Source organism: Brucella sp. TWI559 (genome assembly GCF_039674265.1).
Lineage (GTDB): Bacteria > Pseudomonadota > Alphaproteobacteria > Rhizobiales > Rhizobiaceae > Brucella > Brucella chromiisoli.
The window spans coordinates 57672-105416 of the sequence record NZ_JBDJNE010000012.1; the positions used below are offsets into that span (position 1 = coordinate 57672).

Sequence of the window (47745 nt, forward strand, 5' to 3'; positions counted from 1 at the left end):
GTGTTGTTGGCCTCGGCAGCATGGGGCTGGGTATGGCGCAAACACTGGCGGCAAAAGGCTTTCCTACCCTCGGCTTCGATTTGTCAAATGAGCGCAAAGCATTGGCGCAAAAGGCAGATGTAACGCCCGCAGACACACTCGATATTTTGTTTGAAAAAGCAGATTTTCTGGTTTTCTCTCTGCCAACTGCCCGTGATGTTGAAGCGGTTGTTAATGCACAACTCCATCAATTGTCTCAAGATCGCAAACGGGTCGTTATTATCGACACATCGACGTCTGAGCCGGATGTCAGCCGCGCTTTAGCGCAAAAACTTGATGCCCTCGGCCATGGCTTCCTTGATGCGCCTGTCAGTGGCGGACCGGCTGGTGCGGCTTCCGGAAAACTGACGATGATGATCGGTGGCAGTGATGCCGATCTGGCGCTTGCGCAGCCGGTTATTGAATCGATGGCGGCCAAAGCGCTGCATGTTGGACCAAGTGGTGCTGGCAATGTTGCGAAACTTGTCAATAATCTGCTTGCTGCCGCTCACATGGTCACGACCAGCGAAGGCCTGAAACTGGCTCTTGCTGCCGGAATTAGCCCAGAGGCTGCATTGCGCGTTTTGAACGCGGCGTCCGGTAAGTCCATGATCAGCGAAGTCCATTTTCCGACATGGGTTATGAATGATCGTTTCGACAGCGGCTTTTCGATGGGGTTGATGCGCAAAGACGTTCGCCTCGCTCAGGAAATGGCCGAGCGCACCGGCGCGGATACGCCTCTCACGTCAGTGGTCGCAAAACTCTGGGCCAATGCAGAACATCTCCAAGACAGCGATGATTTCACCCGCATGGGTGCTTTTCAACCCGATTCATCCAAAGAGTGAGCGAAACAATGACGCAAAGTGTAGATAAAAACGCACAGTCCGAACGCATAGCGGAACTTTTTAAAAGCTTCTTTCCCGCAGGCGAGATCGGTAGCTTTGTGAATGGTGAGATTATCACTGGAAATGGCGCTGAGCAGAACCTGACTGATCCGGCGACGGGCAAAGTCTTTGCATCTTACAAAGATGCAGATCAATCGGTTATTGATGCCGCAATGGAGAGTGCTGCGCGCGCGCAAAAGGAATGGATGGCTCTGACGGCTTCCGGTCGCGGTCGCGTGATGAACGAGATTGCCCGGCATATCCGCGAGCATGCGCAGCGCATTGCGGAAATCGAAAGCCGCTCTGCCGGACGCCCCATTCGCGATATTCGCGGTGAGGCTGTTCGCGTTGCCGAAATGTTCGAATATTATGCAGGCTGGTGCGATAAGCTTTACGGCGATGTTATTCCTGTGCCGAGCAGCCACCTTAACTATACACGACACGAACCAATCGGCGTTGTGACGCAAATCACCCCATGGAATGCGCCATTGTTTACCGGTGGCTGGCAGATCGCGCCTGCTATCTGCGCAGGAAATGCCGTCGTCATTAAACCATCAGAACTCACACCGCTGTCCACGCTTATCCTTGGCCTGATGTGTGAACAGGGCGGTGCACCGCGCGGTTTGGTCAATGTAATCGCGGGCAATGGGCCAACAGCGGGGCAAGCTGCGATTTCGCATCCGCGAACCGGACTTGTGGTCTTTGTCGGTTCGGCTCAGGCCGGTTCGGCCATTGCTGCTTCTGCTGCAAAGAACGTGGTTCCCTGTATTCTTGAGCTTGGCGGCAAATCCGGGAACATCGTGTTTCCAGATGCAAATATCGAGCGTGCGATTATCGGTGCACAATCGGCTATCTTCAGTGGTGCAGGACAAAGCTGCGTCTCTGGTTCGCGCTTGCTCGTGCATCGTTCGATCCATCAGGAATTTGTTGAGCGCTATGCCAAGGCAGCAAACCGCATCGTTGTCGGCGATCCTTATGATGATAATTCACATATCGGTCCGATCAACAATGCAAAGCAATGGTCAAAGATCGACCAGATGGTTCGCGACGGTGTTGCAGATGGGGCCGTATTGGCAGCGGGCGGCAAGAAGCCGGAAGCACTTGAAGAAACCGGCGGATATTATTATGCGCCGACAATTCTCGATCAGGTTGATCCTGCAATGAATATCGCAAAGGAAGAAGTCTTCGGCCCTGTCGTGGCTGTTATGCCATTTGATGACGAAGCCGAAGCCGTCGCGCTTGCCAATGATAATCCGTATGGTCTTGCGGGCGCGGTATGGACCGAAAATGTTGCACGCGCGCATCGCGTTGCTGCAAATGTGCGTGCCGGTACGTTCTGGATCAACGGCTATAAGACCATTTCTGTTATGTCCCCGTTCGGCGGCTTTGGGCGCAGCGGTTATGGCCGCTCCAGTGGCAAGGATGCGTTGATGGCTTACACGCAAGCAAAGAGCATCTGGGTTGAAACGGCGGAAAACCCTGCCGTGACATTCGGATACTCTCCAGAAGCCTGACCGGCGAAAGCAGGGAAGAAAAACTCTGTGTTTAACGCTGAGAGCGCCGATCCGATCAGATCGGCGCTCTCAGGTCTTTGATTGGAAGCAGAACTTATCAATTCCAGCTTCCATGCGCCGCTTACCCCCGCTCCGTCAGGCGCGACGCGTGCCTGACGATACAATGTCAAGATAGACGGCCAGCACCAGAATGCTGCCTTTGATGATCTGCTGCCAGAATGTATCAACGCCGAGCATCGACATGCCATTGTCGAGGCTCGACATGATGAGCGCACCGACCAGCGCACCAATGACTGATCCCACGCCACCACGCATGGATGTACCGCCGATAAAGCACGATGCAATCGCATCAAGTTCGCCACCGAAACCCGCCGATGGCGTACCGGCTGCAAGACGCGCTGTTGTGGTCAGCCCTGCGACAGCCGCCATCAGCCCCATCAGCGCAAACACAGCCATTTTGACAAAATTCACATTAACGCCGGAGAAGCGCGTTGCTTCGAGATTTGAGCCAACCGCATAAATATGCCGGCCAAAAACCGTCTGTCGCGAAATGATTGTGAAAACACCCAGAATGACCAGCAACACCAGAACCGGAAATGGAACGCCCTGATAGCTGTTGAGCACCAGAATGAAACCAAGGATCAGGATACCTGTACCGATCAGACGTGCAATCTCCATTGCCGGTGACAGCGTTTGCAGATTGTGCTTTCGTTTGCTGGCGCGCGTCCGCAGCGTGATCAATATAAGCACGGCGAACAAAGCCATCGCGCAGACATTCCCAAACCATTCCGGCAGATAACCCTGCCCCAGATATTTGAAGTCTGATGAGATCGGCGCAATCGTTACACCGCCCATAATGCCGAGCACGATGCCGCGGAAAACCAATTGTCCGCCGAGCGTAACAATAAAGGACGGAATGCCGAGATAAGCCGTCAGCCATCCATTAAAGCCGCCCAAAATCACGCCCAGAACCAGCACGGTGCTGATTGTTGCCCATAATGGCCAGCCATAAACCACATCGAGCACGGCTGCGATACCGCCCAGCAAGCCTAGCATAGCCCCGACAGAGAGGTCGATTTCACCCGCTACAATGACAAACACCATGGCGGAGGCCAGCATCCCGGTAATCGCCATCTGCCGTAGAAGATTGGAGAAATTACGCGCCGTCAGAAACTGCGACCGCCCCATTTCCGGGTCGTAAGTCATGATAGCAAAGAATGCCCAAATCAGCGCAACAACGATAAGAAGCGCCACGATCTTGTATTCTGCGAGAAATTTTCTGAGGCTTTTGCCTGTCAACGTCATGTCATGCACCGGTTAGATTGACTGCGGAATTAGACTTATAAAAACTAGGCCGCATTGGTTGCAGGCTTGCCAATTGCAGCGGCAAGAACCTTCTCCTGGGTGAGATTTTCATTCGGGAAATCGCCGCGCAACTTGCCCTCGCCAATCACGAGAACACGATCACTGATGCCAAGCACCTCCGGCATTTCGGATGAAACCATCAAAATGGATACGCCCTGTTTGGCGAGCTCGAATATAAGTTTATAAATTTCGTATTTTGCACCAACATCAACGCCGCGCGTTGGCTCATCAAGAATGAGAACCTTAGGATCAGGCAACATCATTTTTGAAAGCACTGCTTTCTGCTGATTGCCACCCGACAGCGAAGCAATTTCCAGCATCGGATCAGCCGTCTTCACTTTAAGGCGCAGAATTTCGTGCTGAATTGTTGCAAGCTCCGCCTCCTTGTCTATCAAAGCGCGCAGCGAAAACCGCTCGAGCACGGAAATCGTCATATTATGACCGACAGGCATGATCGGAAGAATTCCGTCGCGTTTGCGGTCTTCCGGCACCATGCAAATGCCCTGGCGCACCGCATCCCGCGGAGTTTTGATTTTGATTTCCCGCCCTTCGAGGAAAACCTTTCCTTCATGTGCACCCGGCCAGACGCCAAACAGGCTTGAGACCAGCTCGGTGCGCCCTGCCCCAACGAGGCCCGCAATACCCAAAATCTCGCCACGTCTCAGAGCGAAGGAAACATTATCAACCACCTTGCGCTCGGGATTGGTCACGTCCCAGCAACTGATATTCTGTGCTTCAAACACCACCTCACCAATGTCATGGGGCTCACGCGGAAAGAGGTTTTTCATCTCGCGTCCCACCATCATGGTGATAATGTCTGGCGTTGTAAGCTCGGCCATGGGGCGTGTCGCAATATGTGCGCCATCGCGAATAACTGTAACGGTGTCCGAAATTTCCGCCACTTCATCAAGCTTGTGAGAAATGTAAACACAAGCCATGCCCTGTTGTTTGAAGTCTTTGATCAGATCAAGCAGCACGCGCGTTTCAGAAGCAGTCAGCGCCGATGTCGGTTCGTCCAGGATCAGAAGTTTTGCGTTTTTGTTGATCGCTTTCGCAATCTCAATCAATTGCTGTTTGCCACCGGAATAATGATAAACGGGCAAAGCAACATTGATGTCGTTAATCTTGAGCCGTGCAAGCAGCTCTGCCGCACGCGCATTCATCTGGTCATAATCAATGAAGCCGCCAGTGGTGGGCTCAGACCCCAGAAAAATGTTTTCAGCCACCGAAAGATGGGGAACCATCATCAGTTCCTGATGGATAATGACGATGCCAGCAGCTTCCGTATCACGAATGCCAGTGGCTTTGAGTTCCTTGCCTTCCCAGAAAATCTGGCCGGTCCACGTGCCATAGGGATAGACCCCTGAAAGCACTTTCATCAGTGTGGACTTGCCTGCACCGTTCTCGCCGCACAGCCCGACACATTCTCCCGCGCGCACTTTCAGGTAAATGCCATCGAGCGCCTTCACGCCGTTGAACTCTTTACCGATATTTCGCATTTCCAGAAGGTATTCGGACATCAACAATGACCTTGCAGTAAATTTCAAAAACCTTGCTTTGCGCAAGCCAGTACCGACAACGCTGTCAAAGACAGGAGACCAGGAATGATCTTAAACTGGGTGCCGCATATCTTTAATGCCGCACCCAGTCCGATAGTCTGCAATCAAACAGGCAGAAGAAAAGGCTTACTTTCCTTCGATCTGTTCCTTCGTGTAAAAGCCATCGGTTACATAAATATCGACATTATCTTTAGTGACAGCCGTTGGCGTCAGCAGAAGTGTGTCGACTTCCTTGGAACCATTATCGATTTTGCCATTGAATTCAGGCTTTTCATCGCGAACGAGCTGAACCGTGAGCTTTGCTGCTTCTTCAGCAATCAGCTTGAGCGGCTTATAAACAGTCACGGTCTGTGTACCGTCAACCAGACGCTTTACAGCGGCCAGATCGCTGTCCTGACCCGACACAGCTGTCTTGCCTGCAAGGCCCTGTGCTGCGAGTGCCTGAATTGCACCGCCAGCAGTACCGTCATTGGAAGCAACAACAGCGTCGATCTTGTTCTGGTTCGCAGTCAGCGCATTTTCCATGATGGAGAGCGCTTCTGTCGGGCTCCATTCTTTAACCCACTGCGAGCCGACAATCTTGACTTTGCCGGAATCGACTGCTTCCTTCAGCGCCTTTTCCTGGCCTGCACGCAGCAGCTTCGCATTGTTATCCGTTGGAGAACCGCCGAGCAGATAATAATTGCCTTCCGGCTTTTCCTTCAGCACAGATTCCGCCTGCATGTAACCAACGCGTTCATTGTCGAAGGAAATATAAGCGTCGATATCGGCGTTGAGGATCAGGCGATCATAAGAAAGAACCTTGATGCCCGAAGCCTTTGCATCCGCCACGACCGCATCGAAAACCTTTGAGTTCATTGGTACGATCACGATGGCATCAACGCCCTGCGAAATCAGGTTTTCAACCTGCTTAACCTGCTTTTCTTCATTGCCATCAGCCGACTGAACATTGACCTTGGCACCCAGCTTTTCCGCTGCCGCGATGAAATAATCACGGTCACGCGCCCAGCGCTCTACGCGCAGATCGTCAATAGAAAAACCGATAACCGGATTTTCAGGCGATGCAAAGGCGCTCGTGGTACCCATGGCACCGATACCGAGCGCTGCTGCGACAAGCGCGCCTGTCAAAAAATTACGACGTTTCATGCACGTTTCCTCCAATCACCGCCGGCTTGATGCCGGTTGATAAAAGACCTCGCCCCGAACGAACCTGCCCCCGGAGTCTGGCACGACAAGCGACCTCCGAAGAGGCCCTTCATTCTTTATCTGGCTGATCCTCCCACGGTGCAATGCACCAAGATCACCAAAGCAGGACCGCGCGCAAGCGCACGACCCCATCCTCAGGTGCAATTGATACGGAAACAAAAATGAATAGCAAGCATTTTTTGATTTACGTACCTCATTTTTGCTCATATGTTGCGCTCCGAGGAGTGAAAATGAAACCTACCGTGCATGATATAGCCAGAACTGCGGGCGTCAGTCTCGCCACGGTTGACCGTGTGCTGAACGACCGCCCCGGCGTAAGAGCGAAAACCCGCGAGCGTGTAACGGACGCGATGAACACGCTTGGCTATGTGCGTGATGTCAGCGCTGCCAATCTCGCACGCGGCAGGCTTTATCAGTTCGATTTCATTTTACCGGATAACGAAAACACCTTCATGCAAAGCCTGCGCAGCGAGCTTGAAGCGGCCACCGAGCGTGGATATTCCGAGCGGGTTCTGATCAATCTGGTGCTTATTCCGGCATTTGATGAAGTAGCTCTTGTGAAAGCGCTGGATGAAAGTGCTGAACGCAAACCCGATGGGGTGGCTTTTGTAGCCGTCGATACTGATCCGGTGCGTAACGCGTGTAAGAGACTGGCCGAATCAGGCATCCATGCCGTCACGTTGGTGTCTGATCTTGGCGGTTCTTCGCGCGCGCATTATGTCGGCATCGATAATGTTGCAGCCGGACGCACGGCGGCGCGTTTGCTGGGTCTCTTTGCGAGCGGCACCGATGGTGCCATTGCGGTTATCGCTGGCTCGCTGAAAGTGCACGATCATCTGGCGCGTTTTGAGGGATTCAAAAGCGCGATGGCGACCGATTTTTCCGGGCGCGCGATCCTGCCGGTTCTCGAAGGTTTTGACGAAAGCGCGCGCGTTGAAAAACTTGCGCTTGATCTTCTCGCAAAACGCAAAGATCTGGCCGGAATTTACAGTTTGGGAGCCGGGAACAGCGGACTTGTCCGTGCGCTTGCAGCGTCACGCAATGACAATCGGCCTCTGGTCATCGCCCACGAGCGCGACAGCGTTACATCGCAGGCACTCAAAGACGGCCTCGTTCATGCCGTACTTGCGCAGGACGCCGGTCATGAAATTCGCAGCGCCATTCGCATTCTTAAAGCCACTGCGGACCGCCTCGCCATTGTGCAGGGGCAGGAACATATCCGCATCGAAATTTTTCTCAAAGACAACCTGCCGCAGCTCGACTGAGGCGCAGACCAAACGGCAATTCAACTGGAGCAAATATGTATCTCGGGCTTGATCTTGGAACATCCGGCGTAAAGGCGCTTCTGATCGATGGCGAGCAGAAGCTTATCGGCTCCGCGCATGGTGAACTTGATGTTTCGCGTCCGCATCCGGGCTGGAGCGAGCAGGATCCAGCCCAATGGATCAAGGCTTGCGAAACGGCAATTGATGGCCTGCGCACAGCCCATCCAAAGGAATTTGCAGCCATTGCAGGCATTGGCCTTTCCGGTCAGATGCATGGCGCAACGCTGCTTGATGAAAACGATCAGGTTCTTCGCCCCTGCATTCTTTGGAATGACACCCGAAGCTATAAGGAAGCGGCAGAATTAGATGCTGATCCAGCCTTCCGTGCGATCACCGGCAACATCGTTTTTCCGGGTTTTACAGCGCCGAAACTCGTCTGGGTTGCGCGCAATGAGCCGGATATTTTTGCCCGTACCCGCATGGTTCTTTTGCCAAAAGATTATCTGCGCCTCTGGCTGACCGGCGAATATGTGTCCGACATGTCCGATTCCGCAGGCACAAGCTGGCTGGATACCGGCGCGCGAAAATGGTCGGCTGAACTTCTCTCGAAGACGGGACTGACTGAAAGCCAGATGCCCAAGCTTGCCGAAGGCAGCGACGCGACTGGCATTTTGCGCGCGGAGCTGACTGCGCGCTGGGGAATTTCAAAGGCGCCTGTCGTTGCAGGCGGCGCAGGTGACAACGCGGCATCCGCATGTGGCATGGGGACTGTTCAACCCGGCAATGCTTTTGTTTCGCTCGGCACATCAGGCGTGTTGTTTGCAGCCAATGGCGCTTATCAGCCCAAGCCTGAAAGTGCCGTCCACGCCTTCTGTCATGCGCTTCCCCACACTTGGCACCAGATGGGCGTTATCCTGTCAGCAGCCAGCGCGCTTGAGTGGTTTTCCCGCATAGCAGGCGCAACACCGCATGCGCTCGACACTGAGCTTGGCGACGCACTCAAAGCTCCTGGCAGCGTGACATTCCTGCCTTATCTTTCCGGCGAGCGCACGCCTTATAATGATGCAAAAATCCGTGGCGTTTTCAGCGGCCTTGAGCATGAGACTGATCGCAAGGCTATGACGCAGGCAGTTCTTGAAGGCGTGGCCTTTGCCATCCGTGACAATCTTGTCGCCTTGCAATCGGCGGGCACGCAGATCAAATCACTCATCGCCGTGGGCGGCGGTTCACGGTCCACCTATTGGCTTAAATCAATCGCAACAGCCTTGAATGTCCCCATTTCGCTGCCGGAAGAAGGCGACTTTGGCGCGGCATTTGGTGCGGCGCGCCTCGGGCTGATCGCTGCCAGTGGTGCTGATCCTTTCGCGATCTGCACGCCACCGCGCACAGCCCGCACCATCGAGCCCGAACAGGCGCTGCTTTCGTCCTATGACGAAGCCTATCAGCGCTATCACGCACTTTACCCCGCATTGCGTCCACTCGCTTAACAAGCAAGAGCACAGCACACTCACATCAACATTGGAGGAGCATGATGAGCACCGGATTTTTCGGCGACATCCAGAAAATACGTTACGAAGGACCAGACAGCGATAATCCGCTGGCGTTCCGCCACTACAACCCGGACGAAATCGTCCTTGGCAAGCGCCTTGAAGATCACCTGCGTTTTGCGGTCGCCTATTGGCACACATTCGCATGGGAAGGCGGCGATCCGTTCGGTGGGCGTACATTCGATCGCCCGTGGTATAAGGATGGTCTTGAAGCTGCAAAGCTAAAAGCGGATGTGGCATTCGAATTCTTTTCGCTTCTCGGCGCGCCTTTCTATTGCTTCCACGATGCCGATGTGCGCCCGGAAGGCAATAACTTTGCCGAAAATACCCGCAACCTCGAAGCAATCGTCGATATCTTTGAAAAGAAGCAGGCTGAAACCGGCATCAAGCTTCTGTGGGGCACCGCCAATCTCTTCTCGCACCGCCGCTATATGTCAGGTGCGGCAACAAATCCCGACCCTGAAGTGTTCGCCTTCGCCGCTGCTACCGTCAAAACGTGTATGGATGCAACCAAGCGCCTTGGCGGTGATAATTATGTGCTTTGGGGCGGTCGCGAGGGTTATGAAACCCTGCTCAATACAGATCTCGGTCGCGAGCTCGACAATATGGGCCGTTTCCTCAATCTGGTGGTTGAGTACAAGCACAAGATCGGCTTCAAGGGCACGATCCTGATTGAGCCAAAGCCGCAGGAGCCAACCAAGCATCAATATGATTATGATGTGGCAACGGTTTACGGCTTCCTCAAGCGCTATGGCCTTGAAAATGAAGTGAAGGTCAATATCGAACAGGGCCATGCCATCCTTGCAGGCCATTCGTTCGAGCATGAACTGGCACTGGCCCGCAGCCTCGGTATTCTCGGGTCTATCGATATGAACCGCAACGACTATCAGTCGGGCTGGGATACGGATCAGTTCCCGAACAATGTGCCGGAAATGGCGCTGGCCTATTATCAGGTTCTGCTCGACGGCGGCTTCAAGAATGGTGGCACCAATTTCGACGCCAAACTGCGCCGTCAGTCGCTTGATCCACAGGATCTTCTGATCGGCCACATCGGCGGCATGGATTGCTGCGCACGCGGCCTCAAGGCTGCCGCTCGTATGCTGGAAGACGGCGCGCTGTCCAAGCCTCTCGATGAGCGTTATGCAGGATGGTCGAGCGATTTTGGCAAAAAGCTTGCAACGGGCCTATCGCTGGAGCAAATCACGTCAGAAGTCGAAGCAAAGGATATCAATCCGCAGCCAAAATCTGGCCGTCAGGAATATCTGGAAAACGTGGTCAACCGCTACGTTTAATCATACGCAAAACAGAAAACCCCACTCAATGAGCGGGGTTTTCTTTTAAACTTCAAAAGACTTTCAGACACGCAAAGCCCTCTTTAGCTCTTTGATCCCTGCGGCTCTTGCAACACGACATTATGCGGTGTCCGGCAGGCCGCAAATCGATCAAGCTTCTGATCATAAGCCAACGTCTTTACCGCCATCATGCCAAGCACAGTATGAAACAGATTATCATGCGATGATGGCTCGCCCGCTGTCTTGCGCAGACAATCAAGATTGAGTCCCATATCCGCGACATAATCAGGCGCAAACCATGTAATGAAGGGAACATGCGTCTGCTGCGATGGCGCGATGAAATAGGGCGCGGCGTGAAGGTAAAGACCGTCTTCGCCAAGCGACTCGCCATGATCAGACATATAAATCATCGCGGGTGCAAGCTTGTCCTCATGCGCTTTGAGAAGATCGATGACCTCCGAGAGAATATGATCCGTATAGAGGATCGAATTGTCATAGGCGTTGACAATTTCTTCCCGCGAGCATTTTGCGAAATCATTCGAGCGGCAATCCGGCGTAAAACCTGCATATTCCGCCGGATAGCGGCGATAATAAGCCGGACCGTGACTGCCCGTCATATGCAGAACGATCGTCGTGTTTTGCGATATGTCATCCAGTGCCTTTGACAAATTATCGACCAGAATCTGATCAATGCATTCGCCGCCGTCGCAGTAACGCTTGTCTTGTGCACCCTGCAAATCAATGAGTTTGATCCGCTCGGCAACGCCCTTGCTGCCGGTATTATTCTCATACCAGCTCACGTCGACACCTGCATGTTTAAGCACATCCATCAGGTTTTCCGAACCGCGAAATTTCGTATTGGAATAATCCTTGCGGGTGAAAGGCGAAAACATGCAAGGCACAGACACAGAGGTTTCCGTGCCACAACTCGTCGTATCGGTGAAGGCAATAACGTCGCGCTGCTTCAATTCAGGATTGGTTTCCCGCGCATAGCCATTGAGGCTGAAATTCTGCGCACGTGCTGTTTCGCCCACGACGACAACGGTGACAAGCTTTTTGCCTCCCGGCAATTGCGTCAGCGCCTGCCGCGCATCCAACCCAAGCGGCTCCATCACAATAGAGCGGTTTTTATAAACATGCGATACATATTGGATCGTGCTGGCAATCGGTGTGCTTGGCATAAGCTTTTGCATGATATCAGCACCATGCTCACGAAACATCGATGAATAAGCCGCGTAATTCGTACCAATGATGACAAGCGATGCTATGACGCAACTTAGGATAACGCCTGTATTGACCAGCAATTTACCCAGAATGGGCCGATGTTTGACGCGAACCCATACGATGAATAAGGAAGGCACAACACCGTAAAGAAACATGTGCCACATAAAGCTTGGCGTAAGCAGTGCGCCGGATTCAGCCTGCGTTGTCGTCAGCGCCGCTTCAATGACATATTTATCGATAATTGTGCCAAAGGTATCTGTGAAGTAAGAACCGCCAGCCGCGACCAATATGAAAAATATCAGCATTGGCTTGATGACATATTTCGCGGAAAACAAAACAAAAAGTGCCACATAAAGCAGCAAAACAACGACGACTATGCCTGCAAGCCTGAGCGGTGAATCGGCATAAAAATTTCCGGCCGCGTGCCAGAACGATGTGTTTGTAAAAATGAGCACATAAAGTGCCGTTAAAAGGCACAGCGGTCCGCTGGCAATCACAGGACGGAATTTCTGCATGGTACACGCTTTCGAACGGTATTGAATTCGCGCACCCTACAGCGACGACCGAAAACTGGTTGGCTTTATCAGGCACATTTCGGACAAACATGAAATCAAGATGGCTTTTCTACGGCAGATGAGCTGTGTCATCCAACAAGCTTTGACGACATAGCAAAAACGCCGCCCAAAAGGACGGCGTTTTTTCGGTTTTATTTCATGTCAAAGACTGACCCATCCGCCATTTTTATTAGACGATCGCACGCAAGCGTCAATGAAGGCAACGCCCTTCACGCCATCATCGACAGTCGGATAGATCACCGCACTCTCAGGTTTTGTATTGTCGCGTCGCGCCTGAATAGCATTGGCAGCTTCACTGTAGATCGTCGCAAAAGCTTCAAGATAGCCTTCCGGATGACCGCTCGGAATACGCGTGACACGTGTTGCGGCATCCCCGACACCCGCACCACCACGGGTGATTAGGCGCTTCTGTTCACCAAACGGTGTAAACCACAGCCGGTTTGGATCTTCCTGCGCCCATTCAATGCCGCCTTTGGTGCCATAAACACGCAGCCGCAGCGCATTTTCATTGCCCGGTGCCACCTGACTGCACCAGAGCATACCCTTAGCACCACCTGCAAAACGCAGCATCACATGGGCATTATCGTCAAGACGACGCCCCGCAACAAAGCTATCGAGATCAGCCGCCAGGCTGTCCAGCGTCAGGCCGGTGACAAAGGATGCAAGGTTGAACGCATGGGTACCGATATCACCCGTTGCGCCACCAAGACCGGATTGCGCCGGATCGGTGCGCCAGACAGCCCCCTTGGCACCTGTTTCCTCAACCGCTTCGGTGAGCCAGTCCTGCGCATATTCCACCTGCACAACGCGCAGATCGCCAAGCTCACCATTAGCGATCATCTCACGCGCCTGACGAACCATCGGATAGCCGGTGTAATTATGCGTAAGCACAAACAATGCGCCGCTCTCATCGGCCACTTTCTTGAGCTTCTTTGCATCAGCCAAAGTCGAGGTCAGCGGCTTGTCGCAAATCACATGAATGCCGCGGCGCAGAAACTCCTTTGCCGCATCGTAATGCACGTGGTTTGGCGTCACGATCGCCACCGCTTCAATGCCATTCTTAAGGCGTGCTTCGCGGATCGCCATTTCCTTATAGCTTGAGTAAATACGATCTTCCGCAAGCCCAAGTTCGCGTCCCGAAACTTGTGCCTTTTCAGGCGAGGAGGACAATGCGCCGGCCACCAGTTCAAAGCGGTTATCGAGACGGGATGCCATACGATGCACACCGCCGATAAACGCACCGGCACCACCGCCAACCATACCCAAACGAATGCGTGGATTGGCGGTTTCTTTGGTTTTTGCTTCAATGGTCATCGTGTTTCCTCAAAGTCCGAGCATACGCCGGTTGGCTGCATCATCGGTTCCGCCAGCGGCAAAATCATCAAAGGCTTTTTCCGTCACGCGAATGATATGGTGTTTCACAAACTCCGCACCTTCACGCGCACCATCTTCAGGATGCTTGAGCGCACATTCCCACTCAACAACCGCCCAGCCATCGAAATCATTGGCAGCCATTTTCGAGAACACTGCGCCAAAATCAACCTGTCCGTCACCCAGCGAACGGAAACGGCCAGCGCGATTAACCCAGCCCTGATAACCGCCATAGACACCCTGCCGACCTGTCGGATTAAACTCGGCATCCTTGACGTGGAACATCTTGATACGGTCTTTGTAAATGTCGATATTGTCGAGATAATCCAGACATTGCAGCACATAATGCGACGGATCATAAAGCATGTTCGCACGCGGGTGGTTCTTCACCCGCTCAAGAAACATCTCAAACGTCACACCGTCATGCAGGTCTTCGCCCGGATGGATTTCGTAGCAGATGTCTACCCCATGCTCATCTGCATGATCAAGGATCGGCAACCAGCGGCGTGCCAATTCGTCAAAAGCAGTCTCAACCAGACCAGCGGGACGCTGCGGCCATGGGTAGATAAACGGCCACGCCAAAGCACCTGAGAATGTTGCATGAGCGCCAATGCCCAAATTGCGCGAGGCGCGGATGGCCATCTTCACCTGTTCAACCGCCCATGCCTGACGGGCTTTGGGATTACCGCGCACTTCCGGCACAGCAAAACCATCAAATGCTTCATCATAAGCCGGATGAACAGCAACAAGCTGACCTTGCAGATGGGTGGAAAGCTCTGTCACTTCCACGCCGTTTTCACGCGCGACACCGGCAAACTCGTCACAGTAATCTTTGGATTCAGCGGCCTTTTTCAGATCGATCAACTGGCTTGCCCAGGTCGGCACCTGCACACCGGCATAGCCCTTTTCCGCAGCCCATTTGGTAATGCCATCCCATGTATTAAATGGCGCTTCATCGCCAGCAAACTGCCCGAGAAAAATCCCCGGCCCCTTGATCGTTTTCATCAAAAGTTCTCCAAATCGAACGCAACTTTATTGAATTTGTGCAACCGCGCGCCCGTGAACCGGGCGCGCATTTGAATATTAGAAGGGTGAATCCGGGAAGTAGAACTGCTCGGCATTGTCCTTGGTGATCAGTGTTGCATCGAGAATATACTCGCCGCTGACAGGAATCTGGTCGTAGAAGTGACCGGCTGCCAGCTGCATGGCTGTTGAAACCATCGCAGGCGGATAAAGCACATCAACCGGCATGAGCTTGTCGCCGTCCATGACTTTCTTGATCATGTCCTTGGAACCCGCGCCACCGATAACATACTGAATATCATCACGATTGGCCTGTTTGATGGCCTCAAGCACACCAACTGCCATGTCGTCATCCTGACACCAGACGACATCGATCTTCGGATATTTGGTCAGGAAGTCCTGCATCACGCGGAAAGCATCATCGCGATTCCAGTTGCCATACTGGCGATCAAGGACCTTGACGTTGGAGCCTTCAATACCCTTGTCAAAGCCGTCCTGACGCTGCTGATCGATCGGGATCGGCATACCGCGAATGACCACAACCTGAGCATCGGGCATATTTTTAGCGATATATTCGCCTGCAACCTGTCCGAGCGCCGGATTGTTGCCCGCGACGTAAAGATCGCGGATCGAATTGTCGTTATTGCTTGGCGCACGGTCAACAAGCGCAACAAAAGTACCCTTGTCCTTGATTTCCTTGATTGCATTGACCAGTGGATCAGGATCCGTCGGCAAGACGACAAGCCCATCAAGCCCCTGAACGGCAAGATCCTGCAACGCATTTGCCTGACTGGCAGCATCGGGCGATGTCTTGACGATCACGTTAAGCCCCGGATGCTCTTGCATCAAAAGCTTGGCCACACGATCCGCATGATAGACGACACCAGCGGTCCAGCCATGATCCGCGGCAGGAATCGAGACGCCGATCGTTACCTTCTTGTCCTGAGCGCTTGCCATGCCGGTGAAGGCCACAGCTCCGGCTGTCAAAGCAGCAAAAGCCAGACTTAAAAACTTTCCTCGCATTTTTTCCTCCCATGTGGTCGGGGGCTTTACCCTTTGTGACCGGACCGCCCCTTCAATCCTGTCAAACTTGTCATTCGGGGTGTGACATACCTGACATCGCACCCCGGCATTTCATCGTCGCGAGAGCGAGCGTTGCACCAACATAGCGATAATGATGATCGCACCTTGAATGGCGCCGATCAGATATTCGCTTATGAAGTTGGAAAGCAGCATGATATTACCGACGATTTCGAGAATGAAGGCGCCGCAGATCGTGCCCCAGACGCGCCCCACGCCACCGCGCAAAGCCGTACCGCCAACCACAACGGCTGTAATTGCCTGAAGCTCCCACAACATGCCGGTCGTGGCGGAAGTCGAACCCAGTCGTGGAACATAAAGCAAGACGGCGACAGCCACGCAAAGGCCCTGCACAACATAAGCAATGGTGCGAACGCGCCTGACAGAAATACCCGAATAGCGCGCGACATCTTCGCTGGAGCCGACCGCAATGACATGCCGTCCATAGCGCGTGCGATAGAGCACGAAAGCCGCAATTGCTGCCGTTACGAAAATCGCAATGACCGGAATTGGCACACCAAACACATCACCGAAATAAACAGGACGGTAAAGCGACTGGATCTCTGGATTGCGCAGCGTAATAGCCCCGCCCTGCGACAGCCATGTCGTCAGACCGCGATAGATGCCCATCGTGCCAAGTGTTGCGATAAAGGGCTCAATTCCGCCTAGAGTGGTGATCAATCCGTTGGTCAGCCCGCACAGCGCACCCACAACCACGGCCAAAAGCACGGCCGCGATCAACATCATCACCGGATCGGCAATAACGCCGCTATTCATGAACAAAATCATGATGCTGCCGACAAAGGCAGCCATGGCACCAACCGAGAGGTCAAGCCCTCCCGATGAGATGACATAAGTCGCGCCCAGCGCAATGATTGCGATGAAAGCACTGCGCGTTGCAACATTCAGCAAATTGTCGATGCTGATGAAATTCGGATTGGCAAGCGTTCCGAGAACAAGCAGCAAAAGCAGCGCAATAAAAGGCGCGATCGCCCTTAAATCCCAGTCTTTTGACGTCTTCGGCGCTTTGCTCTTGTCATTCACTACGTCAGTCATTCACTCCCCTTTTTATCTATGCTGCTTGCGTGCTGACGCCTGTTGCAAGGACAACAATATCATGCTCGTTCATGCGCTCACCGGTCACCTCACCGGCAATACGGCCCTCACGCATGACGACGATACGATCACATATACCGATCAATTCTGGCATTTCAGACGAAACAACGATGATCGATTTTCCTTCATCGGTAAGGTTCGCAATGAACTGATAAATCTGCTCTTTCGTGCCCACGTCGATGCCACGTGTTGGTTCATCAATGATGACAATAGAGGGATTGAGCATCATCATCTTGGCCAGCAGCAACTTTTGCTGATTTCCGCCGGAAAGTTGACCGGCCAGAATATCCTTGCGGCCTGTGCGAATATCAAATTCCTTGATCGCATCATCGAGCGCCACACGCTCCTTTTGCCGGTCGATCTGCAAACCGCGGACAAACTTGCGGATCGATGCCAATGTCAGATTGATGCCAAGGTCTTTGCCAAGCAACAAGCCTTTGCCTTTTCGGTCCTCACTCAGATAAGCGATCCCCGCAGACAGACTTTCATGCGCATTATGGAAATTGACTGCCCTGCCATTGTGGCGAACCTGCCCCTTACCGGGCCGAAGGCCGACAACCGCCTCCATAAGCTCGGTACGCCCCGCACCAACGAGACCTGCAAAGCCCAGAATTTCGCCGCGGCTCAGGGTGAAACTTGCTGTTTTGACATAACCCGGAACGCTGAAATCTTCGACCTCAAGCACCTTTTCCTGCCCATGCTGGGCGGATCGGTCCGGATAAAGCTTGGCAACGTCACGGCCAACCATCAGGCGCGCCATATCATTTGGCTGAAGCTCGGACGTCATGTGAGCAGCAACGAGCGTTCCATCGCGCAGAACCGTGACCCGATCAGAAATTTCTTTCACTTCCGGCAGGCGGTGGGAGATGTAAAGAACGGCAACGCCCTTGGCGCGAATATCGCAAATAACCTTCAGCAGTGCTTCGGTTTCAACCGGCGTCAGCGATGCTGTTGGCTCGTCGAAAATCACAACGCGATGGGGGACAAGCAGCACGCGGGCGATCTGCACCAGTTGACGTTGCGCTATCGACAAACGTCCCACGATGATATCAGGATCAATGTCAGCACCAAGATCACGAATGGCTTTGCGCGCGCCCTCGCGCATCGATTTATCATCGACAACAAGCCCGTTAGAAAGCTCACGACCTAAATAGATGTTTTGCGCTACGGTGAGATCAGGCGCCAGCAGAATTTCCTGATGCACGAGCACGATACCCTGCGCCTCGGCCTCCACCGGGTTCGAAAAAGCTATCGGCTTGCCATCAATGCGAATTTCGCCACTGGTCGGACGCTCATTACCGGCAAGAAGCTTCATCAATGTCGATTTGCCAGCGCCGTTTTCGCCGATAATCGCGTGAACTTCGCCGCCGTAAATTTTCAGGTTGATATTCTTGAGAACCTGAACCGGCCCGAAAGACTTCGACAGCGATACCGCTTCGAGAAGCGGAACAGCGTTCTCTTTCTCAGTCGCACTCATGCGCGCACGCCAAAGACAGCGTTGTCTGAACAAGGCGCATTACGGCTTATCAGTGATCCCATATTTGATCGCATGTGAACTCCTCCCAAAGCGTCACGTGAACGATCTTAGCGTCGAGTTTGAGGTACGTAAAGCAAATTGTTCTGATCTTATGGCAGAGGAAATCGGCATTCTGTTTAAGCCATCACGAATTTGAGCTGTTTAGCTTTCGCATTCATTCGACGATGGGAATAAAATATAAGTATTTCAATTTTATAAGACAGATACGCCGACTCAGGCGCAAGCAAAAAACAGGCGACGTTCATTCCAAAACAACCCTCGCGTGCCCGAAAAAAGGATACTTGTCGGCCTGGTATCTGCGACCTACAAGTATCCGCTGTTGTCGGACGAAAATCGCGCGGATGTCCAACCTCATTGAGGTATCATCGGCTCAACAAGTCGGTGATGGCACGTTCAATGACCGCAGTATCATCATCGTTCATTCCTTCGCCAGCCACATGCCCCCAGACAGATTCCAGGACCCGCAGCTCCGCCTTCGAAATTTGCGACGCTTCCCGGACAGCATCGTCAACTGGAAAATACAGATCACTGGATGCAGGCATAATGATCGTGTCGGCTCGGATTGCGGCCAGCGCCTTGCTGAGATCGCCGAGGTATTTTTCGTTTGCGCTGATGTCGGCATGCTGCCCGGTCCACAGATGGGACAGGATGTCGTTTGCATCCCGTTTTAAAAACCACCCCTCCCAGAAGTCGATGAGGAAGTCATCAAGCGATGCATAGCCCAACGCCTTTTCGTCCAACCGCTGCCGGAAGAATGCCTGCGAAAAGCCCCATGCCGCATAGATACGGGCGGCGACACGCAGCCCACGGTGGGGTGGTTTTGTATAAAAGCCTTTCTTAAAACTGGCATCCAACTCGATTGCAGCGCGCACACTCTCAAAGAACAGATAAAAATGTCGCGATGTGCGGGCAGCACTTTGAAAAGCAAAGAGGCGTTTTACCATATCGGGGAAAGCCGCCGCCCATTCGAACGCCTGCGCACCGCCCAAAGACCAGCCTATGGCGAGATGTATCGTCTCAATGCCAAACCTTTCGGTCAAAAGGCGGTGTTGTTGTTTGACATTGTCGTGGATCGTCACCGTTGGAAAGCGGCTTGCGCCCGCTGGCGCTGGCGTATTGCTGGGAGAACTGGATAGGCTGTTCCCAAACATATCGGGCACAATGATAAAATATTTATCACAATCAAGCGCCCGTCCCGGACCGATTAGCCATGCTGCATCATCATGTGTGGCGGCAAAGGACGTCGGATAAAGGATAACGTTGTCCTTGGCAGGAGCCAGAATGCCATAGGTTTTATAAGCCAGCTTCGCATCGCGGATGCAGCGTTTTGATTGTAACTGGATGTCGCCAAGTTCAAAAATATCATAGGTCAATTCAGTCTCTCCGTTGAAGAACGAACATGAGAAGCAGCGCAAAAGCGGGTAAAATGGCAGCAAAAAGAAGGTTTGCATGCAGATCGAAGTGGTCGACAGTTAGCCCACCAAGAAACGATCCGGCTGCAATGCCGATGTTGAAGATAGAGACGAAAAGCGCGGTCACGATCTCAATGGCAGATGGTGCGGCTTTCATCATCCATATCTGTAAAGTGACGGAAACACCGCCATAGGCCAGCCCCCATAAAACGAGGAGTCCGAGAGTTGTAGCGGGTGTCTCGCCCAGAACGGCAAACCCCAGGATTGCCGCTGAAAGACCAATAATAATTGACCCGAGAGTTAATCCGAGCCTCTTTGCGGCCATCGTGCCTGCCAGAAAATTTCCCACAATTCCCGCCGCCCCATAAATGAATAACAGCGCAGCGATCCATTCGGGCGCAACCCCGGAGACTGTTCGTAAAAGCGGCCCTATGAACGTGTAGGCCATAAAATGTCCTGCGACGAGCAGCAGCGTGAGGATCAACCCAAGCTGAACCAGCCTGTGCTTTAACACAGCTGTAAATTTGCTGAACCCGATAGACTGATTAACCGGCAAAGCAGGTAAAGCCAACAGACTAAGACCGAGCACGGTCGCACTGAACCCTGCCATTGTGCCAAATGCCCATCGCCACCCGGCGGCATCCCCAATCATGGCGCCAAGCGGCACACCCATCACCGACGCGCCAGCGACGCCACCAAAAATGATTGCCGTCGCCACTCCAACGGATTGGGCTGGCGCCAGTCGCGGTGCAAGTCCTCCGGCAACAGCCCATATACCGCCCATACAAAACCCAACGGCGACCCGCGCGACAAGGAGCCATTGGAAGGATGGGGCAATGGCTGAGGCAATATTGGCGACAGTCAACACAGTGAGAAGACCAGCAAGAATTTTCCGTCTGTCAATGTCGCACGCTATGGCAACGACAACAGGGGCAAAAAATGCTGCAAGGATTGCGGGGGCCGAGATTATAAATCCGGCGGTTCCGACTGAAACATCCATTGCCCTTGCAATTGCGGTCATGAGGCCGACAGGCAGCATTTCTGTTGTTACGACCGCGAAAGTCGTGAGGCCCACCACATAGACCGATGCCCATCCTCCATATTTCGTCGTCTGTTCTGATTCAGTCATCATTTCCATATCGGCTACCTCTTATCGAAGGCGAAAGAACTGCGCCCCAGCGTGAGTGCAGTCTTTACTGGGTCTGATAAATTGATAAAGTGATTGAAATCGGCAACAGATGGGACAATTTGGATACAATGCTTGATCATTTTGGTGATGTGCTGGCCTTTGTTCGTGTTGCAGACACAGCAAGCTTTACCCAGGCTGCCGAGAAGCTAGGCGTCACGCGATCAGCCGTCGGAAAGAGCATTGCCCGGCTTGAAGAAAACCTCGCCACCCGTTTGGTCCACCGTACAACGCGCAGTGTCAGCCTGACCGAGGAAGGCCGACTGTTTTATGACCACGCGCTGCGCATCCTGTGCGAGGTCGATGATGCGGAGGCGATACTGGCTGAGCGCAATCAAGTCCCCAAGGGCCGACTTCGCCTTGATGTGCCAACGGCTTTTGGTCGATTGCACGTGCTGCCCGTGCTTCACCGATTTTTGGCTGACTGGCCAGAGTTGGAAGCTGACATCACATTCTCAGACGATTATTGCGATCTCGTCAGCGATGGAATTGATGTCGCCGTTCGCATTGGTGGACCGACTGACAGTGGATTGATCCGACAGGTTCTTGCCCCCCACCATCTTATCACCTGCGCCTCACCGGCCTATCTGCAACAGCACGGAACCCCGCAAGGCCTAGAAGATCTCCAGCATCACAAGAAGATTGTATTCACCTATGCAAACGCGCCAGTGCCATGGCGTTACCAGATCGGTGACGAGCTGCGTGACGTTGCCGTTCAGGGGAACTTAAGGCTCAATAACACCGAAGCCATTCGCGATGCAGCGCTCAACAGTCTTGGCATTGCCCAGCTTGGGGCTTTCCTCGTCGGCGAAGATATAAAGCGGGGTCACCTTGTGCCTGTCCTGCAGGCGCAACACCGCCAAGAACTGCCAATCACCGCAGTTTACCCCACCCGCCGTCACGTCTCGCCCAAGGTGCGCCGTTTTATAGAAGCACTGCGCCGAGAATGGGCGGCAGGTCCGCCATGGGCATAAGTTGACCGCAAGCGCGTCTGTCAGCACACGTTTGACCAGACACGCTTTGATAAGGCGCATAAATCAGGGTCGATGGCACGTCCTCAATCGCGTTTGAGGTCTCCAATGCCCTGATTTTGAAGCATGTGAGCCGTGTTAAATCAACCAAGAGGCTTTCATGCTGAAGTTTTCCTTTTTGACTGCCGCAATGTGGCTGTCCATCGCAACGCTCGCTCATTCTGCCGAAACTGTCGGTTTTCGGCAGATTGAACTTGATAAAGGCGCTGCGCGATCCCTGCCTATTGCAATCTGGTATCCAACGGATGATCCGTCCAAAACCTCAACTGTAGGCGAGAATAGCGCATTTTATGGCACGCCCGCAGTGAAAGAAGCAGCCCCCACGCCCGGTTCGCATCCGCTGGTGGTTCTTTCGCATGGGTATGGCGGTAACTGGCGCAATTTAAACTGGCTTGCGAGCGATCTTGCTCAGCAAGGCTATATTGTCGCTGCACCGGATCACCCTGGGACAACGACCTTCAATAAAAATGCGGATCAGGCTGGCAAATTATGGGAACGGCCACATGATCTGAGCCGTGTTATCGATGCCCTGATGGCCGATCCTCAACTTGGCGGACAAATTGATGCACAGCGGATTGCCGCTATCGGCCATTCGTTAGGCGGATGGACCGTAACCGCGCTTGCAGGTGCGCGCTTTGATACTGCCCGCTTCGAACAGGATTGCAAGATCCATACAAGCCCCCGTGCGTGCAGCCTTTCGGCAGAACTCGGGCTTGGAAACCGCGAACTTGAGAAGGAAATGGGTGATCCGCGTCTTGGAGCTTTCATTTCCCTTGATTTGGGGCTGGCGCGCGGGTTTTCGCCGGAAAGTCTGGCAAGCATCGACATCCCGTCACTTGTTATCAGTGCTGGCACTGATATTGGCGATATGCCTGCCATGCTTGAAAGCGGCTATCTTGCGCAGCATTTGCGCAAAGCCTCTTCGACCTATGTCGACATTCCCGATGCACTTCATTTCAGTTTCATGCAGCTTTGCAAACCCGGCGCTGCCGCACTGATTGAAGAAGAAACGCCAGGTGACGGGATTGTTTGCAAGGAGGCGGGAACACGCGAGCGCGAAGAAATCCACCGGGAGATTTCCTTTCTGGTAATCGGGTTTCTAGCCACGGCACTCCCGATCAAACCATAGGACCACGCTCGGTATTCGTGCGCTGTGCGCCCAGGCGACGATAGTCGCTTGGGGTCGCGCCGGTCACTCTGGTAAATTCCCGGTTGAAGTTTGACTTCGTTTGAAAGCCGCATTCGAACATTACGGCTGTGATCGGCAGATCCGTCTCTTCCAGCAGGCGCCGGGCGTCCCGGATCCGGTATTCGTTGACGACTTGAGACACATTGCGCCCAAGCGCACGGTTGATTGCCATTGATATTTGCCGGGAAGGAATACCAAGTCGGCGTGATAGCCGGCTCAGTGTCAGATCAGGATCGCGATAAAGCTTCTTCGAAAGCATCATCACATCGACCATATCAACGATCTGCCGATCTTGCTCTGTGATAAACGGAACCTCCGGCTCAGCCTCGCGGTTCTCATCATCAGGTATGCTTCGACCGATAACAGCAATTGCATAAGCAATGATCGGAAGCATGATCATATTGGCGATCCCAACGATCAAAGCCGCGTGGTGTCCACGATAGAAACCGAAATCTCCGGCAATTATGAGATCAATAATCCCCGAAAAAAGCAAAAGACCACCAACCGTGGAAACGGCCTTGCGCGCGCCGTCCGTATCGCTCAGTCGGACGCGTTCAAAACAATCAGCACCCGCAGACCCACTGCGAAGAAGAGCAGCCCCATACCCGAAGTAAACAACGGCGAGAATAAGATCAATCGGCGGATGCCATTGAACCCAAAAGGCCGAAAGGAACACCACCGCTGCGGGAAGAAGAAAATGCGGCCATGCCCGCATTGCAGATGACTGCCGCAGTCTTGAAAAGCAAAGCCAGGCGACCGGTGGCAAGAGCGAAGCAATGGCCGGCTGGATGAAACGAATCCATGGAAGATCGATACTCCAGCGCAATCCAACCGTGATCATCAAAAGAATACAAGCGCTGATGAAGACGGGGGCCGGTCTGAAAAATGCCCTCTTCTCAACAAACACGCGAATAAGCAGAATGCTCAAGAGCAGGGCGACAACAAAGGGCAATGGTATCGCCGGCATAAAAATGTTCTCTGCTTTCGTTACATTCGCGTGCCCAGACGGGCTAGAGCATTTCCTATTTTGATTGAATCATCGGAAATGCCCTATCTATTTATTTTCAAGCGTTATCCCACGCAAACCGCTGCGCAGTTTTGCTGAAAAGACCCTAACCAACTATCATTCCGAAGCCAATGGCCATAAGAAAAGGTCAGCTTACGCGCGTCTGCTCCAAAATGCGTCATGAAAAGCCATGCCGACCAGCATCGCAACAACGAACAGAATGCTCTGCGGCAACCCGAGCGACAATGATGCGATGGCAGGACCGGGACAGAAGCCACCGATCCCCCAGCCCAGACCAAACAGCGCAGAGCCTAGGATCAGTGGCGTATCAATTCGCCGGTTGGTGGGCATATGAAACGTCTCGGCAAAAACAGGATGCTGCATCCGCTTCGCTATCTGTACGCCAATAAAGGCCACCATCACGGCGCCGCCCAGAACAAAGGCAAGACGTGGATCCCATGCGCCAAAAATATCGAGAAAGCCTTGCACATTGACCGGGTTCAGCATTCCAGACAAAGACAGGCCGAAGCCAAAAATGCCCCCAGCGGCAAGAGCAACGCAGAACTCATAGATCTTCCGGTTCATAGGCCCAGCCCCCTCAGCACAGTCACGGCAATCACTCCAGTTGTCAGGAAAGTGGCAACTGCGGCTATAGATCGTGGTGACAGACGCGCGAGTCCCAGCACGCCATGGCCGCTGGTGCAACCCGATCCCATGCGCGATCCAAAGCCAACCAGCAAACCGGCGACGATGATCAGTGGCCAGCCAACCGTGATCTGAACAGCTGGCCAATTGCCAAAAATGATCAGATAGGCAACCGGGCCAAGTATGAGCCCCAGAACGAAGGCAAAGTTGAGCAGCACACCGTTCCCCTGTATCAGGCGTCCGACAATGCCACTGATCCCTGCAATCCTGCCGTTAAGGACCAGCAGCATCGCGGCGGAAGTGCCGATCAGCATCCCACCAACCAGCGATGAGAGGTAAATGTTCATTTTTGTGTCTCCACGCAGAAAATGGCATAAAGGGCATTGACCAATTGTGCCGCCTTGTCTTCCGTCAGGCTGTAAAAGATTTGTTTCCCCTCGCGCCTGGTTTCGACAATCCCCGAACCGCGCAAAACGGTCAGGTGCTGCGACAGATGCGGTTGGTGAACATCAACTTTTTCTTCGAGTTCGCCGACGGAATATTCGCCTTCCACCAAACTGCAGACAAGCATCAACCGCGCCGGATGCGACAGCGTTTTGAGCAGGTTTGCAACCTCACCTGCTCGCGAAGAAAGCTCTGTTGGGGACAAACCGCCCTTCATCATCACATTCATGTCATTGGTCATTCCCATGCGGCTCCCTCCAATGCGTCCAGTGGAAACTTAAGGTAGCGCTTTCCGTTGGCTTCCGGCTCAGGAAGACGCCCGCCGCGTATGTTCACCTGCAAGGCATGCAGGATCAGTTTAGGCATCGGCAATGTCTTGTCCCGTTTGTTGCGCAGCGCAACAAACGCATCTTCCGTCATGCTGGCAATATGGGCATTAAGCTTCTTCTGATCCCCAACCGTGCTTTCCCAGCGTGGTGCCCGACCGCCCGGCTGATAGTCGTGGCCGGTGAATATTCTGGTTTCATCCGGAAGCCTCAGGATCGCCTGGATCGAATGCCACAAGACATCTGCATCTCCGCCGGGAAAATCGGCGCGCGCCGTGCCGCTGTCGGGCATAAAGAGCGTGTCATGAACGAAGGCAGCGTCACCGATCACGTAAGTGATCGAAGCAAGCGTGTGTCCGGGAGAAAACATCACCGTGGCATTGATCGAACCAATACTGAATGTATCGCCATCAACAAACAGCCGATCCCATTGCGAGCCATCAGCAGCCAGCTCAGGCCAGTTGTAGATTTGCTTCCAAAGCGCCTGAACATCGACAACATGCTCGCCTATCGCAGTTTTTGCGCCGGTTTTCTCTTTCAGGTACTGCGCTGCGGAAAAGTGGTCGGCATGCGGATGCGTGTCGAGTATCCATTCGACCGTCAAATCATTCTCGCGAACGTAATCAAGGATCGCGTCTGCATTGGCCGTCGCGGTTGAGCCTGACTTTTCATCAAAGTCGAGAACCGGATCAATTATGGCGCACATACGGGTTTCTGGATCTGACACCACATACTGCACGCTCCAGGTCCTTTTGTCGAAGAAGCCCTTTACCTGCGGTCGACGTTGCTTAAACTGCTTGAACCAAGCAATGGCAGCACTCATATCAAAACCATGAAGACGCCCCAATGCTGTGACCTCATCGGCAGACATTCGCCCATCAAGCATCTCGCCAATCAGATGAAGGCTAAGCGCGCGAGTCCCTGTCCTGCAGTGAGCGAGCACCGGCCCTTCAGACTCTCTGACCACCTTTTGAAAAGCCCGCACATCGGCCTCAGTGATCGAATTCATTGTAACCGGAATGAAACTATAGGAGAGACCGCTTTGACGGGCCAGATCGTATTCAGTTTGGTTTCCGGGCTGATCAGCATCTTCGCCATCGGGTCGGTTATTGATAAGCGCCCCAAAGCCACGGCCACGCAGTGAATGCAACTCATCCAAGCTTGGCTGAGACGATACCGACAGCTTTTCTGATATCCTGGTGATAGGCATTTTTGCCTCCTATTGGTTCAATATAGAAAATAATATAATATATATTGAATTGCTGTGCAATCCCTCATCTTAATAGTTTTATCAACCACTCTGCCTGCACAACTCCCTTTAGGCTCAAGTTTGTGCAGGCCATTAATGACAAAAAAGTAGCCCACTGGTAAAAGGTCCCATTAAAGCTAAGATAGCAGCGGACATTGATTGGCGGGAGACGAATATATGACCCGATCACATACAGAGAAACATCTCGTATCCCGGATCGGCTGGCTGCGCGCTGCAGTCCTTGGGGCAAATGATGGTATTGTCTCAACGGCCAGTCTGATTATGGGTGTCGCATCCGCCTCACCTGGCACAACACAGATCATGGTTGCTGGCGTTGCAGGCCTTGTCGCCGGCGCAATGTCCATGGCAGCAGGTGAATATGTTTCGGTCAGCTCTCAGTCTGACACGGAAACAGCCGACCTCGCCCGTGAGCGAAAAGAACTGGAAACGCAGCCCGAAGCCGAGCTTGACGAGTTAACGCAAACCTATATTGAACGGGGCCTGACCCATGATCTGGCGCGGCAGGTGGCAGTTCAACTAACGGCACACAACGCTCTCGAAACGCACGCCCGCGAAGAACTCGGCATCGTCGAGCACATGGAAGCGCGCCCTGTGCAGGCAACACTGACGTCCGCCGCCACTTTCTCAGTTGGTGCAGCTCTACCGCTCTTCATGGTCATCATCGCGCCGCCTTCGATCCTGCTGTACGCAGTCGCCATCGCTTCCTTGCTGTTTCTGGCTTTACTTGGCGCAATCGGGGCCAAAACAGGAGGGGCAGATGTGATGAAAGCCACCGCGCGGGTTACTTTCTGGGGCGCATTGGCAATGGCACTGACCGCAGGCATAGGCGCCCTGGTCGGCACGGCCGTCTGATCATCTCCATGCTGTTTTGGCTGCGCACCTTAAGACAAATTGGCAGGCGCCAGCACCCTTCGAAAAAGCACGCAATAACCCATGGCTTGTATGACGGCAGAAGCATCGAAGATGTCTTTATTCTCACCTCTCTCGTTGCCATAAGCGCGCGTTTCGAACGCCGGTTCCCTCTTCCAAAACGCTTATGCGGAGACGTGAAAAATGCAACGCTCGGCTAAAGACACGTTTAAAGCCAGTCTTCTGATATTTGCCCTTTGCGGGCTAATTATCGGGCTCGCCCTGCATTTTTTCAATTATACGCAAAGCGCACGGCTCACTTGGACCATTGCCACTTTGCCGGTACTTGCTTCGTTATTCGTCGATATCATCCGCAGCCTATGGCGACGAGAATTTGGGCTGGATATCGTTGCTGCGATGTCAATGTCGGCGGCTCTTGCATTTGGGGAAACACTGGCGGCCACAATTGTGGCGCTCATGTACACAGGCGGAGCGTTCCTTGAAAGTTTTGCCGAAGGGCAAGCACGGCGCGAGATGCATGATCTGCTGTCTCGTGTTCCACGAACGGCAATGCGGTATGAGAATGACCACCTGCAGGAAGTTGCCGTTGATATCGTTCGGCAGGATGATCGGCTGCTGATCCGGCAGGGCGAAATCATCCCCGTCGATGGAAGCATCGCGTCCGAAAATGCCTTCATAAACATGTCGGCACTGACGGGAGAGTCACTTCCCGTTTCACTTTCTCGCGGCGCGGATGTGCTCAGTGGCTCGATGAATGCTGGTGATGCTTTTGATATCGTTACCAAGCACGAAGCCAAGGACAGCACCTACGCTGGCATTGTTCGCCTTGTCGAAAAGGCTCAGCACTCAAAGGCTCCAATGTCGAGGCTGGCAGATCGCTGGTCTGTCGGCTTTCTGATTGTGACCATCGTGATCGCGTTTTGCGCATGGTGGCTCACGGGAGACCCGATCAGGGCGGTGGCGGTTCTTGTTGTGGCAACACCCTGCCCTCTCATTCTTGCAGTCCCCGTCGCTCTTGTTGCGGGTGTCTCACGCTGCGCTCACTTCGGCGTTTTGGTCAAAGGTGCGCGTCCATTGGAGAATATGGCCCGCATCAATACGCTGGTGCTGGACAAGACAGGAACTCTGACCGATGGCCGCCCGCAGATTGTTTCTATCCATGTTGAGCAGGGATTCACCGAAAATGAGGTGCTGCGGTTCGCTGCCTCTCTTGATCAAATGTCCAAACATCCAATGGCGCAGGCACTGGTATTGGCAGCGCAAAGACGTGGCATCAATCTTGCGCTACCATCAGAGGTTTCGGAAATTGCCGGAGATGGCGTGGCAGGGCGTGTCGATAGCAGAAACATTGCTGTCGGCGGCAATAGCTTCGTTGGAAAACAGACACAGTCAGAGCAGATTGAAGTCCCTGAAACAGAAGCCGGGTCTGCCGTGGTTGCAGTGGCAATAGACGGCAAGATGGCGGGCTTCATCATTATGGCCGACCGCGTGCGCAGCGATGTCATGCAGACGCTCAACGGGCTACGCAAGGATGGCATCAAGCGCATCATTCTGGCAACCGGCGATCGCGATGCAGTTGCCCAACGCATTGCAAGCGGACTGGGGATGGATGCAATCCGCTCCGAACTGACACCCGATCAAAAGGTGCACACAGTCATCAGCGAGCGAAAATACGGCCCGGTGATGATGGTCGGCGACGGGGTGAACGACGCGCCGGCGCTTGCCGTTGCAGACGTCGGGGTTGCGATGGGAGCCAGAGGTGCCGCAGCGTCTGCAGAAGCAGCTGACGTCGTGCTTCTCGTCGACAGGATAGATCGGCTCCGCACGGGTATAGAGATCGCTCAACGGTCGCGCGGTATCGCTTTAGAGAGTGTTGTCTTAGGCATAGGCCTATCCATTATAGCAATGATCGTGGCAGCGCTTGGTTATCTGCCTCCAGTTCAAGGCGCGATCCTTCAGGAAGCCATTGATGTCGCAGTGATCCTGAATGCGCTGCGGGTGCTGAGGACCTCTCCTGCATCAGGCTGATCCGCCAGAAAATTCCCAAGATTATTGCGTTTTCCTGTTTCATGAAAACATTTCCAATGTTCCAATCAAAACAGGAAATGCTCTAAGCGGTGCTTCCTTCAAAGCCCCGACTGCCCCTTGCTTTAAGCCCTCAATCGCGGAAACTGAAAGACCATCGGACAGGTCATTGTCTTTGACGAAGCAACCTTGGACTGACCACCGTTTACAAAACCCACCTAAGGACCAGCGCAGATTTCTGCCCGGCTTGTGGGAACCTGTCCAACCTCAAAATTATAGGCGCGCACCCCATGCGCATCAAGTTTGATCACGCGGTAGCATGGCAGCCCGCCCGTCCACCAGGGGGTTGGAATATCCAGTTCCGTAATGAAGCGATGAGAGCACGCCTGCCCCGAACTATAAGCAATACCTTGCGCACTCGTGCCTGCCAGTGGCACATGAATATGACCAAAGACAATGTGACGGACACCGGCAGGGTGCGCATGAAGACGATGCATAAGCGCGCCATTGTCATGCATGCCGATCGCATCAAAATGAGCGATGCCAGCATCAAATGGTGGATGATGGATGAAAACCGTGACAGGCAGATCGCCTGCGCCTGAAAGCGCTGCGTCCAACCACGCAAGCCGGTCTTCCTTAAAGATACCGCCAATCAAGCCGGCTTCATGGCTGTCAAGAAACAGCAAGCGACCAAAATCGGTATCCATATAAGACTGGATATAGCCATTTTCATCGCGCGGATGATCGGGAAAGGCAGCAATGAATTCCGGTCTGCGATCGTGATTGCCTAACAACAGACGCGTTTGAAATGGCACAGGAGCGAGAATTTCACGCAGCAATTCATAGGCTTCCGGATCGCCATAATTGCAAAGATCACCAGTGATCACCAAAAGATCGGCGTTGCTGTGTTTTTCGATAATGTCTGTGACCGCGATCCGCAGTTGCTTTTCAGGGTCCACACCATTGACCACAATGCCCGATGGCATCAGATGGGTATCGGTGATCTGGATGATTTTCATAATCTGTCTTTCGGGGAATGAATAAGGCTGCGAAGACCGACTATCGCTGGTTTCGCAGCCCCAATGATCGGATGCCGCTCTTATTTCATCAGTGCGTTTGTTTGTTCAACGAGCTGCTTAAGGCCGTCTTCAGGCGAAATTTCGCCACGCATGACCGTGCCGATAATGTCACGCTGCGTGCGCCAGATACGAACGGAATCGCCACCCGGATAACCGGCCCAAGGCAACGAGCGGTCAGCCTGTCGCGATGCGGTTTCGACATTGGGATGCTCGGCATAATATGGAGCCAGATATTCCGGTCCGGTCGCAAGCTTGTTTGTCGGCAAATAACCGGTAATGCGCACAATCACGTTCTGTGCTTGAGGGCCGGTTATCCACTTCAGATATTTCCAGGCCGCATCCTGCTTTTCTTTTTCCTGTGTCAGGATAACAGCCGAGTTGCCACCTGTTGGAACGCCGCCATTTTCAGCATTATCAAGCGGGAAAGTCGCAGTCACAAGCTTGAAGCGATCACCCACAAGGCCTTCAATGGTCTGGACATGGGCTGGGGTCGAGAAAATAAACCCTGTGAGGCCCGCACCAAACTGCTGGCGCGACTGATCCCAATCGAGCAGATTCTGGCCACCTTCCGTCACAAACTGGCGTGTAAGCTTAAGTGCATTCAGGCCAATTTCATTATCAAAAGCAACTTTTTTGGTCTTTTCATCGACCAACTTGCCACCCTGCTGAAAGACCAGCGACTGCCATAACCAGTCATCCGGCCAACCATTGATGTCATAGCCCATCCCCGCAATCTTTGGATCAAGGGCGTGAATCTTCTTTGCCAGTTCAATAAGACCGGCAAAGGTCTTCGGCATGTTTTCAGGATCGCCGCCAGCCTTCTTCACCAGATCAGAATTGATATAGATGATGGGCGATGATGCATTGACCGGCAAACCATATTGCTTGCCGTCAACCTGACCAAGTGCAGCCATCTTGGGACTATAATTCTTATCGAGGAACGCCTGACCGCCTTCAGCCTCGATGAAGGGTCCCAGATCGGTAATCTGATTGCGTGGCGCAAGCGTATGCACCAACTCACCCGTCAGATTATAACCAGAGAAATAAACATCCGGGAGATTGCCCGTGACCGCTGCACGCAACACCTGCTGCTGGCCTTCATTGTAACCGACTGCCGGCGCAAGGAAGTTAATCTTGATATCAGGATTGTTCTTCATGAATTCATCGGCCAGCGGCTGATGGAATTTCGTGAAACCTGGCAGATTGTAAAGCACGTTGAGCGTGACATCGCCCGCGGCAGCAATGCCGGGCTTGGCAAGGCCCGTAACGGCAAGGCCCAGAAGCATGCCGTTAATGACACGGCGTCGATTGATGGTCATAAAAGTCTCCAGTGGACAGTGGGAGGAAAGTAAGTGGTGAACGGGATTATTTGACGCCGGTCATCGTGATGCCCGCAATGAAATGCCTGCGTGCAAGCAGGAAACAGACGACCATGGGCGCGGTAATGATCGTGGCCCCTGCCATGAGAGCGCCGTAATTCGCACCAGACTCGATATCGGCGAAAAACAGCATGCCGAGTGGTGGTGGCGCGAGATTGGTGTCGGAGACTACGACCATCGGCCAATACAGATCGTTCCAATGTGCGACGAGTGAAAAGACAGCGAAGGCTGCAAGCGAAGGCAGAGAACCACGCAGGACGATACCCCAGCAGATTTCCATCTCAGAAAAGCCGTCCATACGGGCCGCTTCGATGATTTCATCGGGATAGCTGCGAAACGACTGATGAAACAGAAAGATCGCAAAAACCGACAGAAAGAACGGAGCCATCATCGCGAAATAGGTGTTGAGCAATTGCATCTTTGCCAAACCGACAAACAGCGGCAGAGCGAGTGCCTGAATAGGCACGCATAGAGCTGCAATCACCAAGGCAAGCATGAGTTTGCGGCCCGGAAAACGCAATTTCGCCAGTGCGTAGGCAGCGGGAACGGCAGTTAGAACCTGCACGATCAGAATACCGAAACAGACAATGACACCATTGAGCATGAAGCGCGCCATGGGCACTTGAGCAGCCGCCCGTGTATAATTCTCGACAGCATCAAATTTTTCCGGGATTGGCCAAAGCGATACGTTGAAGACTTCTGCCGGAGAGCGAATTGAGGTCAGTACCATCCAGTAGAATGGCAGCAGCATGACGAACGCACCCAGCGCCAAAACGAGATGCGGCATATATTTTCGAAGTGCGGCCATCAGTAGTGCACTTTCTTGTCGAGATGGAGGGTTTGTCCAATGGAAAGCACCAGCACAATCGCCAGAAAAATCAGCGTAAGGGCTGCTGCGTAACCGGTGTTCGAATATTCGAAACCTTCAAGGTAAAGATTGAAAAGCAGTGTTTCTGAACCGAAGCGCCCTTTGGTCAACACCGCAACCGTCTCAAACACTTTGAATGCGGAAATGGAGGTCGTAACGACAACGAACATGGTTGTGGGTCCAAGCATAGGCCACGTCACCGTCAAAAAACGATCAATCGGGTTTTTCGCCCCATCAAGACGCGCCGCTTCATGCAGATCTTTGGAGATTGCCGTCAGTCCCGCCAGAAACAGCACCATGTTGAAGCCGAGCACCTGCCAGATTCCAATCAGAGCCATGGTCGGAATAAGCAATGCGGGATTGGATAAAAATGATACCGGCTCAAACCCAAACCATTTGATGACGGCATTCACCGGGCCGATGGAAGGATGCAGCAGGAACTGCCAGACGGTTGCCATAGCAACCAAAGTTGCAGTCACCGGCAGAAAATAAGCAACTTCCCAGAACCCACGGCTCCGCTTGCGATTGTAAACAAGCAGTGCAATGCCAAGCGCGAGAAACACGCCGAACGGTATGACAATCAGCGCATAGAGAACCGTGTTTCTCAGCGACCGTATGAAAACGGGATCGCTAAAAGCTTTGATAAAATTCCCCAGCCCCACAAAACGGGACGAGAGGGCTCCAAGCTGATAATCAGTCACCGAAAATCCCGCCAGAACGATCATCGGGATGATGTAGGTTGCAAGCAAAAGCAGACCTGCCGGTGCTGCAAACATCAATCCACGCATGACAAGATGTCTTGCTGTGCGTGACTGACGTGCCCGATAGCCGAGAGCGCGAACGTCTTTAAAATCGGTGCTCGTCATGCCAGCACCCGCTCGCGCATGGCTTCAATTCGCAAACCATTATTGCCAAACAAATGAATGCGATCCGGGGAAAAGCCAATATGAAGCACGCCATCGGAGGCTTCATTGAAGCTATCGCCCGCACGCTGGCGCAATGTGATTTCGATGTTGTTATCATCGAGAAGACGACAGGTAACAAAGCGATCAGCACCATGGGTTTCGCTGCGCTCAACACGTGCAGCCAATCCTTTTTCCACCACACGCAAATCTTCAGCACGCAGACCCAGCATCGCCGGTCCGCTTTGTCCCGTTGCCACCGCTATTCCGAGTGCTTTCCCGATGAAGGTTACATGCCCCTGATCGTCTATTTCAACGGGAAGCAGATTGATCGACGGTGTGCCGATAAAGCGCGCAACCGTCAGCGTTGCCGGGCGGCTGTAAAGTTCATCCGGCGTTCCCAATTGTTCGATACGACCTTCTGACATGAGCGCAATGCGGTCTGACATGGTCATCGCTTCGATCTGATCGTGTGTCACATAGACAAAGGTCGCACCAAGGCGGCGATGAAGCTGCGCAAGCTCGTTGCGCATATGGGCGCGCAGTTTGGCATCAAGATTGGAAAGCGGCTCATCCATGAGAAAGGCTGACGGAGAGCGCACCAGGGCGCGTGCAAGGGCAACGCGCTGTCTTTGTCCACCTGAAAGCTGCGCAGGCTTACGATCAAGCAGATGCTCGATATGCAAAGTCTCGGCAGCCTGTAAAACGGCATCGTCGATTTCTGCCATCACCTTAGCGGATGAAAACAGACGCCCTATCAGCGGCAGTCGTGCCGATAGCTTCAGCTTGCGCATTTTAAGCGGTGTCGCAATGTTCTGGCGAACATTCATATGCGGATAAAGCGCATAGGATTGAAAAACCATCGCGAGATTGCGATCGCTGGGGTCGATGTCGGTTACGTCCTGATTGCCAATGGCGACAGAGCCGCTATCGGGCGCTTCAAGCCCTGCGATAATCCGCAACAGGGTTGATTTACCACATCCGGACATACCGACGAGTGAAATGAACTCGCCCGGACGAATGGAAAGATCAATGCCTTTGAGGACGTCATTTCCGCCAAAGGTTTTTCCGATGTTCGTGAGTTCAATTGATTGAGGCATTGCTACGCGCTCCTTTACTGAGGCGCGAATGCCTATGCTGCTTCAACTTGACAGCCGGAAGACGGATTTACGAAACTTCAATGACAACAGGTGTGGAAAAGCGATCACGTGGTCCGTTCGCGATCATCCTGTCGCATAAATTTTCGTGGTTCAAAGCGATTTTATATCTGGACACAATAAAGCACGTTTCATCTGATTTGCGCTTTAACGTGGACCTTGCAGCAAAGCACTGGCCACGCCTTCATTCGTAACGAGACGATTGACATAGCCTCCGCGCAGAATAGCCCGAATGATGGGTATTTTGTTCAGTCCGCCAGAGACGAGAATGGATGCCGGCTTGAGCTTGAGCTTATCAGGCGGCAGGGCGATAATTGAATCGTTGAGAAAATGGTCGATCGGCTTGCCCTGTGCATCCAGAAAATATCCAAGAAACTCGCCGACTGCGCCAAGTTTCAGCACAGCATCGAGATTATCTTTAACGACCCTTATGTGTGTGAGTGATGTCTCGGACGTAAGTGACCCACAGGATACAAGACCAATATCGGCAATTTCCGTTCGTGCCAGGACGTCAGTCAATTCATCGCTCAGCAGAATTGCATCGCGGCTTTCTCTGTTCGCACAATAGATGGGGGCGGTGAGATAGTGGCATTCAACACCCAGCGCGCGTGCGAAGGCTGTTGCGACTTCAAATGTGTTGGTGGAGGAGCCGCTGGTTACACCGCCGGTCAAACCAACCACCCAGCTTTCAGGTTTTGGGCGCGCACGCAGACTGCGCACTGCAAAGCTGAGTGTGCGGCCGGATGCTATCCCTACACCCATATCGCGGTTTGCAATCAACTCGCTGGCCATTGCGCCGGCGGCTTCGCCGATCACACGCTTCTGCTCCAGATAATCATCAAGATCAGGAACAACGACAGCCTCCGCAAGGCCATAGCGGACCGCAACTTTCTCTGCGAGCTCAATACAATCCACAAGCGGCAGACTGACCCTGATTTGTATCTGGCCGGACTCGCGCACCTGCCCGATAATCTTATTGACCTTGAGACGCGTTATATTCAGGCGCTGCGCGATTTCCTGTTGGGTCTGACCACCGACGAAATAGAGCCAGGCCACGCGTGCGCGCTCCTGATCCTCATCTACAGACACCAAATTCTCGTTCATTCACTGGTCCTTAGAGCATTTCCTTTTTTGATTTAATCATCGGAAATGCCCTATCTATTTATTTTCACGCATTATCCAACGCAAAACCGCTTCGCACTTTTGCTGGAAATGCTCTGGCAGGTCACATAGGCGTCTGCGAATTGTTGCAGGAAGCATATCATGTCTCAACTCTTTCCATGAATTGGGGCCATGCTGCAATGACTTTTGATCGTGCGGAACACTTAATTTTCGAAGTTTAGCAGCAACATCACACCTGTTGCATGCTGCTCGCATTTTAGAGAACTCAAAAGACAATCCCAATATTCAGTCAAATAAACTTGACTATTAATATCATATTAAATAATGGATGCGCGGCAGGAAAATTTCCCGTATGGCGGGTATAGCGATGTTCATTAAAAATTGTCAGAAAATGCCTTTCAGTCGCTTCGTAGAAAGTGACATGTTCTGGGTTGCATATGGCGGGGCGTTTGCTTTGATCATCCTGATTGGCAATCTTTGGATGACTTAAGACTGGCTCAAATTACTCGCTGATCGGGTGTTCGGCAGATACGAGCAGTTTGTCGATGCGTCGTCCGTCAAGGTCAACCACTTCGAAAATCCAGCCATTTTTAACGAAAGTTTCGCCCACTTCCGGCAGATGCTTGAACTCTTCAAGAGCAAGTCCGGCAACCGTGCTGTATTCTGTGCCTTCATCGATTTCAAAGTGCAAAAACGCTGAAAATTCGTCAATCGGCATCCATCCAGATACCAGATAGGAGCCGTCATTCCGGCGTACGATGGCCAGTTCCTCGACATGGTCTTCCTGCATGGCGCCGATGATGGCTTCCATCACATCGCCAGCGGTTATAAGCCCTTCGAAATGGCCATATTCATCATAGACAAGAACCATATGCGTTGGCGTGCCGCGTATCGCTTCCACAACGTCCAGTGCATCCGAAAAATCAGATACGACCGGAACATCCTTCACGATGTCGCGGATATTGACGCTGCCCTTTAAGGAAAGCTGGTTGAAGAAATCCCGCACCTGTAAAACACCGATGATTTCATCGGAATTGTCACCACGCACCGGCAGGCGCGAGCGGCTGCTATGCTGCAATTGATCGCAAATTTCTTCGAAACTGTCGCCAATATCGATCATTTCGACATCAAGGCGCGGTGTCATCATACCGCGTGCGGTGCGATCAGCCAGACGCATCACGCCTGCAATCATACGCGATTCTTCGGTTTCAATCACACCCGCACTCTGTGCTTCCGCCAATACGGATTTGATTTCCTCATCAGTCACACCATCGCCGGACTTACCCGATTGACCAAGAAGGTTAAGCACGAGACGCCCAGAATTATCCAGCAGCCACACGAGGGGGGCTGCCATTTTTGAGAGCATCTTCATTGTTGGTGCGACACGGCTAGCAATGACTTCCGGTTCGCGCAGTGCAATCTGTTTTGGTACCAGTTCACCGACGATGAGGGACAGATAGGTGATGAGAACAACGACGGAACCCACACCAAGAGCATCGGCGAATGAGGGCGATATACCCTGACTGAGCAGCCATCCACTTAGCCGTGCACCAAGGGTTGCGCCTGAAAATGCACCGGAAAGAATACCGACCAGTGTAATACCGATCTGGACCGTTGACAGAAATCTGCCTGGGTTTTCAGAAAGCTCGATTGCCATGCGCGCACCGAGGCTGCCTTTATCCGCCAGCACACGCAATCGGGCGGGGCGTGAAGAAACAACTGCGAGCTCCGACATTGCAAGGACGCCATTGAGGACCGTCAGCAATATCACCGTCACGATTTCAAATAACAAAACTGTCCCCGGAATTTAACTATTGGATTTCTATCATAGGAATTATCGTAGGTTGTTTCCAGTGGGGACTGAATGGAAATACAAAATTCATATGGCGCAGTGAGAGTTTTTTAAAAGAAAATCCACGTCTGGCATGCGAGCTACCGGACTTAACACGGTGTGACACGGTTAATCCCCAGAAATTAATTGCGTTTAAATGTAGAATTTTCTCGGCATTATGATCGAGGAGATTTCTATGAAAGTTATAAGATTTAACGAACGGAAACTTCTTGCGATCCTGCGACAGGCCTCTGTGGACTTGCCCTGGTGTTGCCACGTTAAGTTTCTCTGGCCGGAAAGGTCTGCGGCTCGTAGATATTCAGGCGACACCGGCCGCAATTTTCCATGCATCGAAAGCTTCGAGGCGATGGTATCGAATTGCTTGTGCGGCTCGGCGGCGGGACGGAACTGAAAAGCAATTGCGTGTTACGGAGTGCATGGAGACGAACCGTTGCAACGCTCCCGATGATCGGTGGCCTTGCATGGTTCGTTCCCGTTTTCGAAACGGCAGATGGCTGTTTTCAGCCCTATTATTGAGGCCCTTGTGCGACCAATGGCCAAGGCCGGGTGCCACTTCTGCCTTTGCTGCACCGTACGAGCGGAGCTTATCGGTGATGATCCGTTTGGGAGCAAAGTCATAGCGCTTCATTAACGCCACGAGCAGTTGCTTTGCCGCCCCTTTATCACGCCGCTTCTGCAAGATTTCTTCGAGAACGGTGCCGTTTTGATCCACCGCACGCCAGAGCCAGAATTTCTCTCCAGCGCATTTGACGACCACTTCGTCCAGATACCAAATATCGCCGGGGCGCGCCTGACGCCGCCGCAAGTTGCGAGCGATTTGGGGGCCGAACTTGGCGATCCAACGACGAACTGTCTCGTATGACACGTCGATTCCACGCTCAAGCAGCATTTCCTCAACTTCACGCAGACTAAGGTTGAACCGCAGATAAAGCCACACCGCATGAGCAACGATCTGTGGCGGAAAACGGTGACGCTTGAAGCTGATATCTGATGTCTGCATCGCCAAAATTTACGCCCAACCCGCTAGGCAGGCAACTGCAGCCCAGTTAACGTGACAACACCGTAGACTTCTATCCAAAAAACGCGAAGACAAAACATTTTAGAGTGTCATGGAAAGAACTGGCAGAATTAGTCACAAAGCACGGCAAAGAGAAATAGTGCGATGGGTATCTTCGCACAAATCATTGGTACGCTTGGAATGTTCGCCGGTGTGGTTGTCGCCGCGTTCGGGTTCACGTTGGTAGGCACAGGCGGCTTTCTGCTGCTGCCTTACGGTATCGGCCTATTCGTAGCCAATGCAATGCAGTCAAGCGTTCGTCGCAAGCAAAGAAGCGGCATGTTTCTGAGAGCAGTCTTCGAAAGCGGGTCATCAACTTGACTGTGGCTGTAGCAAAATTCGGCCCAAAGCGCTCATATCAGATGCGAGGTTTGGGGGCCGGTTCGCGATCGGAATCACCTGAATTTGGTTCGCCTTTCGGTTCGATCAGAAGAACCTTGACTTCATTCTCGGCTCGAGGGCGATGTACAACACCTTTAGGAACCACAAACAATTCGCCGGCTTTTACGGTGCGTGACGGCTCTCCTTCAACATCAATTTCCATTTCGCCTTCGATGACGTAGAAGAAATCATCAGTCGCGTCATGCTTGTGGAAAGGATATTCACCAATAAACCTGGCCACCATCACGTCATTTTCATTGTAGTCTGCGATGACATGCGGGTCCCAGTGGCTTGAAAATTGGTTCAGTTTTTCATCAAGATTGATTATTTTCATCTGTGTTTCCTTATTGTTAGACCGCGAAGGAGAAACGAAATTTCAGCTAACGACAGTCACGAAAGTGTTGTGCCACAGGAGATGACACCAGGTCTTGAACGATCGTGCACGGGTGACTGGGTGCGTTCTGCCCCATGGCAAGTCGGAATCCAGCGAATAGAGGCCTTTTTTTCAGGCGAAGCATATGCTTCCCATCGACACGACACTTATTCGATCGGTTACACAATTAATGGCGTCCAGAGCTTCGACTACCGCGGAACACGTTTGAACAGTACACCGGGGCGCGTGATTGTGTTGCATCCTGACGAAATTCATAATGGCGAAGCAGGAAACGAGCAGGGCTTCCACTATCGTATGCTTTATCTGGAACCAGCAATTGTCAGAGAGGCCCTAGGCCGACCGACCGGTGCGCTTCCATTCGTGAAAGATGCTGTGTTAGGCGATCCGAGATTGTTCAACGCCATACATTCCGCATTTGCGGAAATGGACGCGATGTTGGAGCCAGTTGCATTAGATGACATAACGGCCCGTCTAACAGATGGGTTGCTCGCATATGATGCTTCTACCAGGAGCTCCCAACGCAGTGTAATCGACACCAGAGCTGTGCGCCTCGCGCGGGAATACCTTGAGGCAAATATTTGCAGGACCGTGGCTTCAAGCGAACTTGAAAACGTTACAGGCCAGAATCGTTACGAACTCGCCCGCCAATTCCGCAAAGCATACGGGACAAGCCCGTATCGTTATCTCACGATGCGTCGTCTCGACCGGGCGCGTTTTTATATCGCAGCAGGCCTAACTTTAGCCGATGCAGCGATAAGCGCCGGGTTCAGCGATCAGGCTCACATGAACCGCCGGTTCAAAGCAAACTTCGGTTTGTCACCCGGCTGTTGGCAGCGCTTGATCGTAAGCTGATCTCAAACTAGCACTATTGGTGTCAACGAGGCGTCTAATGCGCGTCTGTCAGGGTCAGATGCGGCGGACATAGCGATGACCTAATGTGGCGCAAAGCCGCCGTCGTCGGGGCTCGCCCGAATGTCCTCTTACGATGAAATTAAGGCTAGCAATTATATGCGAACCCATCGTGCGAAATTGCGTTAAATTGGTTTGCATTTCGCCACTAACCCATTGATTCACAAAGGGCGTGATATACATCTTTTTGAAAAAATATTATATATCAATATATTGGCTGCGACTTTGACTCCGTTAGTCCTGGTTCGAATCCAGGTTCCCCAGCCAATTGATTTCATTAGATAACTTGCGATTTTCGCTCTTATTTTTCAGCTGTTTTGGTTTGTAAACCATGCAAACTGAAACTTCTTGGGAATTCTAACTCACTGTTTTTATTATCGATTAATTCCAGAACAGCGATACACTTTCCAAATCTTTTGTCACCAGCTGCTTGCCACTGCTTTTGAGCGGCATTATAGGATCGACCTGCTTGTGACTGAGACAGGGTGGGAAGCTGCCTGTCTGCTTTTGATCTAGGACAGGACGAAAGGCGAGAAGGCTTGGTTGCGGTAAAAGAGATCTTCGTGGTGACTCATACTGAAGCGGCCCATCACCTGACGAATAAGGTTGGGGGTTGGTACGACAGCGACTTAACTCATCTCGGCTCGCGAGAGGCAGATGTCCTTGCCGAACGCCTTGCAGTCATGATCGGTCCAGGCGAAGTCGAAATCTACAGTTCCGACCTGCGGCGCGCGTCTCAGACTGCCGCTGCAATCGCTAGGCGTATTGGTCAGACAGTGCAGGAGACCTCAGCCCTGCGAGAAATCAACTATGGGGTCGCAGGTGGCAAACCTCAAGATTGGCTGGATTCCCGTTATATCCCGGCGCCGGATGATAATCGGCTGGATCACGATTGCGGCATTGAGGGCGCCGAGACGCGGCGCGATGTCGCAAGGCGAGTGTTTCCTTTTGTCGACGACGTTGTGGGGCGTCCTTGTCAGACGCAGATCATCGTGACGCACGGATTTACGCTTAGCATGGTCGTCGCGGCGTGGATGAGAATCCCTATCGACGCGGCAGGTTTCGTGTCCTTCCCCGTCAAATCGGGAAGCATAACCCGGCTCAGACAGGACGATTTTTTCCGCAACCGAGCTGTCATCTCCATTGGAGACGTGACCCACTTTTCGGAAATTTAACGGCGGCGATGTGTGGTTCATATGCGGCAGGGCGGCCAAGGAAACTGTCGAACTCGGTCAACGGCTGCAATGGAGTGGGAAGCGGACTGGCGGCTTTAGATGAAAGATTGCAGACACCGGACATTCCCTGACTGCTAGGGTATCTGACAGACGAAAACCTGAAGGTTGCAAATAAATTAGCTCAGAGAAGTTGGCATATAGAAGATGTGACTTACGCAAGTGGCGACGCCCGCAATTATTACGGTGTTGTTCATGACCGGAAGCAAATTACGCTGAAGTAATTCCTCTCGCTTTTCATATCCGATCACCAGAGAATTGCGACTGGTGCTATATGACAATGCAGTCATTTCAGGGCCGCTCGTGTGTTACTGTCGTTCAAGAGGCAGTTTTTGAGGCGTTTAAGCAAAAACACCCGGGATATACGATGCGGGCTGTTAAAGTTTCGCCGGGTGACGGTGAAGGTAAGGCGCTACATGACAATCAAGTAAGAGAAGTCAGACTCAACAAAAAGTCTAGCCCTACGGATTTGAGCGATGTTTATTCGGATAAGGCCAAGTTCTCTTCCGCTAAGTTCCAGCTAAGCATTCAGGCTCAAAGAAACGGCACCCTCGGCTCATTTAAAGACATAAGGGAATATTTTAAAAGCAAGTCTAAAATGAACGATGGAAGCGTAATTGAATTTGATGGGAATGAGTTTGACAAAGTGTCTGGTGAAGTTAGAGTAGGCAAAAACACAAGAGTGATTGGCGTATTAGGATATAACAACGATGCAAGTGTAATAGACATAACCAGTGAAATTGAAACTGGGGAAAATGGACATCCAACACCTATATCTGTTTTTAAAGAGAGCGATGAAATATTGATCGATATTCATTCTGTCTTAAAGCTGAAAAAATGAAAATAAACATATTAGGAATAGCTATTGACCATATAAATACCCTTCATGATTACACTCATGAAGACCTAGAAAATGTAAAATTACGTAAGAAAATAGAACGCGATGTTTTTCTAACATTCTTTTTCCTACCCGCAATTGCGGCCGTTTTGCTTTCAGCCTTAGGCCCTATTTTAGATAAAGATACTTACACAGTCTCCGTATCGATCTTTGCGATATTCTCGGCGCTCCTGTTGAATGTGCAAATTGCGCTTTTCTCCATTTATCATAGAAATTGGACGCAGCTAAATGATGCCAATCTACAGGGCATGAAAAATAATAAATTAGAACTCAGGACGGCTTTTATTCGCCAACTAAATACAAATATTTCTTATTCGATTGTAATTTCTTGCTCAGCATTAATGATTTTCTTTTTTCTATATTTTTTCAACTTCTCATCATTTCTATATTCCAGATTATGCTATTTTATATTTATTCATTTTTTTCTAACCCTAATTATGATTATTAAGAGAGCGCACTCACTTTTTGATACTGAGTACGTGGAAAAAGGCAGTTAGGGCATAATTGCGCAAATATCTTCTCTCTTGATTTTGCTGCCTGTGGTCGTGAGTTTCCCTCCAAATGTACTCGGCGCTACTGTCACAGATTGCCTGAAGGGTAGCATTTGGACTACTTCCAACATTGGGAAGGCATTTGAGTAGTTCGCGAGGATGGCATGAAAATACCGGTCCAATTCATCACAACGCCTCTTGGAGAGGAACTCGCCCTCCTTCCCAAAGCCGATTATGAAAAATTGCTAGAAGTTGTCGAGGATTGCGAAGACATAAAAGCTGCCCGCAAATTCCGCACAAAGCTGCGGTCGGGCGAAGAAGAAATAATCCCGGCCGAATACGTCAATCGCATTATAGAAGGCGAGAATAAAAGTAACCGGTGTTCTTGCCCCACGTTCTGTTTGATTTTGTGTTCTGTCATTGAGAGTTAGCGAATGGACAGAACGGAGTTTCTCCATGGAGCCTCGAATGGAGTTTCTCTCAACGGATCAGAGTAAGCGTGACAGCCATCGTCAGTGGCCCGTTGATTTAAAAGCCCGGATTGTTTCGGAAAGCTTGCGTCCTGGCGTGAGCGTGCAGGAAATTGCCGGTCGCTACGGCGTGCGTGCGAACTATCTGTCTTCATGGCGCACGCTGGCACGTCAGGGCAAGCTTGTTTTGCCTTCGCCCGAAGATGATACGGAATTTGCGGCGATCATAGTAGCGGAGCCTGCAATTGAGCCGGTGACGCCACCATCTTAACGCGTTGAGATATTCTGCGGGGAAGTCATCATTCGGCTGGAAGAAGGTGTGTCTGCATCCCGGATTGCAGCTGTTGCAAGCGCGCTTGCGGCTCTCAAATGATCTTCCCTTCCAACCGGGTTCGGATCATGGTGGCTACCAAACCTGTCGATTTCCGTAAAGGCCATGACGGGCTTGCCGCGTTGGTGAAGAACGAATTACGCAAGGATCCATTTACTGGAACTGTATTTGTTTTCCGTTCGCGAAAGGCGGATCGGCTCAAGCTGATCTACTGGGATGGCACAGGTATGGTTCTGGCTTATAAGCGCTTGGAAGCCCATACGTTCAGCTGGCCAGAGATCCGCGATGGGCTAATGTCGTTGAACCATGCACAGTTTGAAGCTTTGTTTGCAGGGCTTGACTGGCGACGCGTCCGGGCGGTGGAAGTGAGAGCGCCGATTACGGTTGAATAGCTATTGAGCACTGGCCTGACAGCTGCGGCACGATGACTCTGACAACATAATAGTCAAGCATATCAAGGCCGGATTTGATAAGTTCGGCCCATGCTGGATGCCGCCGATCTTCCCAATGATATTGCTGAACTCAAAGCGATGCTGATCGCAGCAACAGCGCTCGGTCTTCGTAAAGATGATCGGATTGCGCGGCTGGAGAAGCTGGTTGCAGCCTTCAAACAGGCCGCTTTTGGACGCAAGTCAGAGAAGATTAATCCTGAGCAGTTTGATCTGGCCCTGGAAGACTTGGAAACAGCTATAGCGGCGATCCATGCAGAAGATGAAGCGGATACAGCTTCAGAGAAGCCTGCATCAAAGCCACGCGCCATCAATCGCGGTTCTTTACCAAAGCACCTGCCCCGCATTGATGAAGTAATTGAACCAGAAAGTCTGATTTGCGCCTGCGGTGGTTGTCTGCATTGCATTGGCGAAGATGTTTCTGAACGACTGGATGTGATCCCTGCGCAGTTTCGCGTCATTGTCACGCATCGTCCTAAATACGCATGCCGTGCTTGCACTGATGGTGTTGTGCAAGCGCCAGCTCCCGCCCGATTGATACCAGCAGGCTTGCCAACAGAAGCAACGGTCGCGCATGTGCTGGTTTCCAAATATGCCGACCATCTTCCGCTTTATCGCCAGGCCCAGATTATGGGCCGTCAGGGCATCGACATAGATCGCTCGACACTGGCTGACTGGGTGGGACGGGCAGCCTTTGAGCTGCGCCCTGTCTTTGATGCGCTGATTGCTGATCTGAAGCGATCAAGCAAATTCTTCATGGATGAGACGCGTGCGCCGGTTCTTGAGCCCGGATCCGGAAAGACCAAAACAGGATATTTTTGGGCTTTGGCACGAGACGACAGACCATGGGGCAGCAATGCCCCGCCCGGTGTCGCCTTCACTTATGCGCCGGGACGATCTGGCCAATATGCCGAACAGATAATGCCGAACAGATATTGAAGGGCTTCAACGGTATCCTGCAAGTGGATGGCTATGCAGGCTACAATCGGTTGGTCGCGCCAGATCGTGTTGGTCCGAATATACAATTGGCTTATTGCTGGGCTCATGCGCGTCGAAAGCTTATTGAGATTACGCGCACAGGCTCGTCCCCGATTGCTGAAGACGGTGTAAAGCGGATTAGCGAACTCTATAAGATTGAGGCTGAATTGCGTGGTCTCAATCCAGAAGCGCGGCTCGTAGCTCGTCAGGCACAATCAAAGCCGCTGATCATCGATATGCAAACATGGCTTGCGCATCACCGCGCACGCGTGTCGGCAAAAGCCCCATTGGGCGAAGCGTTGAAATATATCGCTAAATACTGGGACGGCTTGTGTCTGTTCCTGTCTGACGGTCGCGTGGAACTGGATAACAACAGCGTCGAAAGAACAATCCGGCCAATAGCATTGAGCAGAAAAATGCATTATTCGCAGGTCATGAAGCAGGCGCTCATAACTGGGCTACAATCGCCTCACTGATTGAAACATGCAAACTCAATTCAGTCGATCCGCAGAAATGGCTTACCACTACGCTCACAGCAATCGTCAATGGCCATAAGCAGAGCCGAATTGATGAATTACTGCCGTGGAATTACTCATGATGACGAACTTGATTGCCCGACCTTATACTGTCAGCGATTTTAACGGCTGCCTGGCAATATTCGATAGCAATGTGCCGACCTTCTTTGCAGCAGGAGAACGCGAAGAATTTTGCGACTTTCTGATCGGAAAATCTGGTGTGGAAGGCTTTTACCTGGTGCTCACGCTTAACGAAGACATCATTGCTTGTGGTGGATTAACTATCGATGCAAAAAAGCGTCAAGCTTCTTTATCATGGGGAATGGTAAGCTCAGAGATGCATCGAAAAGGCATTGGCACGTACTTGTTTAAAGCCAGGTTAGAGCAAGCTCGACATTTGCAAAACATAGATGAGCTAGTGCTTTCAACAAGCCAGCATAGTTCTGGTTTCTATGAGAGACTAGGATTCAGGGTCTCAAAAATTATGCCCAACGGCTTTGGACCAGGTTTGGATTGTTGGGATATGACATTACGTTGGGCTACAAACTGAAGAAACACTAATTCTCAATAGAGATTTAGACGCTGTGGCGCTGAAACAACGCTTACAGAGAAACTTAACGTGACAACACCGGAAATGGTAAAAGAACGCGGCACGAAACCGGAAACGCGCAAGAAGGAACTCAAAGCCCTTCTCGACGACGCAGAAGCCCCCGCTGCCCTTTTGCATCCAAACATGGCCAAGATTTATCATGAACAGATGGAAGCACTGCACGATCAGCTTCACAATGAAGCGACGCGGGCAAAGGCAGCCGAACGTCTGCGCTCACTCGTCAGCCGCATCGAACTGGTTCCGAACAATGATGAACTGATGATTGTGCTGCGCGGCGATCTGGCGGCGATCCAGACTTTTGCCTCTGGGAAGAAGAACCCGGACTTTCTTAAGCAAACGGCACTTCTGGCCGTTCTTATGGTTAGGATGCGCGAAGGCTTAAACGCAAAAAAGCCCTTCGTTAAGAAGGGCTTGGTGCAAGTGCAGTTATCGTTGGTTGCGGGGGCTCGCAACCACCGATACCGACATTCGCTTGAAGTAGCAATCTAGCAACATTAAAATTAGGCTCAGGACCCATTGATTTGAGAATGAAGAGCTGATTCAGTTTCGCTTGAGGAGACTGAACGATGAGCAATCTTTACTGGCTGAGCGAAGGACAGATGTCACGCCTTCGCCCCTTTTTTCCCAAGAGCCATGGACGACCACGCGTTGATGACAGACGTGTCTTGAGTGGAATTATCTTCATTCTTCG

44 protein-coding genes and 1 pseudogene (1 of these 45 cut by a window edge) are annotated in these 47745 nt (G+C 52.3%); 20 read left to right on the plus strand and 25 right to left on the minus strand.

Annotated features, from left to right (window positions below):
* Both ABE530_RS14610 and ABE530_RS14615 read left to right on the plus strand, forming a co-directional pair.
* On the plus strand, nt 1-863 hold the 3' portion of the coding sequence (locus ABE530_RS14610) for an NAD(P)-dependent oxidoreductase (protein ID WP_499695017.1). 79 nt of this gene lie to the left of the window's left edge; only the last 863 of its 942 coding nucleotides appear in the window; the start codon falls outside the window, past its left edge; its stop codon occupies nt 861-863.
* A gap of 8 nt (nt 864-871) precedes the next feature.
* Complete coding sequence (locus ABE530_RS14615) at nt 872-2416, plus strand: aldehyde dehydrogenase family protein (RefSeq protein ID WP_499694981.1); 1545 nt, start codon at nt 872-874, stop codon at nt 2414-2416.
* Between the two features lie 135 nt (nt 2417-2551).
* Here ABE530_RS14615 and ABE530_RS14620 read toward each other — a convergent pair whose 3' ends face one another.
* The 3 genes from ABE530_RS14620 to xylF all read right to left on the minus strand — a co-directional run bounded on the left by ABE530_RS14620 (nt 2552) and on the right by xylF (nt 6486).
* Nucleotides 2552-3721: a sugar ABC transporter permease gene (locus ABE530_RS14620; protein ID WP_265985097.1), complete on the minus strand. Its 1170-nt coding sequence runs from the start codon at nt 3719-3721 to the stop codon at nt 2552-2554.
* A 44-nt stretch (nt 3722-3765) separates the two neighbouring features.
* The gene (locus ABE530_RS14625) at nt 3766-5301 is read right to left on the minus strand and encodes a xylose ABC transporter ATP-binding protein (RefSeq protein WP_499694982.1); all 1536 of its coding nucleotides are present in this window, start codon (nt 5299-5301) and stop codon (nt 3766-3768) included.
* A gap of 165 nt (nt 5302-5466) precedes the next feature.
* Nucleotides 5467-6486 carry a D-xylose ABC transporter substrate-binding protein gene (gene xylF / locus ABE530_RS14630; protein ID WP_499694983.1) on the minus strand — a complete coding sequence of 340 codons (1020 nt, stop codon included), beginning with the start codon at nt 6484-6486 and terminating at the stop codon, nt 5467-5469.
* A gap of 290 nt (nt 6487-6776) precedes the next feature.
* On the opposite strand from xylF, the gene ABE530_RS14635 reads away from it, so the two are divergent.
* Genes ABE530_RS14635 through xylA form a run of 3 tightly spaced genes read left to right on the plus strand, consistent with a single transcriptional unit; the run spans nt 6777 to nt 10650 of the window.
* Nucleotides 6777-7811: a LacI family DNA-binding transcriptional regulator gene (locus tag ABE530_RS14635; protein ID WP_499694984.1), complete on the plus strand. Its 1035-nt coding sequence runs from the start codon at nt 6777-6779 to the stop codon at nt 7809-7811.
* Nucleotides 7812-7846: 35 nt separating this feature from the next.
* Nucleotides 7847-9298 carry a xylulokinase gene (xylB, locus tag ABE530_RS14640; protein WP_499694985.1) on the plus strand — a complete coding sequence of 484 codons (1452 nt, stop codon included), beginning with the start codon at nt 7847-7849 and terminating at the stop codon, nt 9296-9298.
* A 44-nt stretch (nt 9299-9342) separates the two neighbouring features.
* On the plus strand, nt 9343-10650 hold the full coding sequence (gene xylA, locus ABE530_RS14645; protein ID WP_265985091.1) for a xylose isomerase: 1308 nt from the start codon (nt 9343-9345) through the stop codon (nt 10648-10650).
* Nucleotides 10651-10733: 83 nt separating this feature from the next.
* On the opposite strand, the gene ABE530_RS14650 is transcribed toward xylA, so the two are convergent.
* The 8 genes from ABE530_RS14650 to ABE530_RS14685 form a co-directional block, all read right to left on the minus strand.
* Nucleotides 10734-12389 (minus strand): phosphoethanolamine transferase, encoded by a 1656-nt coding sequence (locus tag ABE530_RS14650; protein WP_499694986.1) that lies wholly within the window; start codon nt 12387-12389, stop codon nt 10734-10736.
* Between the two features lie 201 nt (nt 12390-12590).
* Nucleotides 12591-13763, minus strand: a complete 1173-nt coding sequence (locus ABE530_RS14655; RefSeq protein ID WP_265985089.1) for a Gfo/Idh/MocA family protein — start codon at nt 13761-13763, stop codon at nt 12591-12593.
* 9 nt (nt 13764-13772) lie between these two features.
* Nucleotides 13773-14825 carry a sugar phosphate isomerase/epimerase family protein gene (locus ABE530_RS14660; RefSeq protein ID WP_499694987.1) on the minus strand — a complete coding sequence of 351 codons (1053 nt, stop codon included), beginning with the start codon at nt 14823-14825 and terminating at the stop codon, nt 13773-13775.
* A gap of 78 nt (nt 14826-14903) precedes the next feature.
* Nucleotides 14904-15866: a substrate-binding domain-containing protein gene (locus ABE530_RS14665; protein WP_396996806.1), complete on the minus strand. Its 963-nt coding sequence runs from the start codon at nt 15864-15866 to the stop codon at nt 14904-14906.
* A gap of 111 nt (nt 15867-15977) precedes the next feature.
* Nucleotides 15978-16979 carry an ABC transporter permease gene (locus ABE530_RS14670; protein ID WP_265985086.1) on the minus strand — a complete coding sequence of 334 codons (1002 nt, stop codon included), beginning with the start codon at nt 16977-16979 and terminating at the stop codon, nt 15978-15980.
* A gap of 16 nt (nt 16980-16995) precedes the next feature.
* Nucleotides 16996-18516 carry a sugar ABC transporter ATP-binding protein gene (locus ABE530_RS14675; RefSeq protein WP_499694988.1) on the minus strand — a complete coding sequence of 507 codons (1521 nt, stop codon included), beginning with the start codon at nt 18514-18516 and terminating at the stop codon, nt 16996-16998.
* Between the two features lie 422 nt (nt 18517-18938).
* On the minus strand, nt 18939-19949 hold the full coding sequence (locus ABE530_RS14680; RefSeq protein WP_499694989.1) for an alpha/beta fold hydrolase: 1011 nt from the start codon (nt 19947-19949) through the stop codon (nt 18939-18941).
* Between the two features lies 1 nt (nt 19950).
* The gene (locus ABE530_RS14685; protein ID WP_499694990.1) at nt 19951-21120 is read right to left on the minus strand and encodes an MFS transporter; all 1170 of its coding nucleotides are present in this window, start codon (nt 21118-21120) and stop codon (nt 19951-19953) included.
* A gap of 125 nt (nt 21121-21245) precedes the next feature.
* Between ABE530_RS14685 and ABE530_RS14690 the strand changes: the two genes are divergently transcribed.
* Both ABE530_RS14690 and ABE530_RS14695 read left to right on the plus strand, forming a co-directional pair.
* Nucleotides 21246-22148 carry a LysR family transcriptional regulator gene (locus ABE530_RS14690; RefSeq protein WP_499694991.1) on the plus strand — a complete coding sequence of 301 codons (903 nt, stop codon included), beginning with the start codon at nt 21246-21248 and terminating at the stop codon, nt 22146-22148.
* Between the two features lie 157 nt (nt 22149-22305).
* Nucleotides 22306-23334, plus strand: coding sequence for an alpha/beta hydrolase family protein (locus ABE530_RS14695; protein ID WP_499694992.1), 1029 nt, complete (start codon nt 22306-22308; stop codon nt 23332-23334).
* Here the strand turns inward: ABE530_RS14695 and ABE530_RS14700 are convergent.
* The 5 genes from ABE530_RS14700 to blh all read right to left on the minus strand — a co-directional run bounded on the left by ABE530_RS14700 (nt 23324) and on the right by blh (nt 27025).
* A complete protein-coding gene (locus tag ABE530_RS14700) occupies nt 23324-24361 on the minus strand; it encodes a helix-turn-helix domain-containing protein (protein ID WP_499694993.1) in 1038 nt (345 codons plus the stop codon). The two genes, ABE530_RS14695 and ABE530_RS14700, sit on opposite strands and share 11 nt — an antisense overlap.
* Nucleotides 24362-24553: 192 nt before the next feature.
* On the minus strand, nt 24554-24985 hold the full coding sequence (locus ABE530_RS14705; RefSeq protein WP_265985079.1) for a YeeE/YedE family protein: 432 nt from the start codon (nt 24983-24985) through the stop codon (nt 24554-24556).
* Nucleotides 24982-25392 carry a YeeE/YedE family protein gene (locus ABE530_RS14710; protein WP_499694994.1) on the minus strand — a complete coding sequence of 137 codons (411 nt, stop codon included), beginning with the start codon at nt 25390-25392 and terminating at the stop codon, nt 24982-24984. Before ABE530_RS14710 ends, ABE530_RS14705 begins: the two co-directional genes overlap by 4 nt.
* Nucleotides 25389-25736 carry a sulfite-sensing transcriptional repressor BigR gene (gene bigR / locus ABE530_RS14715; RefSeq protein ID WP_499694995.1) on the minus strand — a complete coding sequence of 116 codons (348 nt, stop codon included), beginning with the start codon at nt 25734-25736 and terminating at the stop codon, nt 25389-25391. The genes ABE530_RS14710 and bigR overlap by 4 nt, the downstream gene beginning before the upstream one ends.
* Nucleotides 25727-27025 (minus strand): bifunctional sulfur transferase/dioxygenase Blh, encoded by a 1299-nt coding sequence (gene blh / locus ABE530_RS14720; RefSeq protein ID WP_499694996.1) that lies wholly within the window; start codon nt 27023-27025, stop codon nt 25727-25729. The genes bigR and blh overlap by 10 nt, the downstream gene beginning before the upstream one ends.
* Nucleotides 27026-27241: 216 nt before the next feature.
* Here blh and ABE530_RS14725 point away from each other — a divergent pair, with 216 nt between their 5' ends.
* Both ABE530_RS14725 and ABE530_RS14730 read left to right on the plus strand, forming a co-directional pair.
* On the plus strand, nt 27242-27937 hold the full coding sequence (locus tag ABE530_RS14725; protein ID WP_499694997.1) for a VIT1/CCC1 transporter family protein: 696 nt from the start codon (nt 27242-27244) through the stop codon (nt 27935-27937).
* Between the two features lie 201 nt (nt 27938-28138).
* Complete coding sequence (locus tag ABE530_RS14730) at nt 28139-29983, plus strand: heavy metal translocating P-type ATPase (protein WP_499694998.1); 1845 nt, start codon at nt 28139-28141, stop codon at nt 29981-29983.
* Between the two features lie 215 nt (nt 29984-30198).
* Here the strand turns inward: ABE530_RS14730 and ABE530_RS14735 are convergent, their stop codons facing one another.
* The 8 genes from ABE530_RS14735 to ABE530_RS14770 form a co-directional block, all read right to left on the minus strand.
* Nucleotides 30199-30999 carry a phosphodiesterase gene (locus tag ABE530_RS14735; RefSeq protein WP_499694999.1) on the minus strand — a complete coding sequence of 267 codons (801 nt, stop codon included), beginning with the start codon at nt 30997-30999 and terminating at the stop codon, nt 30199-30201.
* Nucleotides 31000-31079: 80 nt separating this feature from the next.
* Complete coding sequence (locus ABE530_RS14740; protein WP_499695000.1) at nt 31080-32378, minus strand: ABC transporter substrate-binding protein; 1299 nt, start codon at nt 32376-32378, stop codon at nt 31080-31082.
* A 46-nt stretch (nt 32379-32424) separates the two neighbouring features.
* Nucleotides 32425-33246 carry a carbohydrate ABC transporter permease gene (locus ABE530_RS14745; RefSeq protein WP_265985071.1) on the minus strand — a complete coding sequence of 274 codons (822 nt, stop codon included), beginning with the start codon at nt 33244-33246 and terminating at the stop codon, nt 32425-32427.
* Nucleotides 33246-34172, minus strand: a complete 927-nt coding sequence (locus ABE530_RS14750; protein WP_499695001.1) for a carbohydrate ABC transporter permease — start codon at nt 34170-34172, stop codon at nt 33246-33248. The genes ABE530_RS14745 and ABE530_RS14750 overlap by 1 nt, the downstream gene beginning before the upstream one ends.
* Nucleotides 34169-35308: an ABC transporter ATP-binding protein gene (locus ABE530_RS14755; RefSeq protein ID WP_499695002.1), complete on the minus strand. Its 1140-nt coding sequence runs from the start codon at nt 35306-35308 to the stop codon at nt 34169-34171. The genes ABE530_RS14750 and ABE530_RS14755 overlap by 4 nt, the downstream gene beginning before the upstream one ends.
* Before the next feature lie 204 nt (nt 35309-35512).
* Entirely contained in the window at nt 35513-36469 is a 957-nt protein-coding gene (locus tag ABE530_RS14760; RefSeq protein ID WP_265985066.1) for a sugar-binding transcriptional regulator, read from the minus strand.
* Nucleotides 36470-36989: 520 nt separating this feature from the next.
* Complete coding sequence (locus ABE530_RS14765) at nt 36990-38279, minus strand: hemolysin family protein (protein ID WP_265985067.1); 1290 nt, start codon at nt 38277-38279, stop codon at nt 36990-36992.
* Between the two features lie 358 nt (nt 38280-38637).
* Nucleotides 38638-39339: an IS6 family transposase gene (locus ABE530_RS14770; RefSeq protein ID WP_499695003.1), complete on the minus strand. Its 702-nt coding sequence runs from the start codon at nt 39337-39339 to the stop codon at nt 38638-38640.
* Nucleotides 39340-39501: 162 nt separating this feature from the next.
* Here ABE530_RS14770 and ABE530_RS14775 point away from each other — a divergent pair, with 162 nt between their 5' ends.
* Nucleotides 39502-39717, plus strand: coding sequence for a hypothetical protein (locus ABE530_RS14775; RefSeq protein WP_499695004.1), 216 nt, complete (start codon nt 39502-39504; stop codon nt 39715-39717).
* A gap of 37 nt (nt 39718-39754) precedes the next feature.
* Here ABE530_RS14775 and ABE530_RS14780 read toward each other — a convergent pair whose 3' ends face one another.
* Complete coding sequence (locus ABE530_RS14780) at nt 39755-40111, minus strand: cupin domain-containing protein (protein ID WP_499695005.1); 357 nt, start codon at nt 40109-40111, stop codon at nt 39755-39757.
* Between the two features lie 120 nt (nt 40112-40231).
* Between ABE530_RS14780 and ABE530_RS14785 the strand changes: the two genes are divergently transcribed.
* The 10 genes and pseudogenes from ABE530_RS14785 to ABE530_RS14830 form a co-directional block, all read left to right on the plus strand.
* Nucleotides 40232-41023, plus strand: a complete 792-nt coding sequence (locus ABE530_RS14785; protein WP_499695006.1) for an AraC family transcriptional regulator — start codon at nt 40232-40234, stop codon at nt 41021-41023.
* Between the two features lie 596 nt (nt 41024-41619).
* Nucleotides 41620-42255, plus strand: a complete 636-nt coding sequence (locus tag ABE530_RS14790) for a histidine phosphatase family protein (RefSeq protein WP_499695007.1) — start codon at nt 41620-41622, stop codon at nt 42253-42255.
* 337 nt (nt 42256-42592) lie between these two features.
* On the plus strand, nt 42593-43153 hold the full coding sequence (locus tag ABE530_RS14795) for a hypothetical protein (RefSeq protein ID WP_499695008.1): 561 nt from the start codon (nt 42593-42595) through the stop codon (nt 43151-43153).
* A gap of 712 nt (nt 43154-43865) precedes the next feature.
* The gene (locus ABE530_RS14800; RefSeq protein WP_499695009.1) at nt 43866-44132 is read left to right on the plus strand and encodes a hypothetical protein; all 267 of its coding nucleotides are present in this window, start codon (nt 43866-43868) and stop codon (nt 44130-44132) included.
* 37 nt (nt 44133-44169) lie between these two features.
* Nucleotides 44170-44442 carry a transposase gene (locus ABE530_RS14805; RefSeq protein ID WP_499695010.1) on the plus strand — a complete coding sequence of 91 codons (273 nt, stop codon included), beginning with the start codon at nt 44170-44172 and terminating at the stop codon, nt 44440-44442.
* Nucleotides 44443-44540: 98 nt separating this feature from the next.
* Nucleotides 44541-44894, plus strand: a complete 354-nt coding sequence (tnpB, locus tag ABE530_RS14810) for an IS66 family insertion sequence element accessory protein TnpB (RefSeq protein ID WP_499695011.1) — start codon at nt 44541-44543, stop codon at nt 44892-44894.
* A gap of 90 nt (nt 44895-44984) precedes the next feature.
* Nucleotides 44985-46527: pseudogene (gene tnpC / locus ABE530_RS14815) on the plus strand (IS66 family transposase).
* Nucleotides 46524-46994 (plus strand): GNAT family N-acetyltransferase, encoded by a 471-nt coding sequence (locus ABE530_RS14820; protein ID WP_499695012.1) that lies wholly within the window; start codon nt 46524-46526, stop codon nt 46992-46994. The pseudogene tnpC and the gene ABE530_RS14820 overlap by 4 nt, the downstream one beginning before the upstream one ends.
* Before the next feature lie 69 nt (nt 46995-47063).
* The gene (locus tag ABE530_RS14825) at nt 47064-47543 is read left to right on the plus strand and encodes a hypothetical protein (RefSeq protein ID WP_499695013.1); all 480 of its coding nucleotides are present in this window, start codon (nt 47064-47066) and stop codon (nt 47541-47543) included.
* 77 nt (nt 47544-47620) lie between these two features.
* The coding region (locus ABE530_RS14830) for a transposase (RefSeq protein WP_499695018.1) at nt 47621-47745 on the plus strand (125 nt) is incomplete at its 3' end.

Excerpts from the sequence above, each read along its gene's own strand:
- ABE530_RS14615 (WP_499694981.1), top strand. The coding sequence starts at position 872 with ATGACGCAAAGTGTAGATAAAAACGCACAGTCCGAACGCATAGCGGAA.
- ABE530_RS14620 (WP_265985097.1), bottom strand. The coding sequence starts at position 3,721 with ATGACGTTGACAGGCAAAAGCCTCAGAAAATTTCTCGCAGAATACAAG.
- ABE530_RS14625 (WP_499694982.1), bottom strand. The coding sequence starts at position 5,301 with ATGTCCGAATACCTTCTGGAAATGCGAAATATCGGTAAAGAGTTCAAC.
- xylF (WP_499694983.1), bottom strand. The coding sequence starts at position 6,486 with ATGAAACGTCGTAATTTTTTGACAGGCGCGCTTGTCGCAGCAGCGCTC.
- ABE530_RS14635 (WP_499694984.1), top strand. The coding sequence starts at position 6,777 with ATGAAACCTACCGTGCATGATATAGCCAGAACTGCGGGCGTCAGTCTC.
- xylB (WP_499694985.1), top strand. The coding sequence starts at position 7,847 with ATGTATCTCGGGCTTGATCTTGGAACATCCGGCGTAAAGGCGCTTCTG.
- xylA (WP_265985091.1), top strand. The coding sequence starts at position 9,343 with ATGAGCACCGGATTTTTCGGCGACATCCAGAAAATACGTTACGAAGGA.
- ABE530_RS14650 (WP_499694986.1), bottom strand. The coding sequence starts at position 12,389 with ATGCAGAAATTCCGTCCTGTGATTGCCAGCGGACCGCTGTGCCTTTTA.
- ABE530_RS14655 (WP_265985089.1), bottom strand. The coding sequence starts at position 13,763 with ATGACCATTGAAGCAAAAACCAAAGAAACCGCCAATCCACGCATTCGT.
- ABE530_RS14660 (WP_499694987.1), bottom strand. The coding sequence starts at position 14,825 with ATGAAAACGATCAAGGGGCCGGGGATTTTTCTCGGGCAGTTTGCTGGC.
- ABE530_RS14665 (WP_396996806.1), bottom strand. The coding sequence starts at position 15,866 with ATGCGAGGAAAGTTTTTAAGTCTGGCTTTTGCTGCTTTGACAGCCGGA.
- ABE530_RS14670 (WP_265985086.1), bottom strand. The coding sequence starts at position 16,979 with ATGACTGACGTAGTGAATGACAAGAGCAAAGCGCCGAAGACGTCAAAA.
- ABE530_RS14675 (WP_499694988.1), bottom strand. The coding sequence starts at position 18,516 with ATGAGTGCGACTGAGAAAGAGAACGCTGTTCCGCTTCTCGAAGCGGTA.
- ABE530_RS14685 (WP_499694990.1), bottom strand. The coding sequence starts at position 21,120 with ATGATGACTGAATCAGAACAGACGACGAAATATGGAGGATGGGCATCG.
- ABE530_RS14690 (WP_499694991.1), top strand. The coding sequence starts at position 21,246 with ATGCTTGATCATTTTGGTGATGTGCTGGCCTTTGTTCGTGTTGCAGAC.
- ABE530_RS14695 (WP_499694992.1), top strand. The coding sequence starts at position 22,306 with ATGCTGAAGTTTTCCTTTTTGACTGCCGCAATGTGGCTGTCCATCGCA.
- ABE530_RS14700 (WP_499694993.1), bottom strand. The coding sequence starts at position 24,361 with ATGCCGGCGATACCATTGCCCTTTGTTGTCGCCCTGCTCTTGAGCATT.
- ABE530_RS14705 (WP_265985079.1), bottom strand. The coding sequence starts at position 24,985 with ATGAACCGGAAGATCTATGAGTTCTGCGTTGCTCTTGCCGCTGGGGGC.
- ABE530_RS14710 (WP_499694994.1), bottom strand. The coding sequence starts at position 25,392 with ATGAACATTTACCTCTCATCGCTGGTTGGTGGGATGCTGATCGGCACT.
- bigR (WP_499694995.1), bottom strand. The coding sequence starts at position 25,736 with ATGGGAATGACCAATGACATGAATGTGATGATGAAGGGCGGTTTGTCC.
- blh (WP_499694996.1), bottom strand. The coding sequence starts at position 27,025 with ATGCCTATCACCAGGATATCAGAAAAGCTGTCGGTATCGTCTCAGCCA.
- ABE530_RS14725 (WP_499694997.1), top strand. The coding sequence starts at position 27,242 with ATGACCCGATCACATACAGAGAAACATCTCGTATCCCGGATCGGCTGG.
- ABE530_RS14730 (WP_499694998.1), top strand. The coding sequence starts at position 28,139 with ATGCAACGCTCGGCTAAAGACACGTTTAAAGCCAGTCTTCTGATATTT.
- ABE530_RS14735 (WP_499694999.1), bottom strand. The coding sequence starts at position 30,999 with ATGAAAATCATCCAGATCACCGATACCCATCTGATGCCATCGGGCATT.
- ABE530_RS14740 (WP_499695000.1), bottom strand. The coding sequence starts at position 32,378 with ATGACCATCAATCGACGCCGTGTCATTAACGGCATGCTTCTGGGCCTT.
- ABE530_RS14745 (WP_265985071.1), bottom strand. The coding sequence starts at position 33,246 with ATGGCCGCACTTCGAAAATATATGCCGCATCTCGTTTTGGCGCTGGGT.
- ABE530_RS14750 (WP_499695001.1), bottom strand. The coding sequence starts at position 34,172 with ATGACGAGCACCGATTTTAAAGACGTTCGCGCTCTCGGCTATCGGGCA.
- ABE530_RS14755 (WP_499695002.1), bottom strand. The coding sequence starts at position 35,308 with ATGCCTCAATCAATTGAACTCACGAACATCGGAAAAACCTTTGGCGGA.
- ABE530_RS14760 (WP_265985066.1), bottom strand. The coding sequence starts at position 36,469 with ATGAACGAGAATTTGGTGTCTGTAGATGAGGATCAGGAGCGCGCACGC.
- ABE530_RS14770 (WP_499695003.1), bottom strand. The coding sequence starts at position 39,339 with ATGCAGACATCAGATATCAGCTTCAAGCGTCACCGTTTTCCGCCACAG.
- ABE530_RS14775 (WP_499695004.1), top strand. The coding sequence starts at position 39,502 with ATGGGTATCTTCGCACAAATCATTGGTACGCTTGGAATGTTCGCCGGT.
- ABE530_RS14780 (WP_499695005.1), bottom strand. The coding sequence starts at position 40,111 with ATGAAAATAATCAATCTTGATGAAAAACTGAACCAATTTTCAAGCCAC.
- ABE530_RS14795 (WP_499695008.1), top strand. The coding sequence starts at position 42,593 with ATGCAGTCATTTCAGGGCCGCTCGTGTGTTACTGTCGTTCAAGAGGCA.
- ABE530_RS14800 (WP_499695009.1), top strand. The coding sequence starts at position 43,866 with ATGAAAATACCGGTCCAATTCATCACAACGCCTCTTGGAGAGGAACTC.
- ABE530_RS14805 (WP_499695010.1), top strand. The coding sequence starts at position 44,170 with ATGGAGTTTCTCTCAACGGATCAGAGTAAGCGTGACAGCCATCGTCAG.
- tnpB (WP_499695011.1), top strand. The coding sequence starts at position 44,541 with ATGATCTTCCCTTCCAACCGGGTTCGGATCATGGTGGCTACCAAACCT.
- ABE530_RS14820 (WP_499695012.1), top strand. The coding sequence starts at position 46,524 with ATGATGACGAACTTGATTGCCCGACCTTATACTGTCAGCGATTTTAAC.